Origin of the sequence: Microbacterium saperdae, assembly GCF_006716345.1 — a bacterium.
GTDB lineage: Bacteria > Actinomycetota > Actinomycetes > Actinomycetales > Microbacteriaceae > Microbacterium > Microbacterium saperdae.
In genome coordinates, this window is the sequence record NZ_VFOX01000001.1 from 1,126,226 (window position 1) to 1,183,605 (window position 57,380).

Here is a 57,380-nt window from a genome sequence, read left to right on the forward strand (position 1 = left end):
GTCCAGTACCGCGCCGCCTTCTTCGGCGCGAAGGTTCCGTTGCCTGCTTCGTGTCCGTCGCCGGGATGAGTCATCGTCAGGACGCTCCTACTGCGGCAGCGGTGTCCGTGACACCCGGTTGATGCCCAACACCGTGGCGGACGTACGGCGAGTGAACAACACTCCGGGGATGTCTCGGTCGATGAGGAGAACCATCGTGGCCCCGACTCGGCACGTCGCGACTGTGACCAGCGCGGCGGATTCGGGATCGAGCACCGCACGGACCCCTGCGCCCACCTCTACCGTGCGGGTGACCTGACGCTTGTTCATGTCGAGGCGATAGGCGACACCGTCCTCCGTGGTCACGACGAAGACACCGTCCATCTCGTCGAGCACCCGGTCCTGCGGCTCGTCGTCGATCTGCACGATGGCGCCTCCCTTCAGGTGCCAGCAACCCTACGAAGCCGTCGACGGCGACTCCGCCGACTCAGCGACACTGCCGCGTGCACTCGGCGTGGTCTGACAGCAGGGGCACACCGCGCATAGGTGCATTGGGCGAGCCGTCTCGCCCATGAAAGGACCCTGTGCGCGCGTCGACCCCCGCAGAACTCCACGCCGAAGCTGAACGACTACGACGGGCGGACGGGCCCGTCGATCCCGCGGGCGACCGGTTCGCCGCGGTCGTGACCTTGGTTCTCGACGACCAGGTCGCACCTCAGCGCCGCGCCGTGAACTGGATCAGCTCACTCCATGCCTACGAAGATCACTGGCGAGACCTTGGCCGCGCGCCCCGCGAGAACACTCGCGCCAGGGCGACCCTCACGGATGAGGAACGCCACCTCGGCGAGTGGGCTCGGTACCAGCGTCGCTTCGAAGGCGGCCTGAACGCGTATCAGCGTGCTCGGCTCGACGTCTCACCCGCCTTCGAGTGGGATCCCCTGGATCGCGTGTGGAACGAAAGGTTCGAAGCATGCGAACGATTCGTCACTGCACACCGCACGCTCCCTCGCCTACACGCGGCAGATCGAACGGAGTTCCTGCTGGCACGCTGGCTCGGCCGCCAACTGCTGAGATTACGAAGCGGTCGGCTGGAGAAGGTTCGCACTCATCAGCTGCACCGACTCCTCCGAGAAGCGCGACGAGATTAGCTAGGTCGCACCGTGTGGTCACTCGCCGCTGGAGGACTCCTCAGGAACTCCATGACCACGCGTCGTGCCTCGCCTCCAGAAGAATCTCGTCAAGCCCACCGGCGAGCATCTTCTCAATAGCGGTGGGTTCGCCGTCAGGGTAGGGCGTGTTCAACCACTGCGCCCAGGTCCAGCGACTCTGGGTCCCGGTCTGCAGAACGCGAAGGACATCGGTCAGCCCGTCGACCACCCTCCCTTCGTGCAACTGGAACGCGGGAAAGAAATGGACATCGTCGTCAGTGAGCAGCATGAGGAGTCGAAGCGTGCGCCCGGCTTCCACCACCTCGGCTTCCGTCCATTCGAGGGCGCGGGCCATGCTCGCCACGGTGTAGCAGGGGCCGATGATCCGAGCCCAGGGGTTCGGTTCATCTTCGGTCACTGCTCATCCTCGGGGTTTCGAGTGTGGCGCTGGCGGACGTCCTTGATGATCTCCTCGAGGCTGCGGAGTCCGTCGATGTAGTCCTGGGCATCACGAAGCGCTTGAGCGGAGGGCCTCAATCCGTCCAAGACTCCCGAGTGCAGGGACTCGGCTACGCTGTTCATCCGCTGCTCCCGCGCTTTACGAGAACCGTCGTCGTCGGCAAGTCCGCGGAGGATGGCCAGGCTCGGCGTCGCCATCCTGAGGTTCGTCATGTCGAGGATCCCGAGGTTCCACTCGTGACCTTCGCGCCCGAGACTCGCCACGCGACGACCATCTGAAGTCTGTCCGCCCGCCCCGACATGCAGGTGCCCATGAGCGAGGAGTTCGGGATGCACAGCATCCCAGACCTCGCTGACCCGCGCGCGCGACGCCGCGGACGCCTCCAACGCCGCCTTCGGGAACCGATGCGGGTTCGTGCGGAGGATCTCACCGACAGGGCGGACAGGGGTGTTGGCGGGTGACTCGTGGGTGAGCATCAGGTCGGCGGGGCCGCCGGCGATGGCCTCGGCGACACTCTGGTCACTGATTGCCTCTTGGGGCCACCAGGTCAGCCCTTCGATCCTCGACTCGTGGTCGACAGACGCGGCGCCACCCAGTGACAGCACGGAGCGCCCACCGATGGTGAGGCGCGCAGGCCGCGGGAGCAGCCACACGAGCTTGGAGACCCGCACGGCTTCGCCGGGGTACTTGTTCATGAGTGGGGTGATCTCACCCCACGGCTCATGATTCCCTCCGGTCACGTAGATGCCTGTGATGCCCGTCTCAGTGAGCGCCTCGTCGACCTCTTCCGGGGGCATCCACCAGTCGCCGAGCTGCAAGATGGTCGTCACGTCCGGCGCGAGGTGCGGGAGTGCCCTCGCCAGCATCCGGATCCAACCGACGTTGCCGTGAACGTCCCCCAACACTGCGACTCGCTGGTCTGGCAACGTGATTTCGGCTGCGTGTTCCAGCGCTCATCATTGATGACCCCCATCGGCATCGTTCGGCGCCGTACTGGTTATGGCGCATCCTCGTGGCTAGCGTCACACGCGAACGCTCTGGGACTGATGCTTGGCGCGAGACTTGTCGACGAGTCGGCGAATCGGTAATCGCACGCGCAAGAAATTCGGACAACACGACGGTATTCGAGGTCGTGCATGCGGCCCTCCGACCGCTGCGCCTCGGCGCCCGAGCGAAGCGACCCGACGGTCGCGGTCTGACGATATCTTCGGGTAATGGGAACCCCTGGCCCGGCAGCGAAGCGTCACCACTACGTCCCCCAGTTTCACCTGCGTGGCTTCGCCGACGGCGAGACCATCACGACTGTCGAGCTACCCGGCGACCGCTCCTACAACCAGCCGGTTCGCAAGGCGGCCGCTGAGAACCACCTTTACTCGCTCCCTGGTCACCCCGACGGTGCGGATGTGTTCGAGAAGGCGCTCTCTCAGCTCGAAGGTGAAGTCGCGGGCATCTTCGCAGACATCGCCTCGGGCACGTGGCCGCTCGATGAGGAGTCACGCGGCAGCCTCGCTTACTACGTCGCTCTCCAGATGGCCCGTGGCCCGGAACAGCGGCGGAACTCGGAGAATCTCGCGAGGCAGGCCACCCGCATGGAAATCGGGTACGGGGGGCGCGCCGGAGTGAAGGGGTGGGCCAAGAAGAACCTCGGTCTCGAAGTGGACGATGCGACGGCCGCGAGGCTGTGGGATGAGGCGATGCGTCCCGAAGGCCCGCCCATCAAGATTTCAACAGCCGCGCACATCGAGCAGGCGCTCGAAATCGCCGAGTCGCTGCTCACATACATGAGTGGTCGCCCCTGGTCTCTGGTCCGCTTCGACAAGCGGTCGCTCATCCTCTCGGATGTACCTGTTGGACTGGTCCGTCGGCCGGACGAGGAGGACTCGTGGATGGGCGTCGGTGTCATGACAGCATGGGGAATAACGTTCCCGCTGACGCGCAAACTCGGGCTTCTCATGAACGACCCCGACCTCGTTATCGACAAAGGCATTCCGGTGGAGAAGGTGAGGGCCGGCGCATTCGACTTCGTGCAGATTGGCACAACCGCGATGGAGCGCATTTTCAACGAGCACACGGCCTCCAGCGCCAGTCTGAGGCTGTTTCACCACCCGGAGGATGCGCGCTTCGTGCCGAGCGGGCTGCCGGACCCCTCGCCGGTCACAATGTCGCTCCAGGGCACACCGAAGGAGTACTCGGGCGAGCCGTACATCCTGCCCCACATCCCGAAGGCGAATCGGTCCGTGCCCGACCAGGATGAGTGACGTGGCGCCGACTTACAGTGCGCGGGAGATGTAAGTCTGCGCCACAACTGAAGTCTGCACCCGTGATTCAGGTCTGCGATGGGTGAAACACGAAATTCGGCATGCCGCCCTTCAGGAACCAGGGCGGCGGTGCAATGCTTCACGTTCTTCGACGTTAGGCGCAGAACTTCTTCGCCGACTGGGAAGCAGGAGCCAACAGCATCGCGTCCCTATGCGAAGCGGGACGAAATCCGCACGACAAGAAACTCACGAACCTCATCGGCGAACTCGGATGGACCTCAATCAGGGTGACGCCATGCTTGCTGCACAGGTCGCGCTTGCGCTGGTCTCATTCCCGCTGTCACTCGAACGCTTCCGAGCCATCAAATCTCTCTCAGGCTCGGAATGCTGTAGCCCCTGGTGTTCGATGGCCACTTCGCTTTGAGGGAAGTAGATGTCGAGGGATTGCGGTCGCAGCACAACGCGGACGAGCTTGGTGTGCGAGTGTTCATCCGGTAAGGCGGCGCACTTCGTTGAGTCCCGCCACCTCTGACACCCATCCCTCGCCGACAGTGTTGAGTCCCTCGGGCCTGGCGTAGTGAGTTCTCTGCCTGTGATGAGCGGGGTGGCTGTTTCTAGGGGGGAATATCTAGAAATGAAGTCGAAAAAACGTGCCACTCCCATCGGAGCACGACAGCGATTCGGCAGTCCCGAGCGCAGGTGTCCTCCTCACACTTTGACGTCAGCCGCGTGCGGTATCGATTCCGCGGCGCCGAGTCGGGTCACAGACAGCGACGCCGCGACGGTGGCGACTTCGACTGCGAGCCGGAGAGGCGTGTCGATAGCGAGAGCAGCGACTAGATAACCCACGAAGGTGTCGCCCGCCGCAGTGGTGTCTACGGGTTCCACTTGTGGCGCAGGCACCGAGTAGAGGATCTTCCCATGTTCTGCGACCAGCGCGCCGCGGGGTCCGAGCGTGACGATGGTGAGTGGGCCGCGTGCGCTGAGCACGCGGGCAGCTGCATCGGCGTCGCTCTCGCCGGAAAGCATGAGTGCTTCACCCTCGTTGGGAACGAGGATGTCGCTGAGGTCGATGAGCTCATCGATGTCCCCACGGACGGGGGCCGGGGTGAGGACGGTGGTTATACCTCTGGTCCGTGCGAAGGACATCGCCTTCTGCAGGAGAGCCTTGGGGCGCTCGAGTTGCACGACGAGATGCGACGTGGAGTCGATGATCGCCCGGTCATCATCCGACAGGACTGCCGAGTCGTTCGCGCCCGGAATGATGACGATGGTGTTCTCACCGTCCGCCGTGAGGCTGATCTGAGCAACCCCCGTGGACTCCGCCACGCGCCGCACGAACGTGGTGTCGATGCCTTCGAATGTCAGCCATGCGTGTAGCTGAGTCCCGAAGTCGTCGGAGCCGATCGCGGAGATCATCCGCACATCGGCCCCTGCCCGGCTGGCGGCAACCGCCTGGTTCAGTCCCTTTCCTCCGGGCCCGATGGCGAAGCGAGAACCGACGATGGTTTCGCCCGGTTCTGGGCGCCGGGGCTGGTGGAAAACAAGATCCATGTTTGCGCTACCGAGGACGGAGATTGCTCCCACAGGTGGTTCTCTCTGTCTCCGATGGGCGCCGAAGATGCGCTCATTGTCGTTGGTTCCCGTGCGTGTCACGGAAGCGAAGCGCGGTACCGGTAGCTGAACCTGCCGTTGGGAGCGGTGTCGCCGGAGGCCAACAGATCGAGCATGTCGCCCGGCACCGTCGGGTTGTCGATCCACTTGAATCGCAGATCGACGCTGGTGGCGGCGGCGAGGCCGAGAGCGGCGCGCGGAACAGCGAGCTCGAGCTGGTTGCCTGAGATGGCGATGTCGACGGGCGTCACCGCGCTCCATGACCACCCGCCCAGCGAGGCCTCGAGGACGCTACGTCCATCCGTCGCGAAAGTGCGGTTGACGATGAACTGGAAGCCTTCCCATTCCGGGGCGGTCGAGCCGTCGATGCCGATGGCCAGAAGCATCCAGTTCGGGTCCGTCCGCGGAGTGAGCGTCTGCGCCGTCTCAACGTAGAACGAGATCGTCGTTGCATCTCTCGCGACCTTCGACAGGAGGATCTCGTTGCGTCCGGTCGTGTTCGTGTAGGTACCAGCGGACCCCCATCCGGGTTCTGAGCGGTGAGCTGTCTCGCCGCTGTGGTCTCGAAAGGTGGGCCCCACTGCCGCCCAATCGCTGAATGACCCGTCGATGGCTATGGAGGTCGGTGTCGTAGCGGCTTCCAGGTCGCGAACGCCTTTGAAGCGGCGGATGTTCGACACCAGCTGATAGTAATAGTCGTCCCCGTGGCCGCCCTTCATCGGCTCGATGTCACGGGAATGTTCCTGGTCGAACTGGTCGACGAAGATGACGTCGCCTTCTGCGACAAGCCAGTCGTCGAGCCTCATCGCCACCCACTCGTTCCACCCTGTCACGAAGACGAACTCGGGGTCGCTGTCGTGGACGCGATCCCACTGCTCCTGGAAGTTGAGTCCGTGTCGGACGAGAGAGCCGCTGCTGGGGAGGGTCTCCGCATGGAACGAGCGGCCCTGGGCGGTGGGCTCGCTCATCGCCGCGAGACGACCATTCAATGCGTTCTGGGCGACGCTCACGCTCATCTGCTCGACTGCGCCGCTACCGTCGAGGTACTCGTGTTGCGGGTGGTCTTCCAGCCAGCTCCATTGGTTCGGCCCCGTCTGGCCGGCGAAGAAGGAGATCTGGTGGTCTCGGAAGGTGAAGAAGTCGAGAACGTCCGCGGTGGAGACGGCTCCTTCTTCGAGATACAGCTCCCGGTCCCCGGCCACGGTGGTGCCGTTGCGGTATGCCTGACCGCCGGGGACGGTGCTAGTGGGCTCGGTCCACCAGCCGACTGTCCCCACGGGTGCGGACTGCTCGAGGTAGTAGGTGCCAGCCGCGAGCGGGGTCGTCGGTGCCACCGTACAGATGCTGTTGTCGGCGATGGACGTGAACGTGCGTGTGGCGAGAACGGCACCGCCGGGCCCGCCGGCGCGGAGCGTGAGGGTGCATCCGGAGGTGCTCGATCCCCATGTCGGTACGCGCGCGCCGACGACTCGGCCGTTTCCTGCCACGGTGAATGTCTGTCCGTTGGTTGCGCCGACAGGAAGGGGCGCGGGGTCGGATCCCAGCAGCGTTCTCAGATCGGGACCAAGGAGTGCGGGGTTGCTCAGGACGAGCGGCTTGCCCTTCCACGTGAACCAGAGGTCGGAGTGGACGCCCGGCGCGTAGATGTCCTGGTAGAGCTTCTTCACCAGCGGTTTGGCAGGGTCCCATGGGCACATGAAGGCGATATCCGGCGTGCGTTCGCCCTCCGCGCGGATCGCGGCGTACACGTCGAAAAGGGCCGTGTAGTTCTCGGGATAGTCGAACCCGTTCGTGGCGTCGAAGATCACCACGTCCACTCCCGCGTCGACGAGCTGACGGGCGTGACGGCGGATCACCCACTCGTCGGAAGACAGGTAGTAGCCGTACGCGGGCTCAGACCAGTGGTGATAGTCATTCATCGGTCCCCACGCGGGATGGGTTTTGTCGTCCCGAGCCTCGGGATGTGCCGCGAGGATCTGCTCGATGTTCCACGGGCCACTGGTGGTATGTTCACCGAGCCACAGGAAGTAGAACATGCCAACGAAGCGGTCCTCACGCGGGGGCCCTACCTCGCTGAAATCGGGGAGTACACGCCCGAGGCCGTCCCGGGCGGCCCAGGAGTCACTGCGCGTGTCCCATGTCACCACGCTCGTGGGGGACACGTCTGCCGTGGGGGTCAGAGGGCTCGCGACCGGCCATGCGGATGCATGGGCGTCCGTAGATGAAAAGGCAGACAGTCCGACAGTGGCGGCCGTAGCCGCACTCAGCGTCAGGAAGCCGCGGCGGGTGAAGAAGAAGCGGGGTTCAGGGTGACTCATGACATCCTCGTCCTTGTCGTATGAAAGCTTTCAATGCCGACGACAATAGTGCAGAATCGAGGTGTCGCACAACCGCGCAACGACCCGAGGAGCAGAACATGCGAGTGCTGGATACGGATATTGGCACCGACGTGGATGATCTGATTGCTCTCGTCACCGGCTGGGGGAGTGGGATGTCGTTCGATGCCATCACCACGGTGTACGGGGACACGTCACTTCGCGCGGCAATCGTCCGTGACGCCTACTCCCGTGCGGGAAGATTCCCGCCGCGCATTGTTGCGGGAGAGGGGCGCGCGCTGTCGGGTCGGCCCGTTTTCTGGGCTGGGCATGAGGGTGTGGCGCTTATCGATGACCCCGAGCACCGCGTGCCGGCCGATCCCGCTGACGCAGCGCGGCTCCTGGCTGGCGCCGACGAGATCCTTGCCATCGGCCCTCTGACGAACGTCGCTGCCGCGCTGCGCAACTTCACTGGCTCTTCACCAGCCGCTCGGAGGATCGTCGTGATGGGCGGCGACTTCTCTGGGGCAGCAGAGCACAACGTGATCTGCGACGTGGCTGCCGCGGACGACGTGTTTCGGTCCGGCGCGCCCATCGACGTCGTCGGCACCGACCAAACCGAGCGTGTGCGGCTGGACCGCAGTGTGCTCGACCGTCTTCCCTCGACTCAGGTAGGCGAGCTGTTGCGCGGCGAGATCGGCAGGTTCCGACGGTTCATGGAGGCTGAGAGTAATGCCCCGCATGACGCGCTCGCTGTCTTGCTGCTCGAGCGCCCAGACCGGTTCGAGATGGAGCGGGGAATCGTGCACGTCGAGGCAGCGGCGAACCGCGCCGGGCACGTGCACTTCGAGCGGAATGCGAACGGACCGCACCGCATCGTGGTGGATGTCGACGTTGACGCTCTGCGCGAAGACATCGTGTCCCGGATGCTGCTCGGGGCTGCTGTCGGCTAGGTGCTCGAGCGCACGATGAGCTCGGGCGGCAGCAGAAGCCGCGTGTGGGTGTGGCCGGAGAAATCGGCCGCCTCGGAGAGGATCATGCTCACCGCGGCATCGGCGAGCGCATCGAGAGGCTGGCGCACCGTGGTCAGAGGCAATGCGGCCGATGCACCGTACTCGATGTCGTCGTAGCCGATAACCGCGATGTCGTCGGGCACGGAGATGCCCGGGGTGGCAAGGAGCGCTTGCATGACGCCGAGCGCGAGAAGGTCGTTCGCGGCGAAGATCGCGTCAGGACGCAGCTCTGGAGGGAGTGTTGCGATTTTCATCCCAGCCTCCCGGCCGTCGGCCATCCGCTGATCCGCCGTTTCCATGTGCGTGAAACGCACTCCCTCGACCGCTCGCACCGCGTCTTGCGCGCCTGCCCACCTGTCGTGAACCTGGCTGAGCGGACCACCTATGAAGACGATGTCTCGCCGGCCTCGGTCGATGAGGTGGGTGACGGCGATTCGACCGCCGAGGCGGCCATCCATCGCGACGGAGCAGCAGTCCCAGTCCGCAGATGCGTCATCGAACAGCACGAGGGGCATGCGACGGTTCCGTGTGACGCCCATGCGCGTGGTGAACCCGTTGAGAGGGGTGACGAGCATCCCTTTCACGCGCTGCCCCTCGAACAAGTCGATGTAGCGGTCCTCGCGGTCGGGATGTTGGTCGCTCGTTCCCAGCACGATGGTGTGACCTCGGCGTTCGGCGGCTTCGACGCAGGCGCTGGCGAGTCCCCCGAAGAACGGGTTGGCTACGTTGAGGACCACCATGGCGATGGACGTGCTCTCACCGAGTTTGACCTGGCGCGCCAGGTTGTTGCGAACGAAGCCGAGTCGTTCCATTGTCGCCTGAACCTTCGCCAATGTGGCTGGCGCGACGTAGTCGGGACGGTTCAGAACGTTCGAGACGGTCCCGACGGACACATTGGCGGCTTCTGCGACCTGCCGAATGCCGACGTTAGCCACGGGGTGTCTCCTCGGGAACAAGATGGATGCTGTGGTCGAGGATAGGCGATCTTCGGCTCAGGGACTGGCCGGGCAACACTACCAAGATCGTGTTCGCCCACTGATTCCGACGCGCCCAACATGAATCGGCGCGTGTTGGGGTCCGGGCATTCCGGCTGCCGGAAAGAACGCGACGTCAATGTGTTCGATGCGTTCATCATCAGGCCAACCGTCAAGATCGCAGGTGACTCTGTTCGCCCCCGCCGGCCAGAGCGATGCCTCGCCGTGACGATGGCTGCCCCGCTCTCCGACGACGGTGATGGCCGCTCGGTGAGCGCGTGAGTATGTGGCGCTGCACAGATCGAGCCACGCGAACACGAACGCTGCTCTCCATGGGAGGTCCGGCAGCACCCGCGTGGAGAGGGCGCGAGAGGCACCTTCGTCCGCGCCGGGCAAGACAGCCCAGATGGTTGATTGCTGCGCGTGCGGCACCGGCATGCACCGCAATGACTCGGTGCGGATGACGGCCGGAGTGCCGTCGCCGTCGACCATCGAGTCCACCGGCACAAAGAGAGCACCATCCTCATCGGCGGCGGTGGAGGCCTCTGGATAGCCAAGCCACTGATGCTTCAGTGCGTCGTCAGCAGCCGTCGGCGGCAGGCTACGGGACGACTCTCCGCGAAGTGTGCGTTGATGCGTGCCTTCGCTCAGCGCTTCGGCGTCCCCATTCGGGTGTTCGAGTTCACATTCGACGCCGGGCGGCACGACCAGGCACAGCTCGACTGCATCACTGCGGCGGTGCAGGTCGATCCGAACGTTGCCGCCCGGGAGTGCGCGTGTGGCACTGACGCGTCGCGCCGCGTGGGGGAGGGAGGGGCGGATTCGTAGCCGCCGCGCCTCCGGAGCCTGGGGCTGCATCCCCACGACCCACCGCCAGACCCAGGCGGCGAAGACACCGCCGAGGCCGATGTGGTCGAGTGAACCGGTGCCGGTGTTCTTCGGGTCGACCCACCAGCATTCCCAGAATGTCCCGTGGGAGGCCTTGAGCATCGCCCCGACGCCGGGCTCATCGGGCTGCTGCAGGATGCGGTAGACGAGATCTTGTCGGCGTCCGTTGCCGAGAGCGTCGATGAGCCAGCGAGTCGCGGCGTAGCCTGTGGACACTCGGAAGCCTCGAGTGATGATGTCGCTCTCGATGCGGCGAAGCGCCTCTTCGTGCTCGTCAGCATTCAGCACCTGGGCTGCGACGGCGGCGGCAAACGAGCCCTGAGTGGACGGACCCACCTGCAGGCCCCGGTCGTCGCGTCGAACGAATGCATCGCGGAACGACGCGCGAAGCGATCCGGCAAGGTCGTCGAGCTTCTGCGCGAGTGCATGGTCTCCGACCTCGTTCTCGAGCGCCGCTACCGCCTCTGCCTGTTCGATGACGCTGGCTGTATGAAGGATCTCCGGCGGCGTCTGCTCCAGGCCGAGCCAGTCGTGTCCGTAACTGACAGGAGCGCCTGTGACGAGGCCGCGTTCGTTGCGAAGACCTGCAAGGTAGTCCACCCATCGTCGGAGAGAGGGAAGCGCATCGCGTGCGACATCGCGGCGTCCGCTCCACAGGAGATGCCCTGATGCCATTCGCACGAGCGCACTGCCCCAGACCGGATCCGTGTCGAATCTTTCTGTTCTCACATCTGGTGCCACCGCCGGAATGCTGCCATCAGGACGCTGACTGTCCCGAATGTCGGTGATCCACTTCGCGGCGAATGTGTCGAGGTCGTAGGCAGCGAACGTGAAGTCTGCGACCGCAGCAGCGTCTCCGGTCCAGCCTGCTTGCTCTCTCGTTGGGCAGTCTTCGGGAATGCCATGCAGCGTGTTCTTTGCGGTGCGGTCGGCGACTTCCATCAGTCTGCGAATCACGTTGTCATCGGTGGAGATGCGGCCCGCCGTCGGCAGGTCGCTGTGGATCACGACAGCTTCGACAGTGACCTCGTCGTGCGCATCGAGCCCGGTGATGTCGACGTAGCGGAAACCGTGGATCGCGAAAAGGGGCTCCAGCGTCACCACGGCACTGCCGTCGAGGATGTACTCCACGATCTGCCGTCCTCGGCCCGCGTCGGCAGGAAGGGATAGATTCGTCGTGTCCGCACGGCCATCGCGGAGATGCTCGGAATGTACGACTCGTAAACGCTGTCCGTCCCGAGCTTCTGCTCGGCGAACAGTGATCCGTGCGCGTCCAGCGACGTTTTCGAACGCGTCGAAGACATGCGCGTCGTCGGTGCGATGCACCAGACGCGCCGTCGTTCGGCGGACTTCACGAACCGTTGGTGCGAGATCCGGAGTAACGGTTCCTGGGAGCATGGTCGCTTCGTCGTCGACAGTGATGACTGTTCCGACGGCGCCGGCGTTGCGAAGGTTTAGACCTTCCAGGAAGAACGGCTCGTCGACGAAGACCGGCGACGCGGTCGGGGCCGTCTCTGCGCTCGTTGCGCCGAGACGAATCGGTATGGGTCCGTTGCCGTCCGCGACGATCTCTGCGCGGACTCGGGGGAAAAGCCCTGTGTGCGCCCAGTCGCCTTCACCGAGGCGCAGGACGAGATGGTTCAGACCTTCGGCGACCATGTCGTCGAGGTCGTAAGTCCGGTACCACGCCCGGGTCGGCGCAGCTCGAGCGGGTTCCAACGCCCCCGGATTGACCGGTCGCCCGTTGAGTAGCACCGATACAAGTCCTTGGGCGGCGAAGTGCAGGCGAACGTTCGTCGTCCCAGAGTCGGCAGTGAAGCTCAGGGAGAGTGCCGTTGCAGGTCCATCGGAACGCACCCACGCCGCCTGCCAATCCTCGGCAACGAGCGGTCCGCACTCAAACTCTTGCACCTCGCTCCATCCCGCCGAGGCCTGTACGGCCCATCGATATCGGCGGAAAGGCTGCAACGCCCTGCTTACCTGGATCGACGAGTGCGCCGTCACGGTACGTTCCAATACCTCCGAGGAAACACTCCTGGGATCGTGCTCTGCATCGGTAACGACGACGGTGACGCGGCCGAGAGCAGGGGACCAGGACAGGGTCGGGTGCGCTGATCCGGCGAGAAGCGGCCGACGCGCGCCGGCCTGGTGCGCGGCTTCGGGGGCTCCACCATCGACGCGCTGCATGACGTTCATTCTCGTTGCCCCATTGCTGTTCAACATAGTGTTCGACACTCTCATCTTGACCTCACCGGCATTGCGACTCCATAATATGAAAGCTTTCAATTACTTCGACGGCAACTCAGCCGCGTGTCAGAGAGGACACCGATGCACCGGACCCTTCGCCGCCCGACCACCCTCGTCGCTGGCGGCCTCATCATCGCCCTGACCGTCCCGCTCGCATCCTGTGCAGGCGGCGACGGCAACTCGTCCGGCCAGGCCGGCGAGGTGGACGGCAGCACCATCACAGTGGGTGTGATCTCGCAGCTCGAATCTCAGTTCCAGCTGTATGCGAATGCATACATGGAGGAGTACCCCGACCGGAAGGTCGAGATCCGCAGCATCAGCGACGACTTCGAGAAGTACTCGCAGCTGCTCGCCACCTCACGGCTCGGGGACAGCCTCCCGGACGTGTTCTTCAACGTCGACTTCCTCGCCGACACGCTCGCCGACAACAACGTGACTCTGGACCTCGCGCCGGGGCTCGCAGAGAACAAGGCCGGCCTCGACCTGGAAGAGTTCCTGCCGCAGTTTGTTGGACAGTACCGGCCTATCAGCGATCCGGATGCAGTCACCGGTCTGCCGGTCAGCGCGGACTCGACCGCCCTTGTCTACAACAAGACGCTCTTCGACCAGGTCGGTGTCACCGAGTACCCGCAGGACGATTGGACGTGGGAGGACTACTACCGCGTCTCCGCACAGATCCAGGAGAAGTCGGGCGGTGACATCTACGGAACGGTCGCTCCACTGATGGACGGCGCTTCGCTCGTCACCTTCGGGCCGGTCATCACCGCCGCCGGTGGAACCATCTACGATCCCGAGACGAACACCAGCGACATCTCCTCCCCGGATGCCCTGGCCGCATGGGAGTCGATGATCAACTTCTACGGCACCGCGTCGGGGGCCTACACGACCAGCGCCGACGACCCGTCCCTGAAGTTTGAGTCTGGCAAGGTGGCGATGAACATCACCTCACGCGCCTCGATCTCCGGGATGCGCGAGACGATGGCCGACTACGAGTGGGACGTTGCTCGCATGCCAACCGTCGACGGTACCCACGTCTCCGGTGGTGGCTCCTACGGCCTGTCCATCGGCCAGACCAGCTCGAACCAGGACGCAGCATGGGAGTTCCTCGGCTGGTTCTATGACCCCGAGGGCGGCCTCGCTGTCGCGCAGACCCCTGAGGGCGGTGGCATCATCCCACCGACGGCGACCGGTCTCTCGGAAGGAACGTGGCAGGACGCGGAAACGCCCGCCAACCTGAAGGTGTACGCCGTCGCCGCCGAGGACGCAGTGCTCCTGCCTCAGCTGCCCGGCACTGCCGGCTCCGTACTCACCGACGCAGTTCGAACGGCCGTGCAGGAAGTCATCTTGAACGGTAAGTCCGTCGAGGACGCGTTCACAACAGCGCAACAGACGGTCGACGAAGCTCTCGCGGCCGCCAAGCCCTGAGCTCACCGTGAGTACGTGGTGGGGCGGGTATCCCCGCCCCACCACTGGAAAGGACACCATGAGTCTCGACACTCAAACTCGACGGTCAGCGCAGAACCGCGACGACCGTCCCATCCCGTCGAACACTGAGCGAACGTCAAAGGCTAAAAGCCTTCGGCGCACGCGCGTCATCGACGGAGCCACCGCGACAGTCTTCCTCGCGCCGGGCCTGATAGCGTTCCTCATCTTCGTGGTGCTTCCGGCGCTCGTGGGCTTGGGTCTCTCGTTCTTCGACTGGGACCTGTTCTCCACTCCTGAGTTCGTGGGCGTGGACAATTTCGTGCGGCTCATCGGGGATGCCGCGATGTGGAAGTCGCTCGGAGTGACAGCGCTGTTCGTCATCATGGGAGTCCTCCCCACGACCGTCCTCGGCTTCTGTCTTGCGGTCGTCGCCAACTCCGGGATTCGTGGGGCCTCAGCGTTCCGTATCCTCTACTTCTTGCCGCTGGTGGCCTCGAGCGCCGTCGCCTCGGCCATCTGGATCAATATCTACCAGCCGCGCGCGGGGCTACTGAACTCCATCATCGGTCTGTTCGGCGTTCAAGGACCGGCGTGGCTTACAGACCCGGCCACAGCTCGACCCGCCCTCGTCCTCATGATGATCTGGAGCGCGCTTCCCGTCGTCATCATTCTCTACATCGCTTCGTTACAGCGGATTCCGGACGACTTGTACTCGGCGGCTGCGCTCGACGGAGCGAACAAGTGGCGTCAGCTGTGGAGTATCACCTGGCCCAGCGTCGCGGGTACGACCGGACTGGTGCTCGTGCTGCAGCTCATCGGCTTCCTTGGTGGGGCGCTCGAGACCGCCCTCATCATGACCGGGGGAGGACCGCTCGGTGAGACCACATCTCTCGCGCTCTATGCCTACAACGTCGGCTTCGAGCGCCGCGAGGTCGGCTACGCGAGTGCGGTGTCGCTGTTCCAACTGGCGATCCTCGCTGTCGGCTTCGTTATCTACCAAATTGTGATGCATGGACGGAAGGCTCGCGCATGATTATGTCCCCGACGTACCGCGTCCTCCGTCTCTCGCTGACGATTGTCTGCGGCCTCATCATGGCGCTGCCGATCTTCTACATGGTCTCGCGGTCTTTCATGACTGCCCAGGAAGTGCAGGCGTTCCCCGCGACCCTGTTCCCGGCTGAGCTCCAGTGGTCCAACTACGCGAAGGCGTTGGAGTTCATCACCCCTCAGGTGCTCTGGAACTCGGTCTTCTTCAGCCTTGGCGTGCTGGTTCTGCAGCTGGTCCTGTGTCTGCCTGCGGCGTTCGCTCTCGCGAAGATCCCGTTCCGGTGGACGGGACTGGTCCTCGCGGTCCTTGTGGTCCCCATGTTTGTGCCGGGCAACTTCACTCTCATCCCGACGTTCGTCATCACTTATCAGCTCGGTTGGTTGAACTCGTGGGCTGGTCTCATCGTCCCGGTGGCGGCACAGATCGCGTTCGGTGTGCTGCTGTTCCGGCAGTTCTTCGCCGGTCTTCCCAACGGACTCACGGAAGCGGCGCGACTGGATGGCGCTGGGTGGTTCCGGGTGTTCTGGTCAGTGATGCTTCCGCTCGCGAAACCGGCACTTGCGACTTACTGTTCCATCACGTTCCTCGGAGCCTGGAACCAGTACATCTGGCCCTTGGTCACTGCGACCGATCCCGGGATGACGGTCATCAACGTGGCGCTGGCACCTCTGGCCGCCGGACAGTACTCCACGGCGTCACCAGCTGTGGGGCTGGCGGGCGCGGCGATTGCAATGTTGCCAGTGCTACTCGTCTTCCTGGCCCTGCAGAAGTGGTACGTCAAGGGTGTCGCAGGCTCTGGCCTCGAATGACATTCCCGAAGACTCCGGCCAGCACGACACCCGAGCGAGCATTGCGGCGCGCCCCGCAGGAAACGAATGGTGGAAGAAGTGGAACGGGTTGAGGTGCGAGTCGATAACGAAACGGCTCAGTGTGAGCTCCGCGTCGGACATGGCATGCCGCACGTTCCGGTGGCGTCCGCGCGGCCGCCCATCACCTGGCGGCTGAACGGCATTCCCTTCGGCGAGATGGAGACGGCGGAGCTCCGCTGTGTTCCGGTGCATCCTGCCGTCGGACGTTCCGAGCGGGCAGTCGAGTTGGTTCTGCACAACGACAACGACCATGTTGACGTGCAATGGCCTTTCGCGCCCCTGGGGGATGGAGAGTCGGTTGCCGTCTCCGTCCGGGTGCAGGTCTCCGGAACATGGACTGAGTGGTCTGAGCAGGTTCCCGTTCACGCGGGCATCCTCAGTGCGGAGGGGTGGACGGGGCGGTGGATCACCCCTGTGAGCATTGGGGGGCTGGACGAGCCAGCTCCGGTCTTCGAGACCGACCTCATCCTTCCTGCCACGAGGCGCGCATTGCTTACGGTGACCGCCCAGGGCATTCTCGTCGCGCACATCAACGGCCTTCGTGTTGGAGACGAGCATCTCGCGCCGGGATGGACCGCGTATCAGCACCGGTATGCGTCCCGAACCCATGACGTGACCGAACTCCTCCGAGAAGGTGACAACGTGGTCGAGATCCTGGTGGGAAATGGGTGGCATCGGGGCCAGCTGGTGTGGCCCGATAACCTGGCGGTGTACGGCCCGGATCTGGCCGTGAGCGTGCAGCTCGACGTGCTCGACGACGACGGCCGCTGGAGCCGGCATACGAGCAACGATTCCTGGAAGTGCAGGAACTCGCCGGTGCTGTCCGACGACCTCTATGACGGTCAGACAACGGACCATCGCGTGCCCCTGCTCCGAAGCCACGGTGCAGTCGCCGCATTCAGCCCTGTCCGGGAGGTGGAAACGGCGTCCGTGGTGGAGCCCTCGGAGAACCCGCCCGTCCGGCAGGTCGACCTTCTCCTACCCCGAGCGGAGTTCACCTCGCCGGGAGGCGCCCGCATCCTCGACTTCGGCGAGAACATCGTCGGGTGGGTGCGTATCGACGACCGTGGCGGACACCCGAACGCGGAGATCCGACTCCGCCATGCCGAAGTGCTCGAAGACGGTGAATTGGGCACAAGGCCTCTCCGAAGCGCGCAAGCAACGGATGTGCACATCCGCGCCGAACACGGCGGACAGCTTGAGCCCGTCCTGACATTCCATGGTTTCCGCTACGTCGAAGTCGACGGCGCGGACGACCTGGACCTTCACCGGTTCACGGCAGTCGTCATCGCCAGCGACATCCGACGCACGGGTTCCTGGCGTACGTCTGATGAGCGTCTCAACCGTCTCCACGACAACGTGGTGCGCAGCATGCGCGGGAACTTCGTCGCGCTTCCCACCGACTGCCCTCAGCGCGATGAACGTCTGGGATGGACTGGGGACGCGCAGATCTTCAGCCCCACAGCGACCTTCCTCGCGGACACTCGGACGTTTTACTCATCGTGGTTGCGTGACCTCGCTCTCGAACAGGGATCGGACGGCGGCGTCCCATCCATCGTCCCCGACGTGTTGTACCAGCCGGAGTCGGCAAGCGCTGCCGGGTGGGGCGATGCCGCTGTGGTGCTTCCCTGGGTGCTATGGGAGGCGCACGGGGACCGCACAGCTCTCCGTCAGCAGTATCCCTCGATGCAGGCGTGGGTCGAGCACGTCCGCAGGCTCGCCGGTGGGGGCGTATGGGAGGGGGGATTCCAATACGGCGACTGGCTCGATCCCACGGCCCCACCCGAGGACGCCGCGGCGGTCAAGGCTGACCCTGGGGTGGTGGCCACGGCGCATTACGCGCGCTCCGCGCGCCTGCTGTCCCAGGCGGCCGCGGTGCTTGGCAAGGGTGGGGACGCACTGATCTACGCCTCGCTCGCAGACCAGATCATTCTCGCGTTTCGTGAGCGCTATGTCGCGTCGGACGGCGTGATCTTCAGCGACTGCCCAACCGTGTACGCACTGTCCATCGCCTTTGACCTGCTCGACGCGACCCAGCGCGCTCAGGCCGGGGACCGACTGGCCGTCCTCGTTCAGGAGGCCGCGCATGTCATCGAGACAGGTTTTCTCGGCACCCCCGTGCTCTTGGACGCGCTCACCGACACCGGCCACCTGGAAGACGCTTATCAACTCCTCATGCAGGACGAGCGTCCATCGTGGCTGTATGCCGTGCGCATGGGTGCGACGACGATCTGGGAGCGGTGGGACTCGATGCTCCCGGACGGCAGCATCAACCCGGGGTCGATGACATCGTTCAATCACTACGCCTATGGTGCGGTGGCCGACTGGATGCATCGTGTCATCGGAGGCCTCAGCGCGCTTGAACCCGGATACCGTCGTGTGCGCATCGCGCCACGGCCTGGGGGAGGACTCACGTCGGCGAGCACTCAGCTCGAGACCGCGTTCGGACGCGTCGCCGCGGACTGGAAGCTCGAAGGGGACAACCAGATAGTCGTCGACCTTGAGGTGCCATTCGGGTGCGAAGCAGAGGTATCGCTTCCCGACGAGTCGCTGACCGTCGTGTCGCATGGGCGGCACCGATTCACGTCGTCAGTACGGCGAGCAAAGCACACCCTGTCTGCGGGCCGTATGGCGCGCTGATTCTTGTCGGCGCTGGCGCCCCTTCGATGTACTGGCGAAGCGACGACGCTACTCCGCTGTCATCAGTTCGTTTCCCGTGCCCGACGCCCCGGCTCGCAGATCACAGGAAAGACCCGGAGACGCCGCAGGAAAGCGATGAAGGGACTGCACTCACCAGCCGCGCCACGGCGGGTTGTGCCAACAGCCCACTGAAGAGCCCAGGTGAGAGCATGTTTCTCGCCTGGGCTTCATCGTTTCCGCGGTCCTCTTCAGCGGGGTTTGTGGAAGCATCCCACCGTGGCTGCCGATGTCCATCGAGATGCTTCAACTGCGGACGTCGCGACGAGCCGGGACCTGGCCGTGACCTGGAACCTGATTTCGCGTGGATCCGCACCGTTTTCATCGCCCGGGAGCCGCTGCCCGACGCGTCTTGATAGGAGCCTCGCGGGTGGGGCTTTCTTGCCCGTCGAGGAACGCGTTCGCGCGGGCCGCGGCATCGGCGAGGTGCCTGGTGTCGGGGTGCAGGTAGCCGCGGGTGGTCTCGATGGACTTGTGGCCGAGAATGCCCTGGAGGACGTGTAGCGGGATGCCGGCGTCGGCGAGCCAGGTTGCTCCGGTGTGCCGGAGGCCGTGCCGGGTGAGGCTCGTCAGTTCAAGATCGGTGACGAGCTGATCCCATTTCGTCGCGTCCCTGACGGAGGCGGTAGTGAGCACGCCACCGCGGGGTCCGGTCAGTAGCCGTTCGTCAGGCTCACGGTCTGCGGTGAGGCGCTCAAGCACGGGGGTGAGCGCTTGCAGGATGGGGACGTGCCGGATGTCTCGTCCCTTGGTTTGCTTGGTGACGAGCCCGCCTGCGCCTGGGTAGGTTTGGCGGCGGATCGTGACGATCCGTTGATCCCAGTCGATGTCGCCGACTTGGAGGCCGGAGATCTCGGAGCCGCGGGCGGCGAGGAGGGCGCAGAGCATTACGAAGTCGGAATAGCTCTGATGCACCTCCCCACACCGATCCGCGAGGGTCGTGAGGGCCGCGAGATCCTTGAGCGCGTGGACGCGCGGTGATTGGTCGTACTCGTTCAGGTTGAGGGCTGATTTCCCGAGGGAGCGTCGGGACCGGTTGCGGGCGGGGTTGCTGGGTAGGAGGTCGTCGCGGACGGCTTCGTCGAGGACGCGGACGAGGGGTGCGATGGTGTTCTTGATGGTTGACGCGGAGTGCTGGGTTTCCCACTGGTCGATGGTGCGATCGATCATCCCGGCCGTGATCTGTGACAGTGGCAGGTGCCCGAGGGCGGGGAGGACGCGGAGGCGGAGTCCGAGCTTGTAGCCGTCGACGGTGGACGTCGGGTCAAGGCCCCGCTGCCACCGGTCGCCGATCATCTCGACGTAGTCGGAGAAGAGGATGCGTTTGTCGATCCCGAGTTCGGCGGAGGCCTGCAGGTATTGAAAGAACTCTTCGGCGGCGTTCTCGTCGGGGACGACGAGCGCGCGGGTGACCCGTTTGCGGGTGTGGGGGTCGATCCAGCGGGCGCGAGCACGGATCCCCGAGGCACGGCGTTCAAGGTCGGTGGTGACCTTCACCCCGATCGGCGGCACCGGCAGAGGTGCGGTCGGTTCAGGCGTGCTCATCGGTGCCGAGCGAGGCGAGCCAGTGCTCGACCTGTTCGATGCGGTACCTGGTCACGCCACCGATCCGGATGAACGGGGGACCTTTCTTCTCGGCCCGCCACCTCGACAGCGTCGACTCCGAGACCCGCAGAAACGCGGCAACCTCGTGACTGTTTCGTAGCGGTGAGACGAGCACATCGACTGGCTGTTCGGTCATGGCTGCTCGCTCCACTCGATGTTCACGATCTCCCGGATCGTCGCGTCCTGCTCCGCAGTCCTCGCCTTGACTTGCTCTTCGACGAACGCGAGGAAGTCCTTCGTCCGCGCCGCGACGGGGCGTTCTGTGGCGTCGGGCTCGGTCCAGTCCTCGGCTTCGCCGCCGGGCCAGGCCGTGATGCGGGTGGGGCGGTCGCGGTCGAGGCGGGTGCCGGAGATCGTGACCCAGTCCCGCAGCCGCTCACGGGCGAGGCTGAAGTCGTGGTGCCAGGCGAGGGCTTGGTTGCCCTTCGCTTGGAGGTCGAAGCAGAACAGCCAGTGCTGGCGCAGGGCGGAGAGTTCCCAGAGGAGTTCGGGGTGCCGGTGCCACATCGGCGGGATCACCTGCGCGGGCAGGCCGTATGTGTGACGGAGCCAGTCCACCCACCCGTTGAGCTCGAGGAGCTCGGCCTCGAGGTCTGCGGGTGGGAGGGTTCGCCAGTTGATCGGCCGCGCCACCGCGGTGAGCGACTTCGCCAGGTCCGCCTGGAAGGTCTGCTTCGCGAACGCTCTCGCTTTGTCTGCGATGTCGGCGGGGAGCCCGGACAGGTCGATCCCGTCGAAGTCAGGCCCCTGCACGGTCGGATCCGAGCCTGACGGATCGGTGTCGGGCAGGTCGGGTGGGGTGGGGTTGTCGGTGGTCATCAGAAAGCTCCCGGAACGAGACGAGGCGAAGAAGGAGAGCCGCGGAGGACGCGGCGAAGGCAGGATGCGGGTGCGGCGACCAGGTGGAGGTGGTGGTGGGGTTGGTCGCCGCACCCGCGGCTTATCGGGCGACCGCGTCGCGCTGCACGGACGCAGCGCTGGTCGCCGCCGGTGGCTCCGGGTCGAGCTGCGCCTCGCGGTCGGCGAGAGCCTGCTGCACCTGTTCCCGCACCGGAGCCTCCTGTTGCGGGGCTTCTCGTTCTGGCGGGGTGCGGTCGACGGTGTAGCGGGTGAGGTTGTTGTCGTGTCCGATCCGGGATGCGACGAACTGCTCTCGTTCGGTGCCGTCGCCTCCGGTGTAGGCGCGGGCTTCGCCTTCGGCGATGAAGTTGTCTCCCTTGCGGAACTGCTCATGCGCGAGCTCCGCGGAGCGCCGGAACATCACCAGGTCGGTGAACTCCGGATCGAGTTGGGTGAATGTGCCGTCCTGTTCGAACCGGGCCTGAGGCTGCCCGACACGCATGTAGACGCGGGCGTCACCGTTGCTCGTGAACGTCAGCTCCGGGTCCGTGGTGACGAACCCGGAGAGGGACTGCTTGGTGCGGATGGTCATCAGCGGGTACTCCTATCGGTCTCACACCCGCAACTGCGGGGGCTACCGGACAGGTACGACTACCACCCTGCGACTATCGGGTACCGCTCTGGAGCAACTGCTCGATCTCGCTTCGGCCCGCCCGGAGCTGCTTCGCGTCCGTGCGGGATGGCCAGGGGCGCAGGTTCGTGATGATGGGGCGGGCGGTGCGGAGCATCACCACTCCCGTCCCGAACGGGAGGGTGCGGAGCACGTCCGGGGGCAGGATCGGGACGCGGCGGATCGACCGCTGCGACGAGTGTGACCCGTACGCGTCGGTCGTGATGCTGTCGGTGGTTTCGTCGCGGTCGCCGATGAGGGTGGAGAGGTCTTGCAGGTCGCGGCTGTTGGAGGCTCCGCCGAGGATGATCTTGACGATGGAGGCGTCCCAGATCGCGTTCGCCTGGTTCTCACCCCACTTCTCCCGCGCCTGGGCAAGGGACTGCAGCACTGGGAGTGGGGTGATGCCGGTGCCGCCGCCTTCCGCCATCAACGTCGGCAGGCTGGGCAAGGGTGCGAGGTTCCCGATCTCATCCAACGCGAGCAGCAGAGGCGGATCCATACGCGCACCGGGTGAGCGTGCGGCGATCTTCCGGGCGGTTTCGACGAGGTCTTCGATGAACGCCGCGACCAGCGCCGACGACGCCCCAGCCCCCGCACCGGTGGCCAGGAGGTAGAGGGTCCCGTTGCCGAGGAGAAACGCCTCCGGATCGAACTCCTCACCCGGCCCCGGCGAGACAGCGTCCAGGACGCGAGGGTCCGCGAGGGCGGAGAACGCGAGGGACACACCCTGCCAGATCGAATCCCTCGTCCGCGGGTCTGCCTGCACCATCGCATCCAACGAATCTGCCCATCCCTCCGCAGCTCCCGGATGAGAGGACAGCACCCGTACGGCGTCGGCGGCGAGGGTCGGGTTCAGCGCCCACTGGTACAGGGTTTTCGCGTCCCTCCCGTCGAGGGCGGCGGCATGAAGGAGGGCTTGGATCGCGGCGGTGGTCTTCCCTTCCCAGAACCCGGCGTCTTGGACGCCGCCGAACCCTGTGGCCGTGGCGAGGCCTTTCGCGCGGATCATCGCCGTCAACGGATCCTGACAGCCCCGCACCGGCGACCACCGCATCCCCGCAGGGAGCCCTGGGGCGAGCTGCTGGGGGTCGAACACGGCTACCTTCCCCTTCTCCTCCCGTGCCTTCAGCGTGGCGGTGAGGTTGTCCGGACGGGTGCTGGTGGTGATGACGGCTCCGGGGGCGTCGAGGATCGCGTTGATCACCACGTGCAACCCCTTCCCCGAGCGGGGCGGGCCGATGAGGAAAATGCTGTCTTCGACAGTCGCCCAGACCTGCCCGCCCTTTCCCGTGCCGAGGAGATACCCCACTTCCTCGGGGTGAGGCTTCTCGGTGAGCGAGGGCCGCAACGTCGCGGCCTTCTTGACCAGTGCTTTCGATGAGGCGACGCGGGCGACCTCGGCGGCGGTGGCAGTGCCCGCGAGCCGGTGCGGGTCCGTCTTCGACCGGGAACGGTGCACCGCTCGCACCACGAAGAATGCGGCGGTACCGAGCACGCCGAGGAACAGGGTGACGACGGCCCAGTAGGCGAACGGATTCAGGCCTTCCGCGCCGAGCGCCGCACCCGGGTCTGCTGGGGTGGCGAGGACGGCGAGGCCGGTCGTGAAACCGCCGGACGGTTCAGGAAGCCCAGTGAGGAACGCGGCGACGGAGCCCGCGACACGGAGGATCCCGGTGAATGCGGCGGCGGTGACGAGGGCTCCGAGGGTGAGGTTGATGAAGAGGTCGTTGGCGGGTTTCGCCTGCACAGGACCAGACACGAGGAACGCACCTTTCCGACCCCGCAGAAAGAAGGCGGCGGGGTCAGGACAACAGGTACGACGACGAGTGGATGAGTCGGGCGGTCAGTCGATGCGCTGCACCGAGGTGGTTCCGGAGATCCGCCCCAGCAAGATCACCTCACCGGTGATGCTGGGCTGCTCGGCACGGTCGATCAGGGCGCGTGCTGTCCCGGTTGGGCCAGCGGACGTATGACACAGGACCAGGGCGAGGGCGACGTCTTCGCCGGGCACGAACCCGTCCGCGGTGAACTCCAGAAGGTTCGGCACCGTCACCGGTGCGGGTGCGTCGTCTTCTGGTGGAGCGAACGGCGACCGCGGCTCAGGCGTGGGTGGGGTGAGGATGTCTGCGTGGACGCTGCCGTCCAGTTCTCGCACCTCCACCCGAGTCGGTGATCCGAGCCGAGCGACGAGCTCGGTCACCGTCCCCGTGATCTCGTCAGGGTGGATCGGGGTGGCGGCGAGACGGTCACCGTTCACCGTCACGATCAAGGTGTCGGCGTTCACGGCTTCGAGGAGGATCTGCGGCAACACCGCAGGCACCACCACCCCCGGTTTCGGGGTCACGGAGGGTTGCTGGGTGCGGGTGTGGGGGTGGCGTCGAAGGGTCATGTCAGGAAGGTGCGACCCGCCCCCGAACGCCCCATCGGGTGATCGGTGATGGGGTCGGTGGTGAGGGCTTCTTCCCGGGCGATGAGCTCGCCCAGCGCGTCCGCCCACCCACCGGTGATCTGCAGCAGCGTCTCATAGTCGGCCGAGGCAACTTCACCCTCGGCGAGCGTCACCCACGGCCAGCTCCCATCCGGCTGCTGCAGTCGAGCCTCGGAGGCCCATGTCCAGGACACCGGGACGCGGTTCTCGTCGGACCAGTCGACCCCGGGCGGGAACTGTTCCTCGATCGCGAACCGCGGTGAGGAGCCGTGCAAGGGGTACAGCACGAAATGCCCGGCCCCGAACGTCACCGGGTCGTCGTACAGCAGGATCAACCGGTCCTGGGATTGCTGCTCGATCCGCTGCAACCCGTCATCGAGCGCCATCATGTTCCGCACCAGCGCCTCCTCCGACAACCCGTCCGAACCGCGTGAGGCCTGGTGCTCCGGGGCAGGTCCGTCTACGCTCAAGACAGGCCTCCAGAGCGCTCAGGATCCGCGAACTCGCGGGGATTCTGGGTCATCCGCTGGGTCGTGTCGAAGGCCCGCAGCTCATCAGGGTGCAACTGATGTTGAACGACGTATGAGGATTCTTTGATCCGCCACAGCCCCTGCCCGGTCCCGAGGGATGGGAGGAGTTTCTGTTCGGTGCCGGTGAGTCCGAGGGTCTTGCCGGTGGTGCCGATCTGGTCGGATTCTTGCCGGTAGATGATCCGCGATTCCGCGTTCGCGAGGAGGCTGTTGGCGAGGGAGCGCATGGCGGATCCGTGGTCGCCGACGTTGTCGAGGTCGGTGAGCTTGTGGAAGATCAGTAGGTTCGCGATCCCGTAATGACGGGCGAGTCGCCAGTGCGCGTCCATCCGCTTCAACAACGCCGGGTGGGACATCAGTCGCCACGCCTCGTCGTAGACGACCCACCGTTGCCCGCCGTTCGGGTCCAGCAGCGCGGACTCCATCCACGCCGACGAGCACGTCATCAGCACCGAGATCAACGTGGAGTTTTCGACGACACGGGACAGGTCGAGAGTGATCATCGGCAACGTCGGATCAAACGTCACCGTGGAAGGGCCGTCGAAGAGGCCTTGGAGGTCGCCGGAGACGAGGCGACGCAGCGCGTGGCCGACCATCCGCCCGTCCTCGGCAAGGCGGTCGTCATCTGTGGGGTCGGGGGTGAGGATGCGGTCGACGACCATCGGCAGGATCGGCACATCGTTACTGGCGACCACGGCTTGGAGGGCGATATCGATGACCGTGTGCTCCAACGGCGACAACGACCGCTCAAGGACGGTCTCCGCTAACGCGCCGATCAGATCCCGGCGACGAGACGCGACTGTGGACGCCCACTCCGCGTCAGAGAGCCCGCCGGGCCGGTAGCCCTCATCGAGCGGGTTGAGACGGTTCCGGAGGCCATGGCCGAGGACGATCGCCTTCCCACCGACTGCCTCAGCGACAGCCGTGTGCTCGCCCTTCGGGTCACCGGGGACGTACACGCGGCGACCGAACGGGATGCTGCGGGTGTAGAGCGCCTTGGCGAGGGAGGATTTCCCACTGCCGACGATGCCGGCGAGGACGAGGTTGGGCGCCGTGATGATGCCCCGCTGGTACAGCACCCACGGGTCGTACACGAAGGATCCGCCGGAGTACATGTCCTGCCCCACGAACACACCCTGAGACCCGAGACCGCCTTCGGCGAGGAACGGGTACGCGCCCTGCAACGCCGCCGAGGTGTCCTGATGCGCAGGCACCCGAAACCCCCGATACGCCCTGAGCGCCGCCGCCCCCGGCTCGCCGCCTTTAGGGAGATAGTTCGTCGACCTCGCCTCGGCACGTTCCGCGGCGACCTTCGCCTTCACCGCTTGCCGCTGCTCGGCCTGCTCCCGAGCGATGACCTGCCGGGCGGCACGTTCCCGGGTCTTACGGTTCTTCCGGCCGCTGCCGTCCTCGACAAGGACGGTGGAGTAGAGCTTCTTCGGGCTGGTGTGTTGTCCCATGAGCGGTGGCCTTCCGATGGAGTGTGCAGTGACACCGGTCAGGTACGCCTCACGTCTCAGATGCCTCGGCAGAGCGGCAGTGCTGCCGTGACGAACGCCTGCGCCTGCTGCCCGACCAACCTGCGCGTTTCGCACGACGCCTGGATCGCTGCTTGTTCGATCGCGGAGACTGCGGCTTCCAGTTCATCGGTGGTGGGTGCGGAGATGGCGAGGAGGCCGGTGTAGCGGAGGACGCCGTGGCCGCTGGTGAGGTCGGCTTCCTGTTGGAGCACGTCGTGGTATTCGGCGGACTGTCGGGCGTCTTCGATCTGCCCGACCTTCTGCCGCTGCGCCGCATCACTGATGTATTCGGTCTTCTTCTTCCGGATATCGCGGGCTGCCTGGTCGGAGCGGATCGGGTCACACAGCAGTGTGAACGCTCGCCGGATACCGCTGGAGAGGAGTACGGGTGCGAGGAAGCCTGGGTAGACGAGGGAGCGCGGCCACTCCGAGATCCACAGCACCGCGTGATGCGCGGAGTCGGAGCGCAGTTGGTCCCAGGTCTCTTCGACCGCGACGGGGCCAGCTGTCGCGAGGTCTTGTCCGATCTCCCCGGACCGTTCCAGGGCGGCGGCAATAGCGGGGTCATACGCGCTGCGGAGCATGACAGCGAGCTGCCCGGGCGTGTACCAGTCGGTGGGTTTCAGGTCTGCGGTGCGCAGCGCGGTGGTGAGGGTCTCCATCTCCTGCCTGAGGACGACGGCGGCGCCTTTGAGGCTGCCGCCCGCGGTGCGGATCGCCCGAGAGGCGGCCCGCATGTCCAGGCTCAGGGAGATGGTGGAGATGTGGCGTTCTCCGGCTGGGCCTGCTCGGTCGATGAGCTCCCGGTAGGTTCTTGCGACCCAGGAATCGTCGTCATTGCCCTGCTCGGCCCACCACTGCGCTAACCCCGACCCGGAGTCAGGGACGGTGCGCTCCAGCACTTGCAGGCGGGCGATCCTGGTGGACCGGCACGCGGTGGACAGCACCCGGCCCCAGGCGTGCACGCGTCGTTCCTGCTCACCGGGGTCGAGAAGGATGAACGAGGGATGGGTCACTTCCACCAGCGCGGTCAGCGTCTGCCCGTGCGGGTCGTGGACCATGACCGCATCGGTCTCGGGGTCCTCGTATTGGCGTAGCGGTGCCGCATCCCCAGGGAGCGCGAGCGTCCCCGCCGGACGAGGCTTCACGATGCGCTTCCGGTATCGGGTCTGGCGGAGGGTCTGCCGGAGGACCCAGTGGAGGGTGATCGGCACCCATTCGACGAGCTTCCTGCCCCCGACCGGCACCCAGGCGAGTGCGGCGGCGGTGCCCCAGATCGGTGACGTGTACAACGCGGCGGGACCACCGGTGGAAAGGGAGGCGATGAACACGGCGACCGCGATGGAGAGGGCGATGACTTGTGGGAGGGAGAGGCCGAGGATGATGCCGCGTTTGGTGAGGCGGGAGAACTTCACCGCTGACAGTTCGAACTCGGTGCGGGTGGACGCGGTGCTGGCCATAAGGTGCTCCTGACGCGGTGGGTGTTCGGGGTCGCCGGTCAGGTACGGACACCAATAGTGGGCGGTGGCCCGTGAACCACCCGCTCGGGTCAGGTCGCTGGCTGACCGTCCGGGTGCGTTGTTCACGGGCCACCGCCCAGATGACCTCCTCTCAGATGCCGGTCCTCTTACCTCAGGTCTTCGGTGCGGGCTTCGGCGGCGGAGCCTGCCCACCGCCGTCGTTCGCGGGCGGCGTCTGTGGCTTCGGCGCAGGCGCGTTCGCGGCCGGTGTGGTGGGCTGTGCGGGCGGTACGGACTGGTCCGGGGGTGGTGGCGCGGCTTGCCCCTCGCTGGCGGCTCCGGCGTGGTTGTCGGCGGTGCGGCCGATCGCGCCGCCGATCTTCGGGCCGGCCTCTGCCGCGCCCTTGGCGACTTTCGCCCCGGCGACTGCGGCGATTCCGACTGGGCCAGCCGCCGCTCCCGCCCCGGTACCGCCTGCTGCGGCAGTACCGCCGCTACCGGCAGTCGCACCGCTGGAACCTGCTGCCGCTCCACTCGAGGCTGCGGCCGTGCCGCCACCCGCACCCGGATTTGCTCCGGCTGTACTGCCGCCTCCGGCAGCGGGCTGCGGCGAACCACTCGGTGGCGGCGGATTCCCACCACCACCACCGTTTTTGCCGTCGCCGCCCCCACCGTCGAGGACCTTCTGCGGGCCGCTACCGTCGGGCTTGCCAGGGAGGGGCATGGGCCGGTTCATGGCCTGCTTCGACTCCTGCTCCGCACTCATGACGTGGTACATGTCGAAGCCGACGAAGGAGATGAATTTGTAGACCATGTAGGGGGCGAACGCGGCGATGAACATCAACACGATCCCCGCGATCGGATCCGCAATGGAACTGAGGTCCATATCGATCGGCGCGTTGACCTGATTGATCGCCACTAGGAACACCACGACGATCACGAGTTTCGAGAAGATCAGCGCGAGCACAAAGCTTGCCCACTTCCCGAACCACCCCTTCGTCGCATCCCAACTCGCCCCGGATAGAGCGATGGGTGCCATCACGACCGCGACCAGAATCAGAGCCTTACGGATCAGGAGGCTGAACCAGACGATCGCTGCCGCGCAGATGGCCAGGAAGCTGAGGAAGATGGTGATGATCGCCCCGGCACCGGGGGCGGTGAGGTTGATCGCGGTGAGACCTGCGACGAGGACCCCGATCTTCCCACCCATCTCTTCGAGGGTCGTCCCGGTGGCCTGGACGATCCCGATCGAGAGCTGGTCGACGACCTCCAGCAGCGTTGCCGTCAACGTGATGACCAGGAACGACCCGAGCACCGACTTCGCTAAACCCAGGGCGGCGCGGGACAGGGCGGTCGGGTCGCGTCTGATGAGCCCGGTGATGAGTTGCAGGCAGAAGAAGATCAGCATCAGGAAGATCGCGATGCCGAAGATCACGTTGTACACACCGACATACCCGGCCCCGGTGATGTCGACCAGGGTGGTGGAGTCGAACAAGGCCCAGACGCCTTGGAAGATCCAGGACGCAGCTGCTCCGATTGCTTGGGCGAGCCAGTCGAATGGTGCAGCGACGAGGGTGGCTGCGCCTTCGCCGACGGCGTCGCAGACGTTGCTGATGATGGGGACGTCACAGATACCAGCCACAACACCCCTCCCTTCGAATCGAAGTTCCAGGTGGTTAGGAGACGGTCTGGCCGACGTTCCAGAAGAAGTTGATCAGCGTCACCGACGCTCCGGTGATGATCGCCGCGCCGCAGGAGATCAGCACCCCGACCTTCCCCCGTGACGCCAGATGCGGGTTGGACGAGTTCGACCCGAAGCCCCAGACCACGGCACTGACGATCAGGGCGAGGACGGACAGGATCAGCCCGATCGTCATCACCGCACCCACCACGGTCCGCAGCGCAGCGATACCGGGCAGGCCGGAATCGTTCGGGGAGATGTCGATGTTCGCGGGCAGCACCGCAGCGGTGAGGGTGGTGAGAGTGTCGAGGACGGCAAGCATGGTGGGGCTCCTTCACAACCGATCGCCCCGTACCCGGTCGTGCGGGGTCACTGGGACAGGTGCGATGCCGGAACGTGCGACCCGGCTCAGAGGGTGTCGCCGAGGCTCAACAAGAAGTTCATCCAGGTGACCCCGGCGCCTGCGAGGACGGCGGCTCCGAGCGCGACGAACACCCCGACTTTTCCTTTCGCAGCGGTCTGCGGGTTCCCCGCTGACGAGGACACGGCCCAGACGATCCCGGAGACGACGAGCATGAGGATCGAGACGATCAGCACGATCGTCAGCAGCGCGCCGACGATCTCGATGAGGGTCGAGCGGCCTCCGACACCACTCAGGTCGGGGTAGACGTTCTCGGCCGATAGCAGCGTCAGGGTGGTGGCGGGCATGGGTTCTCCTCAAAACGGTGGGCGGGCACCGGTCAGGTGCGCCACCCACCCCGCCAGGCCTCCCTCAGCTCGGGTCAGGTGGTGCAGCCCGGGCCGCCGCCGACCGGCGCGTCGATGCCTTCCACGCCGTGTTCTGCGAGCCAGGGTTCGGCGTCGACGGCGGGGGCGTTCGCGCCGCCGGGATGGACCTGGAAATGCAGGTGCGGGCCGGTCGAGTGGCCGGAGGATCCGACGTCGCCGATGTGTTGGCCCGCGGTGACCCGGTCACCAGTGGTGACGTGGATGCCGTGTGCCCACATGTGGATGTATTTCGTCGCGACCTTCTCGCCGCCGATGGTGTGTTCGAGGGTGATCTGTCCCGAATACCCATCGACCATCCCGGCGTAGGTGACCAGGCCGTCGGCGAGGGCAAAGATCGGTGTGCCGTCGGGGGCTGCCCAATCGGTCCCGGCGTGCAGACGCGCTTCCCCGGTGATAGGGTCGATCCGCGGCCCGAACGACGACGTGTGCACATAACTGCCCGTCGGTAGTGGGAACACCAGCCGGCTCGTCTCGGGAATGTTCGTGTCCCCGGGCACACCGCTGCCGTTCCCGCCGCTGTTGTTGCGGGTGAGGGTGTCGAGGATCGTACGGGCGACGGGCTCGTAGTTCTGATACCGATCCGGGTACGCGGACACTTCGACGGCCTGCGCGGCTTCGCCCTTGCCCATCTGCTGCCACCCCGGGATGTCGAGCAGACCTCGCGGTGAGGGGTAGTTGGGGCCGTCGGGGCCACCGTAGAACGCCCGCGCCTGATAGGTCGTGTCCATGAGCTCAGCGACCGTGCCCCACCCGGACTGCGGACGCATCTGAAACAGACCCAAGCTGTCGTGATCGGAGCCGTTGCCATCGTTGGGGTAGCCGCCGGACTCGGGGTAGGTGCCGGTGTTCGCGAGCTGCCGCAGCGTCGACTCCGTCAGCGCCGCCATCAACGCGATCAGAATCCCATCCCGCCCCACCCCAGGAGTATTCGCTCCGACGGTGATGATCGTTCCGGCGTGGGTGAGCTGCTGCTTGTTGAGGGTGAAGGTGTATCCGTCTTTCATGGTGACCTCGAGCGAGTCGGGGATCGGGCCAAGGACGACACCGCTGGCGATGCAGTTCCCCTGGTTGAGGAGGGCCGGGTTCACGAGCACGCCGATGCTGAGCAGCCCGAGCATTGGGGTGAGCAGCATGAACGTGGCTGCGGCGGCAAGGAGCTTATTCATCCCGTGCCCGCCTTATCGAAGGGGGTTGTCGAGTTCGGACAGGCGCAGCAGATGGCACCGGTCGAACACCGGCTGACAGGACACAAACACCGTGAACGCCACCGCATGCGAGCTTTCGACGGGGTCGTCGTACCAGACACCGTCCCGGTGCCTCGTGCCCTCGACCGTGTACGCCACCGTCCCCTCGGTGATCTGCCCACCGGAGGCGGCGACGGCTTCCTCCCACTGGTCCGGGACGTACACCCGATCGATCTCAATGTGCTGGCGGGTGCGGTACTCGGCGAGATCCCGCCACGTCGACGCCGACGGGAAATACCCGTCCAGGTCCGCGATCAGCCCCGGCATCTCTGACCCGGACGGGTCGGCGTCCTCGAACAACACGCCCCGGTGATCCGAAGGGGTCAGGAGGGTGAAGGTGTCCCAGTCGAACAGCGCCTCCGCGACCGCACGGACGTAGGCCTCGGGGTTGTTCGTGCGCGGCAGAGCTGGCAGCGCCGCGTCTTCCGGCTGTCCGTTCGGGTCGGTGGGGTCAACCGGTGCCGTGGACGCGGGCGCGCGGTCCCGGGGAGCGTCGCTGTCTCGGGGTCCGGTGATGAGGCCGTAGATGCCGATTCCGGCGAGCACCGTGACAACGAGACCGGTAGCGGTGAGGGTGATGATCAGACGGCGGCGACGACGCTGACCATCGGGGTTGAGAGAGGGCATGGATGAGGCCTTCCAACGAGAAACGGGCGGGGCACTCGATAGGTGCGCCGCCCGCCCGTCCTCCTCGTCAGCGGGTGAGGCCCGTGCTCTGGTTGGTGTGTCCGCTTGCTGGGAGTTCGGGGTCGAGAGCCGCTTCCCGTTCCGCGAGGACTTCAGCGAGCCCCGCAGATCGTGTCGGTGCGGAGTCTGGTTGCCAGGCGATCCGCCCGTTCTCGCTGTGGGCTTTCATCACGAGCTGAACCACCTGCTCCGTGGAGGCCGCGGCGATCATCAACCAGCCACCAGCCTTGACCGTGTGATCGTGCCCCGCAACCCGGTCACCGTCGTCGGTAGCGGCGAACGAGGCGCGCCGGTCGTGCCAGGCCGCGAGCTGCTGCAGCCCCTGCTTGATCCGCGACAACGTCAGATGCAACGACCCGAGAACCTCATACGTGTCCTCTGGGGACTCGATCTGCCGGGTCGCATACGCCAACCCCCGTGCGGCCTCCGCCAACTCATCCGCATCCCGAGAAGGGTCCTCAAACGTCGGCATCGGTGGTGTCTTCCCGTGCGGTGCGTGCCTGGTCGAGGAATGTTGCGGCTTCAGTGATGTAGGTCTGGACGAGTTCCCACTGCTCGGCGTCGGCGTATCTTCCGAAGTCTTCGGGGTTGTAGCGGTCCCACCAGCCGTGCTCCCGGCGCAGCAGATCGACGAGCTTGCGGATCTGGTGTTTCTCCCGCAGCAGCGGGTCCACGTCTTTCCACCCGATCAGGGCCGGGTCGGTCGCGGCCTTCTGGATTTCGGTGACGCGAGCCAACGCGAGCCCGGATTCCTTCAAAGCTTCGGCCGGTGAATCGATGTCATGAAGGGTTCGCAGTTCTGTGGCGGCAGCGGTGCGTGCCTGCTCCGGAGTGTCGGGGTGTTCGGCAAACCGGGTGAGGCGGGAGAGGTTCTGTCTCGTCTTGACTGCTTGGAAGCGGCCGTTGACCTTCCGGTCCTCGTTGATCTCCAGCAACGCTTCGGCGGCGTGCTGGCGCACATAGGGGTCTTCGCTGTCGTCCGCGGCGATGTGTTTGAGCTGGTTGATCTGCTCCAGCATCGTCCGCGAATCCCTCCCCGTCACCGCGCGTGCCGCCTGCACCCGCGCCTTCCTATCGTTGAGATTGGCGAGGTCGAGCGGTGGTGCCGAATCGGCACCACCGCTCCTGTCCTGCTTCTTCCCGCCGTCGCCGAACAACGATCCCGCCTTCACCCGTGCCGCGTCCTCCGCGTAGAGGGCTTTCAGTTCTTCGTAGAGTTCTGCTTGTTCCAAGGGTTTCAACGCTTTCTGGAGGGTCTGCTCGTCACGGACCGCGAGAACGTAGGAGAGCTTGTCGGACACGCCCGGGACGACCCAGATCGGCGTCACCCGCATCCCGAGACGCTGCATCGCCGCGACCCGGCGGTTCCCGGTGATGATCACGTACCCCTCGGTCACCGCGGGCGGGTTCAACACCCCAGTGCGACGGATCGACTCACACAGCTCATCCAGATCCTCATCCGGGTCACGCCGAAACTGCGACCCGCTCTTCAACTGATCCAGCGCATGCTCCAACACCAAATGCCCCCGACTCACGACACACGTCCGTTGTCTTCTTGCCGGTCAGGTATGGAGGCCATCCGGCGGGAGGTGTTCACGAGGGTCTCGTCGCGGAGGAGGTCGGCGACGTCGTCACCGAGCAGGACCCGGGCGAACAGCCCGTAGTCCCCGGCCTTGCGCCTGCCGGTCTTCGTGCCGACGACCAGGCGGACGAGGCTTGCCCATTCGTCGGGGGTGTAGCCGAGGCGGATCGCGATATGCAGCTCACGAGAAACGATCTCCAGCGCCGAAGTGCCCGAGGAGAGGCCGGTGATGCGGTGGGCGATGTAGTCCACGGCCTGCTCAACGGGACGTGCGGGCCAGTCGGTGAGGACCAGGAATACGCACGTTGCGCGGATCACCCGATCCACCGACCGATCCTCCCCGCCGTGACCGTCGGTGTGGAGGGAGTGGGCGTGGGGGTGGACGTCGTAGAAGAACTCCTCGTAATGCCCGGCCCGCATCGGCTCCTCCGCCGGCCTCTTCGACGGACGCCGCGCCTTGTCCTGCGACGTCATGTTCCGGTCCGCGTGGACTTCGGCGGCGATGCCGAGCGCAACCGCACGCGTGACTACCGCCCAGGGATCATCCGCCCGCAGCGTGGTCGGTTGCCGCATCGCGAGGAATGCCTCGTAGGCGGCATCAGCGGGATCGCGCCGCCAGGCTTTCGCGATCGGCGCATACTTGCCGGTGGCGTAGACCATGAGCTCCGCGGCTATCGGGCTGGTGGCCCAGGCGTTGTGCTCGTTCAGCTCGGTGAGCAGCTCGCGCAGCCCCTCACTCGTGCGGAAATCCGGCAGCGGCAATTCCGCCGATGTGGGTGTGGATGTGTGGTGGTTCAAAGCGACTCCTGAAAGAGAGATGAGATCCGTCAACAGATAGGTGCGACACCCATCCCGGCGAACCCCGAAGAAGGGGTCGCTGATCACCGCCATCGCAGGCACGGGGGCCGTGCTTGGGCATGGGGAGCCCAGCAGACTGGCCGCGTTCGTGCGGGTCTGTGTGGTGCCGCCGGGTGCGACTGTGAGCAGCCGGGCGGCGAGAACGCTGGTTAGGTGGTGTGGGTGTCGTGCGGCACTCGGGTGGTGCCGGGACAGGCAGCGGTCACCGGCTCACCCCCGTCCTCCCGACCCCACGCCCCAGGGCGCTCGTCGGACTGCTCACATCTGGATCCAGAGACTCCTGCCTGCGGGCCAGTCGCTCCTGCAACTGGGCACGGCCTTCACGCACCCCGTCGAGGACTGCGTCCCGCAGGCGCGTGTTCAGTTCGGCACCGCGGTCCAGGACGACACCTCCGGCGCGGGCGGCGAGATCCGTGGGCCGCACCCATTGCACGCCCGGACGCTTCAAGGCCGGATCCGTGTTGTCGCGGGTGAGGGTGGGGTCGCCGTGAGTGGCGAACTCCGACACCCGCGCCCCCTCAGCCACCTCACCCGACGACGGCGTCGCTGGCGTATCGGTCCGCGCGTCCGCCTCATGGTCGTGATCCGCGAGGCGCTGTGGGTCGACGTGCTGGGGGGCGGGGGTGGTGGGGTCAGTCATGGGGGTCTCCGTCCTGTTGACGGTCAGGTGCGTTCACCCATCGGCCAACAGTGGTCGGGTGCACGCCGAGCTGCGCGGCGATCTGCCGCTTCGACACCCCCTCCGCATCAAGCGCAATCGCCCGAACCCGGGCATCTTCCTTGCGCCCGCTTCCTCCGCGGGCCGCCACCGGACGCCCCGCGGTGATCGTCTCTGGCCGCGCCGCGACCGTCGCTTCCGGCGGCTCGAGTCCCGCGTCCTGTTCGGACTGGGGTGGGGTGTCGACCGCCGTGGCTGTGCTCGCCTGGTCGCTCGTCAACGGCTGAATGCTTGGCTCGCGAACGGTTGGGGTGGGTGTGGTGTTGCGGGTGAGTTCGACGGTGAGATGCGTCATCGCCAGCAGCACCAGTGGTGGCACCGACGCGACCAGAGCGGCGATGAGGGCGGGGACGCGGGTGTCGGCGGCCACGACCGCGTGGGTGATGTTCGCCGCCACCGACACTCCGGCACCCGCGCCCAACAGCAGCCACGCGAACCGCCTCGCGGTGCGGGCAGAATCCCGCAGCGCGACGACGCTGATCGTGGCTTCCAAGATCACACCGTCCACGATCAACGGCCACATCCACGCCTGCCCCTCCGGAATCCCGGAAAGGACCGCGAGATCACGGAGCGTCGTGAACGACAACCAGAACGCACCCAACGCGAGCAGGATCGTTCCGGTGACCGCGAGCACGACCACGAACCGCGACACCCCACCGGATGATGGGCCGTCGGCTGCTTGTTTGCCCGGGCTCAGGTCTGGATCGCGCGGGGCGCGAGCCGTCACTGCCGGGCGGGTCATGGCTACCTCCCGAGCCCCGACAACGAGCGCACGCCCTGCGCGACGACGGGGTCATCCGGTACATCGGCGGCCCTCGTGGTGCGGTGGGCGGAGCGCATCGTCGCGGTGATCTCCCGCGGCTCCAGCCCGGCAGCGGTCGCAGCAGGTTCGAGCACCCCGAAGGTGTCGGGTTCGGACAGGCCGGCCTCAGCAAGCCGGCTCGCGCCCAGAAAAGTCCCGCGTTCCGATTCCCCTCCGGCAACGCGGCGACCCAGGCTGCAAGCTGCTCCACCGGCCGCTCCCGCAGCGCCGCCGAACCGGCCGGGCGGAGTATCCGCTCAGGCTGGGGTGTCAGAAGTTCGCGGATCGCATCCGCATCGGGAGGCCGCGGGTTGCGACCTCGGGCAATGGTCTCGTAGCGGCGGTCCCCACGAGTGGTGGTGATGGTGGAGGGCGGGGCGATGATGAAGCCGCCGGTGCCGCGGAAGTCCACATGCGCCCGGCCCCCAGACCACGACCCCCGCGCCACATCTGGATCTGCCGGGTAGTACAAATGCAGGCCACCCGATGGGGAGCGCACGGCCTGCCCCCACCCTCTGATCAGCCCCTCCTGCTGCAGGGTGCGGAGGACCGGGTATCCGGTGCCGGTGGCGTGCACATCCACATCCAGCACCTCGACCATGACCCCGGTGGGGATCCCGATATTCGCTTCTGGATACCTTCCCCACCAGGCGTCGATCTGCGTGGGGTCGGTGGTGGCGTCGTGGAACCCATGCGCGGTGAGCGGGCGCTTCTGACCGGGTGCGCAGGGGAACACGGGGATGCCCGCGGCGGCGTAGACGGCGGCAGCCTTCCCAAGCTCCTTGGGGAGGCTGGTGGGCATCGGCCAGGCAGTGGGGTCGGTGATGGTCATGTGCACCTCCTTCAGGACACGGCACGGGCCGGGGCTCGTGCGCGGTATCCACAGGGAAGGTGCGTCAACAAACCGTGCTGGCCGCAGATTCTCCGCTCTGAGCATCCCTTCTGAACCTCAACCCCTACCCGAGGTCGCGTGGTTGCCGCGAGCATTTTTGGGCGGGATGCGCCGTTTCGTCAAGAACATGCGCCAAATCGTCAAACACACCCACCCTCAGCACCGCCATTCCGAGACGCCCCTCTGCTACAGGCTGCGGCCAAAACCCCGACCCGGGGAAGGTGGCTCGGGGTCGTCCGGGTCCGTGTCCAGGTGCTGTTCTCGCTCGGCGAGCAGCTCGCTCAGCAGCGCTCCGCGCTCCAGGCTCGTCAGCGCCTGCTCAGGAGGGTGAATGTCCGAGGGTGTGGCAGCCGTCCGCCCGGTACCGAGGACCGCAGCGTTGATCCGGTCGAGGATTGTCGCGGGGTCGTACTGTTCGGTGTCCTGTTCGAGGATGCGGGCGATCTCGTTGACCACCGCACTGTCGTGCTCGGCCGGTGGGAACGCCGCTGACGCCGTCACCCCATCCCCGACCGGGACCTGGCCGACGATGAGCCGGAACTGGCCTTCTCCGTCGTACCCGGTCGCGTCATACACGCCCGGCGGCATCCACTCGTGTGCGTCTGACGCCTGCCCCGCATACAACTCAGCCCCAGCCGGGTCGTCAGGGTCAACCACGCGAATGTCGGGATCGGCAGCGAACAGCATCGCTGACAGTTCCTCCCTCTGCGCCCGGTCCAGCAAGGGTGTGCCTTCCCCGGCTTTCTCCCGTTCCACGAGTACACGGAGGGTTTGCAGGGCGATCAGATCCGAAGGCACCCACTCACGGTGAAACCGCTCCGGAAGGAACATCGTCCGCGGCCCACCCTTGGCCACGAGCCCCTGCAGGGCGTGTTCGCGGCGCAGCGCGGTCGCGGTGAACTCGGACCGCCACTGGGCGTGGTCGGATCGGAACCTCATGTCCTCGTACTCGCCCTCGAACGACGGGGCGACCGTGACGAGATAATCCTCCTTCACCGGCTCCACCGGCAACCGCTCCCGCTCCAACAGATCCACCAGACCGTCACGGACCCGCTCAGCCCGCTCCAACCGATCCAAAGTCTCCGGGAGACGCGAGGCCTGCACCGCGAGGGAGAGACACTCGTCCCGCCACCGCTCATGCGCGTCCTCAAAGCTCTCCGGATCGGGCGTGCCGTCCGGGAGGCGGAAGTCACCGGTGCCCGGTTCGGGTGGGAACATCTCCGCCACGATCTCCGGAATCCCCGACTCCTCGAACGCCTCCCACCCGGGTGACGGCACCGCTACCGGCGGGGTGGGAGCGGCGTCAGCTGCGGGTGTCCAGGAGCGGATGTGCGGGACGTCGTCGCCGAAGTCTTCACCGAATACCCGGTCGCCGTCTGTGCGGAGCTGGTCGGGAGGACCGGCAAGCTCCTCGATCAGCACCTCATCGACCATGTGCTGCGCCTCGGCTTGGGTGCGGGCGAGGACATCGAAAGCGACCACCACCCGATGCGGGCGCGGCGGCTCAGACGAATACCCCAAAGGCGGGATCGTGATGTCGGACATGATGAAAGACTCCATTCACACTCGGATAGACAGGACACGCCACTGCACCCGATCGCTCAGGTGTCACAGGTGGTTCTGTTCCAGAGGTACGCACAGAACCGCGTCAAGGGCGAGGCATCCCGGCAATGACGCGTCGAAACATCAGAAACACGCGCCGAAACGTCAAACTCCGCCACCGGGTCAGCGTGCGAGGTGACGCCCTGACGATTGGCCAGCGACGGAGCTCGGCGTCGAGTCAGGGGTGAGAGCATCCTCGCGTTCCTGCAGCGCATGCTGCAGATAGCGGTTGATGACGGTGTGGTTCGTTCCGTCCGCACCGCCCGTCAGAGGTACGTGGTGGAACGAGTACGCCGGGTACGGCGTCGCCTCCCGCAGCGCCTCCAACCACGCATCCACGTCCTCGGGCAGTACCCAATCCTGCGGCGGCGGATTCGACTGTAGGAACTCCGTCGCCCCGGCATATGCCTCAGAGTCTTCGAGCATCTCGTGGATCGTGACCGCCACCGCCCGCGCCAACGCGACCGGGTTCCGGTCGGCGATCACGGTCGGCTCGACCTCCGGGTCATCGGTCCAGACGATGATGCCGAGAGACAGGGCACTCGGCGGGCTTATCTTGCGCCGAGGATCCGCAGCGTTCGTGGGCGTCGATGCTGATGCTTCGCCCGGGTTGATGCTCATGGTGGTGGTTCCTTCCCTCGCAGGTTCGCGCGCACGATGGCGTGGTCGGCGTACCTGTGAGGTAGGACACAGTTGGCGGCCACTGGCATCGAGCAGTCGTCTATGGTCGAGAGATTTGCCGATACTGCTGCGGGGACAGACCGTGTACCTGACGGAAGGCGCGTGAGGCGTGGCTGGGGTCGGTCCATCCGACGCGACGTGCGATGGTTTCGACAGTGTCGCTGCTTGAGCGTAGAAGATCGGCCATGCGTCGTGAACGTTCGTTGCGAAGGAACGCTGCTGGGCTTGTGCCGACGTGGCGGGCGAAGAGTCGGGCGAGTTGCGATCGAGAGATCGCGGCCTCGTCGGCGAGAACATCCATGGTCCACGCGCGGCCAAGATCGTTCAAGAGCAACGCGATTGCGTGGCGCACCGAGGGGTGTTCGGGCGAGTGCTCGGGGACGGGTCGCGTGAGGATATCGAGCAGGTCCACTGCCAGACTCAAGCGGCGAAGTGTCGGCAAATGGTGCCGTTCACCGTCGATCAACCGTTGCAGGGAAGCATTCACATGCGGGAACACTGTGGAAGGCACATCGAGCACGGTCGGGTCCGACCGGTGACTATCTGAAAGCACAAGAGGAGCAGGAGCGCTGGACTGAGAGGTCCAGCGCTCCTGCTCCTCAAGGAATGCCGTGTCGAAGTATGCGGTGGTGGTGATGACTAGACCGGCGGGTTCTCCCGCATACCAGCGGCCTGGAGGGAGCAGCACGACCTGCCCTGCAGCAAGATCGACTTCACCGGTCTCGTGCCTGAGCGTCGTGGTGCCCGAGTTCACGATCATCACCTTGGTCGCGTCGACAGCAACCCGACCCGTCGAGGCGGAGTGGAGCACGCGCTTTACCGTCAGTGGAAAGGGAATAACACGCGCGCCCAGAGCCTGCGCTCGTGCTTCCGGGGATGCAGGCATCGCATCAACGCACCGAGTTCTGACCTTCGATGAGTCGAGCGAAGCGGAGGATGTAGTCCCGGAGGAACTGCACGGTCGATTCCTGCGAGATGTTCCCATCCTCACCGAAAAGGGTGGGTGATTGGGAAAGGAAGACCTCGGGCTGTCCGGGGGTGGGCATGTCGAAGTAGGAGAGTGCGAGCCGGAGGTTCTTCTGCGAGCTGTACCCGCCCATGCGGCCAACGGAGTGGCTGATGATCCCTGCGGGCAGGTTCTTCCAGGCGACATCGCTGTTGGGTTTGGAGCCGATGTCGATGGCGTTTTTCAGGCAGGCGGGGATGGTGCGGTTGTTCTCTGGTGTGACGAACAACACGCCGTCGGAGGCTTTGATGATCTCGCGGAACTGGGTGTATTCCGGCGGGGTGGGTTTGTCAGTGACTTCGGGATCGTCGTAGTCGAAGTCGTAGAGAGGAAGGTCGCGGATCTCAACGATGCGTGCGTCGTAGTCTTCGGGAAAGTATCCGATGGCATTGTGGGCGATCTTGCGTGCGTAGGAGCCGCGGCGCAGACTGCCGACAAGGACGGAGACGTTCTTACTCAAGGGGTGATTCTCTTTCTCTGGGGTGGATGTGTGGGAGTGACGGCCGGTTAGAAGTCCCAGTCGTCGTCGCTGGTGTCGACGGCTTTGCCGATGATGTAGGAGGACCCGGATCCGGAGAAGAAGTCGTGGTTCTCGTCCGCTCCGGGTGCGAGGGCGGCGAGGATTTCGGGGTTGACTTCGGCCTCTTCTGGGGTGAAGCGGGCGGGGTAGCCGAGGTTCATGAGGGCTTTGTTCGCGTTGTAGCGGACGAAGACGGCGACGTCGTCCATGAGGCCGAGCGGTTCGTAGAGCTCACCGGAGTAGGCCAGTTCGAGCTCGTAGAGCTCGTCGAGGAGCGCATAGGTGAACTCGCGCATGTGTTCCTGCTCGGCGAGGGTGTGGGTTTCGAGGCCGCGCTGGTACTTGTAGCCGGAGTAGTAACCGTGCACGGCCTTGTCGCGCAGGATGAGCCGGATCATGTCCGCGGTGTTCGTGAGGGTCGCGTGGACGGAGAAGTGCAGCGGCAGGTAGAAGCCCGCATACAGCAGCAGGGACGAGAGCAGCGTGGAGGAGACCTTCCGCTTGAGCGGGTCATCCCCGTAGTAGTGCGCGAGCACCTTCTTGCAGCGCTCTTGGAGGAGGTCGTTGGCGACGGCCCACCGGTAGGCGTCGTCGATCTCGGGTGTCGAGGTGAGGGTGGAGAACACGCTGGAGTAGGAGCGGGCGTGTACGGACTGCATGAACGCGATGTTGGTGTAGACGGCCTCTTCGTGCTCGGTGCGGGCGTCCTGGATCTGGCAGATCTCTCCGACGGTGGCTTGTACGGTGTCGAGCATGGTGAGCCCGGTGAACACGCGCATGGTCAGCGTGCGCTCTTCCTGGGTGAGTTTCTGCCAGGCGGGGAGGTCGTTGGAGAGGGGCACCTTCTCGGGGAGCCAGAAGTTCGCGGTGAGGCGGTTCCATACCTCGAGGTCTTTGTCGTCTCCGACGCGGTTCCAGTTGATGGGACGCAGTCGGGCTGCTGGGTCGTGCCGATAGCCCGGTGGGGTGACGGAGATCTCGGTGATCGGGCGCGTGGTGTCGGTGAGGGTCATGGGTGTTCCTTCGGGAAGATCGGATGATGTGCTCAGAGGGCGCAGGAGACGCAGCCTTCGATCTCGGTGCCTTCGAGTGCGGGCTGGCGGAGGCGGATGTAATAGAGGGTCTTGATCCCGGCACGCCAGGCGTGGATCTGTGCCTTGTTGATGTCGCGGGTGGTCGCGGTGTCGCGGAAGAACAGCGTCAGCGAGAGACCCTGGTCGACGTGGCGGGTGGCGGCGGCGTAGGTGTCGATGATCTTCTCGTAGCCGATCTCGTACGCGTCCTCGAAGAACTCGAGGTTGTCGTCGGTCATGTGCGGTGCCGGGTAATAGACGCGGCCGAGCTTGCCTTCTTTGCGGATCTCGATCTTCGCCGCGATCGGGTGGATCGACGCGGTCGCGTTGTTCACGTACGAGATCGATCCGGTGGGCGGGATGGCCTGCAGGTAGGCGTTGTAGATGCCGTGCTGCCGCACCGATTCCCGCAGCTGCGCCCAGTCGTCGCGGGTAGGGATCGCGACGCCTGCCTCTGCGAAGAGGGTGCGGACACGTTCGGTGGTGGGCTGCCAGTCGCGCTCGGTGTACTTGTCGAAGTAGGTGCCGTCGGCGTAGGCGGAGGTCTCGAACCCGGCGAAGGCCGTGCCGCGTTCGATGGCGATCCGGTTGGAGGCGCGCAGGGCATGGTAGGTGACGGTGAGGAAGTAGATGTCGGTGAAGTCGATGCCTTCCTCACTGCCGTAGCGGATGCGCTGTGAGGCGAGGAACCCGTGGAGGTTCATCTGCCCGAGCCCGATCGCGTGCGAGGCGTCGTTCCCGGCCGCGATCGAGGGGACCGCGTCGATGTCGGTCTGGTCGGACACGCTCGTGAGTGCCCGCACCGCGGTTTCGATGGTCGCGCCGAAGTTGGGTGAGGCGAAGGCGTGGGCGATGTTGAGGGAGCCGAGGTTGCAGGAGATGTCCCGGCCGACTTGCTCGTATCCGATCGCGGCGTCGTAGCGGGAGGGGGTGTTTACTTGGAGGATTTCGCTGCAGAGGTTGGACATGTTGATCCATCCCTGTAGCGGGTTCGCGCGGTTGACGGTGTCCTCGAACAGCACGTAGGGGTATCCGGATTCGAACTGCAGCTCGGCGAGGGTCTTGAAGAACTCCCGTGCGCTGATCGTGGTCTTCCGCACCCGCGGGTTCGCGACCAGCTCGTCGTAGTGGTCGTTCACCGACAGATCCGACAGCGGCTTCCCGTACTCGCGCTCGACGTCGTAAGGGCTGAACAGGTGCATGTCCCGGTTCTCCTTCGCGAGCTGGAAGGTGACGTCCGGGATCACGACGCCGAGCGAGAGCGTCTTGATGCGGATCTTCTCGTCCGCGTTCTCCCGCTTCGTATCCAAGAACCGCAGAATATCCGGGTGGTGCGCGTGCAGATACACCGCTCCCGCTCCTTGCCGGGCACCGAGCTGGTTGGCGTAGCTGAAGCTGTCTTCGAGGATCTTCATCACCGGGACGACGCCGGAGGCCTGGTTCTCGATCTGCTTGATCGGTGCTCCGGTTTCGCGCAGGTTCGTCAGCAACAACGCCACCCCGCCCCCGCGCTTGGAGAGCTGCAGGGCGGAGTTCACGCTGCGTCCGATGGATTCGAGGTTGTCCTCCAGGCGGAGCAGGAAGCAGGAGACGAGCTCGCCGCGCTGCGCTTTGCCCGCGTTCAGGAACGTCGGTGTCGCAGGCTGGAACCGGCCGGAGAGCATCTCGTCCACAAGCCGGGTCGCGAGGGCTTCGTCGCCCTGTCCGAGGAAGAGCGCGGTGGCGACGACGCGTTCCTCGAAGCCTTCCAGGTAGGTGGTGCCGTCGAACGTTTTCAGGGCGTAGGAGGTGAAGAACTTGAACGCGCCGAGGAAGGTCTGAAAGCGGTGCCCGGCCCCGCGAGCCCGCTCATGCAGGCCGGTGAGGAACTCCGGGACGTACGCGTCGAGGAACGCTTGCTCGTAGTAGTCGTTCGCGACCAGCCAGTCCAGGCGCGCGGCCACGCTCGGGAAGGTTCTCGTGTTCGGGAGGACGTGCTGGCGCAGGTACTCGTCGGCGGCTTCCTTGTCCTTGTGGAACTGGATCGACCCGCCCGGGGCGAACAGGTTCAGTTGCGCGTTGAGGGCGTGGTAGTCCTTCCGCGCACCGATCCCGGCGCGTGCGGGAGCCTCTGGGGAGATGATGGTCATGCGGTCTTCCTCTCAATGGATGTCAGATTGTCGGAGGCCTGCTCCCAGAAGCGGGTCAGGCCGTTGTTCACCTGTTCGATGTCGCGCTGCGTGCCGAGCAGCTCGAAGCGGTACAGCTCCGGAACCTGGCATTTGGCAGAGACGACAGGGCCGGCGAGGCAGTAGTGCTCGCCGAAGTTCGTGTTCCCCGCCGTGATCACCCCCCGGATCAGTGCCCGGTTCGCGGGGTCGTTGAGGAACGAGATCACCTGCTTCGGCACCGCTCCGGCACGTTCCCCGCCGCCGTACGTGGGGACAACGAGCACAAAGGGCTGCGCGACCCGGATCAGCCCCTCCACTCGTGGCCGCAGCGGGATACGGACTGCGGTCCGGTCGAGCCGGTCGACGAAGCGGCGGGTGTTCTCCGACACGCTCGAGAAGAACACGAGATCAGGCGACTCGGCGGCGGCGAGCTCGCGCACTGAGAGCGCGGCGCGCCGGGGCTCGTGGGGGGCTGGCATGGCGTTCCTCCTCGCTCTCTGGCTGTGACGCGCCACGCCACGAACCACTACATGTTGTGCCTCACCGATGTTTGGAGCGGCGTATCTAGTAATAACATCGATGTAGTTTACTTGTCTACGCCACGCCCATGTTTGGAACTACGGCATGCCGAACACTATGCTGTGTGGCATGGGACGAACGCACGTGGACGAGCGCAATGAGGGTGCGTGGCTGGAGGCCATCACCTTGTTTCAATCCGTGCGAGACGCCGACCACGACGCTGCGGCTCGCCTGTTGCGAACGTCTTCCGACCCCGAAGCGGTGATGCTGAACCTCCTGCGCATGCTCGGCGTGTACCTGCGCGGAGAAGCACCCGACAAGCTCGACCACTTCATCGCCGCATCCCATCGCGCTGGCCCGCCCCCAAATCCTCGCCCTCCGCTTCCACCGCCCACGTGAACTTCCACCCGCACCCCGTCACCCGCTCAGCTAAGGAACCATCCATGCCACGAAACTCCCGCTTCTTCTCCCGCCGTGCCCTGCCGCTGCTAGCAGCGTCCGCGCTCGCGCTCTCACTGGCCGCATGCGCAACATCCGGCGAGAACGATGCAGGAGCAGACGATGAGCGTCCCGTGGTGCTGACGACGTTCACCGTCCTCGCGGACATCGCCGAGAACGTCGCCGGCGACAACCTGAGGGTGGAGTCGATCACGAAGGTCGGGGCGGAAATCCACGGCTACGAGCCCACCCCGGGAGATATTCGCAGAGCGTCGGAGGCCGATCTGATCCTCGACAACGGAATGAACCTGGAGGCGTGGTTCGGACAGTTCGTCGACGGGCTGGATGTGCCTCACGTCGTCGTCAGCGAGGGGGTCGAGACGATCGACATCACCGAGGACGCCTACGCGGGCATGCCGAACCCGCACGCGTGGATGAGCCCGCTGAACGTGCAGATCTACGTCGACAACATGGTCGACGCGTTCAGCGACCTCGACCCCGACAACGCGAGCGCGTACGAGGCCAACGGTGAGGCGTACAAGGCCGAGTTGCAGACGGTGCAGGACGAGCTGGTCGACGAGCTGTCGGTTCTCCCGGACAACCAGCGTGCGCTGGTCACCTGCGAGGGCGCGTTCTCCTACCTCGCACGGGACGCCGGGCTCACCGAGAAGTACATCTGGGCGGTCAACGCCGAGCAGCAGGCCACCCCCCAGCAGATCACCTCCGCGATCGAGTTCGTGCGCGACAACGACGTGCCAGCGGTGTTCTGCGAGTCCACCGTGTCTGCCGCCCCGATGCAGCAGGTCGTCGAAGCCACCGACGCGATCTTCGGCGGCACCCTCTACGTCGACTCCCTCTCCGAAGCGGACGGCCCGGTCTCGACCTACCTCGAGCTGATCCGCCACGACGCGACCACCATCATCGACGCACTGACGGCACGCAACTGATGAAGACAGCGATCTCGGTGCACGACGTCACCGTTCACTACGGCGAGGTCCTGGCCCTGGACCACGCCACCCTCGACATCCAGGCCGGCCGGGTATGCGGACTCGTGGGCATGAACGGATCCGGAAAGTCCACCCTGTTCAAGACCATCATGGGTCTGCTGCGCCCTGACTCCGGCACCGTCCTCGTCAACGGCCAGAACCCGACCAAGGCACGCAAGTCCGGGATCGTCGGCTACGTGCCACAGAGCGAGGACGTCGACTGGGCATTCCCGGTGACCGTACGCGATGTCATCATGACCGGCCGCTACGGGCACATGGGATTCACCCGCCACGCGAAAAGATCCGATCACGAAGCCGTCGACCACGCCCTGGAACGAGTGGAGCTCACCGAGTACGCGAACCGGCAGATCGGACAGCTCTCCGGCGGCCAAAAGAAACGCGCCTTCGTCGCCCGGGGCATCGCCCAAGGGGCGACGATCCTGCTGTTGGATGAGCCGTTCGCCGGGGTCGACAAACGCTCCGAGGCCACGATCACCCGGCTGCTGCGCGAGCTTGCCGACGACGGGGCCACCATCCTCGTCTCCACCCACGACCTCCACGCCCTGCCAGGCCTCGCTGACGAGGCCGTGCTCCTCATGCGCCGCGTGCTCATGCACGGCGACCCGAACGAGGTACTCCAGCCCGACAACCTCGCCCTGGCCTTCGGCCTCGACGTCCTGAACCGAGGCGACAACTGATGAACCTGATCGACTTCTTCCTCGAACCCCTCAGCTACGACTTCATGGTCCGCGCCCTCGCGACCACCCTGATCGCCTCGATCGTGTGCGCGGTGCTCTCCTGCTGGCTCGTCCTGATCGGCTGGTCACTCATGGGCGACGCCGTCTCCCACGCCGTCCTCCCCGGCGTCGTCCTCGCCTACATCGTCGGCGCACCCTTCGCCCTCGGAGCGGTGATCTTCGGATTCCTCGCCGTCGCCCTCATCGGCGCAGTCCGAGACACCAGCCGGGTCAAAGAGGACGCCGCGATCGGCATCGTGTTCACCACCCTGTTCGCTCTGGGGCTCGTGCTGATCTCCGTCACCCCGTCGCAGACCGACCTGAACCACATCATCTTCGGCAACCTGCTCGGCGTCTCCTGGGCCGACCTCACCCAGGTCATCATCCTCGGCGCGATCACCTTCACGATCCTCGTCACCAAACGCCGCGACTTCACCCTCTACGCCTTCGACCCCACCCACGCCCACGCCATCGGCCTCAACCCGAAGATCCTCGGCGCAGCGCTCCTCGGCCTCCTCGCCCTCACCGCCGTCGTCGCCCTCCAAGCCGTCGGCGTCATCCTGGTCGTGGCGATGCTCATCATCCCGGGAGCAACCGCATACCTGCTCACCGACCGCTTCGGACGCATGCTCGTCATCGCCCCCGCGATCTCCGCAGCCTGCGCCGTCATCGGCCTGTACTTGAGCTACTACCTCGACACCGCCTCCGGCGGCATGGTCGTCCTCGCCCAGGGAGCCGTGTTCGCGCTCGTCTACCTCTTCAGCCCCCGGCACGGTCTCATCGGAACGCGGGTCATGAGCACACGTCGCAGACGCGCACTCGCTTCCGCTCAGTAGGGGCATCCCGCATGCACGGCAAGAGCGACCGGTCAGGGACCAGAGCACGCTATCTCCGTGCCATCTGGTCCCTGACTGAGAGCAGTGACGCTCCGGTTACGGTGACGGGCATTGCCCGAGCGCTGCGGTTCGTGCCGGGGAGCGTGTCCGAACAGGTGAAGCGACTCGTCGATGACGGCCTCATCGACCACGAACGGTACAAGTGCATCTCTCTCACCCCTTCGGGACGCCTCGAAGCGATGCGGGCACTGCGGGCGAACCGGATACTTCGATGCTTCCTCAACGACGTCCTCGACCTGCCCTGGAGCGAACTCGCCACCAATGCCGAAGCATTGGAAGCCAGCAGCTCACCGCGCTTCCTCCAACGAATCGAAGCTTCCCTCGAACAGCCCACCCACGACCCCTACGGGCAACCCATCCCCACCCCAGACGGTCACATCGAATCCCGCCGAGATGCCCGTCTGCGGGAACTCGCACGCCCGCGATGGGCTCCCGTGAGGATCACGCGCGTCGCCGACGCGCCACTCGAAACACTGGTCTTCCTCGACGAGCGACACCTTCGCCCCGGCACATGGTTACGCATCCAGGCCTGCACAGCGGAAGTCGACATCATCGAGGTCCGCACGGCGGAATGGCATGGCACGCTGCTCCCTGCCGGAGCAGCCGTGCTCCATGCATCACTCCACGACGAAGCTGCGGGGTGACAGTATCAACTGGCCACGACAGACACATAGAGTGCATCTGTCGCCGAACGCCCCAGTGCTACCGAGGTGTCCGATCCCGTAACTCGCGCGTCCAGTGCGTCCGAGAACGGGGCACCTTCGCCGATCTCCAGCGTTGATCCGATTACGAAACCATGCTCTTCGAAGAACTGCAGGAGCGCCGGGTCCGAGTCCGAAATGCGCTCGACCACCACTCGGTGCCCCGCCCCGACTTCGGTCAGCTGCGTCGCGTCCGGGATATGCACAGTCCCGTCAGCGGATGGGATCGGGTCACCATGAGGGTCGCGGGTGGGGAACTCCAAAAACTCGTCGATCCGGTCGATCATGAAATCTGACACCGCATGCTCAAGGTGCTCAGCCTCGTCATGCACCTGATCCCACGAGTACCCCAAGACACTGACGAGGAACGACTCAATCAGCCGGTGCCGACGTACCATCGCCAGCGCGTACGAGCGCCCCGTCTCCGTCAACTCCACCGAACCATAAGGCGCATGCTCGACAAGACCCTGCGTAGAGAGCTTACGGACAGCATCCGAGACCGAAGAGAGCTTCAACCCTGTTCGCTCCGCGATGAGCGTCGGCGTCACCGGCACCGACGACCACTCCGTCAGACCCCACACGGCCTTCAAATAGTTCTGGGTGCTCGCGGACAACTCAGAGACGGACATGAACTCAGCATAACGCCGAACATGCAACTACGGCATGGCTATGTTCAAAAGTACGGCGTCGAGGCGGCGCGTACATCGACAGACGTTCCCCGGCCACAGGAGCTACCGGTCCAGCCTCGACTGGACCAGTGGAACGTATGACGCATCCTTCTCGAAGCACAGCACTCGATAGCCATCGCTGACCGCTGCTTCCACCGTCGTCCCCGATCCAGCGAATGGCTCCAGCACCACTCCGTGCGGCGGTGTCACCAGCGTGACGAGCCAGCGCATCAACGCCAGCGGTTTCACGGTTGTGTGCGATACCCCGAACGCGCGGGGTCGTTCCAGTGTGGGGGGTTTGTGGTCGAAGCGGAAGATCGGGAACTTCCGCGACAGTGACCCGCCCTGCCACGTCCCCGTCAACAAATCCAGCGCATCCGCCTGACCAGCGTCGAAGGCGACGTTCATCGGCCACCGGTCATCAGCGAACCTCGCCCCGTCAATGTTGATCCCACCAACACCATGCTCTAGAACGTTGCGGACGACGTTTCCTTCAGGTGGTTTGCGGGCGATGATGATCGGCTCGAACGCTGGCCGCAGCGCTGTGCCCCACCCCTCCCACCGCGCCGCGTCCTCGGTCACCGGAGTGCCCTTCGACAGAACAGTCCGGGTCGCGCCGAGCACCCCATCACGATCGGCGGTCTGCACGATCCGATCGGTGCGTTGCACGCCGTGGTGCTTGTCGATCGCGTGCGAGAGGTCCATCGACTTGGGCATCCCGGTGGTGTGCAGCCATGCAATCTGGTCCCGGATCTCGAACCCTGCATTCTCGATCCCACGCACCATCCGGTGCCAGGTGCGTGCACCACCGAACGCTGCAACATACGCCCCTGGCTTCAACGCGCGCAATGCTCCCGCAGCCCACGCCGTGCACCAGGTTTCGAACACCTCCGGCGCACTCATCCCGCTCGTGTCGATGTGGATCAGCGACTCGCGAAACCCGGAAGCGTCATCCCAGGCCTGGCCGTTGAAGCTCAACCCGTACGGCGGATCGGTGACCAGGGCGTCGATGCTTGCTGCGGGCAGGAGTGGGAGGAGCTCGACCGCGTCCCCGAGGTAGAGCGTCGCCCGGTCATCGACGAACACCGGTTCCGGAAGTTCGGTCAGGCGCGCGGCGGGCGGCGGGGTGGGGTCGGGCATGGCGGTGGCTCCCTGCTGTTCGGGCCTGTCCGCGCTCGTGTGCGACGAACAGGACTACCCAGCAGGTATGGGCCACACCGACAGGCCCGAGCCGACACAGCCCCAGCGTCGACGCCACGTCAGAGTCAGTCCCGGCGGGCCAAATCTGAGCTCCACGAGGGGCCCGCGACTCGCCGATTCCCCGTGCCAGATTTCTCCCACACACGATCGGCAATCAACGAAGGACGATGACGAATCGCATCAGATGCGATCCCGTCACAGTTGTTGGCTGCGGCGGCTTGGCCCGTTTTCCCTTGGAATCTCAACGATCTGACAAGGCGGGATCCTTGCCGTCCTGACCAGTCAACGCGCGCCACTTCGAGTCTCTCGCTCGTGACCTGGGCTTTCTCTTGCCTATCGCAATCGATGCGATATTATCGCATCAGATGCGATCCCATGAAGGGGGCGATGTGGCTGGTGACGAGGGTGCGCTGGCGGGTTCTGCCCGGCTGGTTCTGCTGGACGGAGTCGCGCTGCTTCGCCCGGACGAGCAGGTGTTCGAGGCGATGCTCGAGGGGTGGCGGAACCAGGGCCTTGCCCGGAACCTTGCGCGCTCGACGGTCCAAGCGCGGGAGCGGCAGGTCCGTGCGTTCCAGGCGCGCGCGGGCGTGTTCCCCTGGGAGTGGGCGGCGGTGCACGCGGATGAGTGGTTCGCGGATCTGCGTGCGGTGCACCATTGCACGCGCTCGACGGTGCGCGGCTACCAGGTCGCGGTGCGCGGGTTCTGCGCGTTCGCGATCGATCCGGCCTATGGCTGGGCTGAGGAGTGCATGCGCTGGTTCGGGTCGCACCCGGTGCAGATCATCACGGACGTCAACTCGGCGCAGCACGTCGCGGATGTCGAGTCGGAGCCTGCGAAGCGACCGTTCACCCGACGCGAGTTGCAGGACCTGTTCGATTACGCCGACGAGCAGGTCGAGTTGAAGCGCTCCCAGGGCAAGAAGGGGTGGATGGCGGCGTTCCGGGACGCGACGATCTTCAAGACCGCTTACGCGTTCGGCACGCGCCGCACCGAGACGCAGATGCTTGATGTGTCTGACTTTGGCCGCAACCCGGAGGCGCCGGAGTTCGGCGGGTTCGGGGCGGTGCACGTCCGCCACGGGAAAGCGAAGCGCGCTTCGCCGCCGAAGCGACGCACGGTGCTGACCGTTTGGCCGTGGGCGGTCGATGTCCTCGAGCAGTGGTTCACCGAGGTCCGCCCACCGTTCGGCACCGACGAGAACCCGGCGGCCTGGCCCTCGGAGCGGGCGCCACGGGTGAGCGCAGCGCTACTGGATCACCGGATGGCCGACTACCGGGGAGGGATCGGCCTGGACCCGGTGCTGGACTTCCACTCGCTGCGCCGCTCCTACGTCACGCATCTGATCGAGGACGGCTGGGATCCGAGGTTTGTGCAGGATCAAGTGGGGCACGAACATGCCTCGACCACGTCGATCTACACCGGGGTCTCCTCAGACTTCCGCACCCGCACGCTGCGACGCGCACTGGACCAGATCATCGCCGACGCGGTCGGCCCGCAACAGGAGGAAGCACGATGACCAGACAACGACGGAAGGTGTCCTACGAGTGGCGGCTGCGAGAGGTGATGGCTGCCCACAAGCTCTACGCCACCACCGAGCTCGTCCCGCTGCTCGCCGAGCGCGGCATCGTGCTCTCAGCCTCACAGGTCCACCGGCTCGTGACCACGACCCCCGAGCGACTGTCGCTTCCTGTGCTCGCCGCGCTCTGCGATATCTTCGATGTCACCCCGGCAGAGCTGATCCCCACTGACGCGACGGGTGTCGGCGTCCGCAAGATCGCCGCTGGCGACCGGCCCGCGAAGCCGACCGGCATCGGCGACCTGCGCCCCGTCCGCGCCCGGATCGTCCGCCCCGGCGAGTGACCGCAACCGCCGCGGACAACGCCGCGGGTGAAGCCTCCCGTTGCGCCCGCTGCGATCGCCTCGTCCGGGACCGGTACGAGCGGGTTGAAGGGGCTGGCGAGGTCGTCCTGGTCTGGATTCGCCGATGGCCGGACGGGTTGATCTGCTCCGGTTGCTTCGCGACCGCGATGGAGACCTACGGGATCTGCGACGGCTGCGGCACCGACCGTCTCCTGCCCGGCGTCGGCCCCGCTGGGCAGCGTTGGTGCACCGACTGCGCGGGTGGGTTGGGCGACTTCACCTGCACTCGTTGCGGCCGAGAAGGGTGGCGCGAGCACGCCGGCATCTGCGGCTGGTGCGTGTTGCAGGACCGCGTCGACGAGATCCTGGACGACGGCACTGGCAGGGTCCGGATCGAGCTGATGCCTCTGGCGGCGCTGATCATCAGCATGAAGCGTCCCCGGTCTGGCATCCTCTGGCTCAGCCGCCCCGAGCCGCGAAGCGTGCTGCGCGCGATCGCCCGCGACGAGGTCCCGCTCACGCACGAGGGCATCCACAGCCTCCCGCATCGCCGGTCCACCGTCTATATCCGTGATCTCATGGTCACCGCCGGTATCCTCCCGCCGATCGATAAGTCCCTCTTCTACTTCGAGCAATGGTCGCGCAGCTGGCTCGACGAGCTTCCTGACCCTGAGCAGCGCAAGATGTTCCGGCTGTTCATCACCTGGCACTACCTACGCGTCTTCCGAGAACGCATCGACGCGCGCGGCGAGCTCGGCTACGCCGCCCCGCAGATCGCTCGGCATCAACTCCGCACCGCCGCTACGTTCGTCGCTGGCCTCGCCGAGCAAGGGCGGACCCTGGCGGAGGCCACCCAAGCAGATCTCGACCGCCTCTTCGCCGAGGGCACTCCGCGACTGCGCGACACCGTCCACCCATTCCTACGCTGGACGATGAATACTCGGCGCATGCCGAAGCTCGAACTACCGCCTCCCGTCAAACGGCCTGTTGCGCTCATGACTCAACAGCGTCGCATCGAGCTCATCCGTAAGGTTCATGACGGCGACGGCATGGAACTCACCGACCGAGTACTCGCCCTGTTCGTCCTGCTCTACGCCCAGCCCCTCACACGCATCCAGCAGCTCACCATCGACGACATCGGCATCGACGACGAGGGGAACCTCCTGGTCCGGCTCGGCGATCCACCGATACCGGTCCCCGCACCGTTCGCCGACATCATCCGCAAACACGTCGCCGCCCGACGGAACCAGACCACCGCGACCAACAAGACGAGTCCCTGGCTGTTCCCCGGACGCGCGTCCGGGTGGCCGCTGCACACCACGTCGATCAGAGACAGGCTCCACAACCTCGGCATCCCGAACCTCAGCAATCGAAGCCGCGCGATCCGCGAGCTACTCCGCCAAGCCCCGGCGATCATCGTCGCAGGGATGCTCGGCTACAGCCCAACCGGCAGCGAGCGGATCGCCACCGAATACGGCGTCACTTGGCAGCAATACGCCGCGATAGACCGAGACCCACGCCGCCCGCCACACCTCATCGACTGACACAGCAGGATCATTCGAAATCTGCAATAATCTGCGTATGAATGCAGATAATAAATGTTCGCTCGGGCGGGAGAGCGCCTACGTCGAACTCGCGGTCGAGGTGTTCTCTATGCTCGCCGACGCGACCCGGGTGCGGATCATTCTCGCTCTGCGGGATCAGGAGCTGCCGGTGAATAGCCTCGCGGAGCTCGTGGACAAGTCGCCGGCGGCGGTGTCGCAGCATCTCGCAAAGCTGCGGCTGGCGCGGATCGTGCTGACCCGGCAGGAGGGCACGAAGGTGTTCTACCGGTTGGCGAACGAGCACGCCCGGCAGTTGGTCGCGGACGCGATCTTCCAGGCCGAGCACTCTCTCAGCAACGACCCCGCCCACCACCGCGGCATGCATCCCGCTCCGGAGGAGACGCGCTGATGCTGCGGGTGCTGCGCAACGGCACCTATGCGAAGCTGTTCTCCGCCCAGGTGCTCGCCCTGCTGGGCACGGGCCTGCTTACCGTCGCGCTGGGGCTGCTCGCGTTCGACATCGCCGGCGACGCCGCAGGATCGGTGCTCGGCACGGCGTTGACGATCAAGATGGTCGCCTACGTCGGCGTCGCGCCGCTGATCGCTGCGGTCGTCGACCGGCTCCCCAAGAAGGCCGTCCTGGTCGCCGCGGACCTGGTGCGGCTGGTGATCGCACTGTCGCTCCCGTTCGTGACCGAGGCGTGGCAGATCTATCTGCTGGTGTTCGTGCTGCAGTCCGCGTCGGCGACCTTCACCCCGGCGTTCCAGGCTCTGATCCCCACTGTCCTGCCCGAGCCGTCCGATTACACCCGTGCCCTGTCCTTGTCGCGGCTGGCCTACGACCTCGAGTCACTGTTGAGCCCCACCATCGCCGCCGCCCTGCTCACGGTGGTCAGCTACAACAACCTCTTCGTCGGCACCGCGGTCGGCTTCGTCCTCTCCGCCACCCTTGTGCTCGCCTCACGCCTGCCCCGACGCGTCCATGAGCCCAGCACGACCACGTTCTGGCAACGGCTTTTGCTCGGGGTGAGAGTGTTTGCGCGCACCGACACCCTCCGGTTCCTCCTGTTGACGAACATCGTGGTCGCCGCGGGCACCGCGATCGTGCTGGTCAACTCGGTCGTCTACGCCAAAGGCCTGTTCGGCCTCGACGACACCGCCCTCGCGATCACCCTCGCCTGCTATGGCATCGGATCACTGATCGTCGCGCTCAACGTTCCCTGGATCGTCGACCGGATCGGAGTGGTCCGCACCATGATGGCCGGCGCTGCGGTAATCACGATCGGCCTGATCACCGCGGCGATCGTGACCGCAGTCGACACCGAGTCCGGCACCGGGTGGGGATGGCTGCTGGCGACCTGGGTGCTGCTGGGAATGGGCACCTCCCTGGTGAACACCCCGTCGTCGCGCCTCCTCGCCGACGCCTCAACCCCGTCAAACCGGAACCTCGTCTACACCGCACAGTTCGCGCTCTCCCACGCCTGCTTCCTCATCACCTACCCAATCGCCGGATGGATCGGCGCCGCCAGCCTCACCCTCGCCGCGCTCGTCCTCACCGTCGTCGCGACGTTCGCAGCCGGCGCAGCCATCACCTTCGCTGCCTCCCGACGGCTCAGCACAAGCAGCGACGCTCCCGCGCCCGCTCTCATCCGCGAATAGCGCCCCCAAGCACCAGGGCAGAGCACGAGACCATGCCGCGCGCGACCGCTGCGACCGCTGCGTCGGCGCTTCTCACGATCGAGAACACATCACTCGAGTTCACGTCAGGGCGCCAGTTAAAGGCCCCCTTTAGACGGAAAAGCGACAGCCCGCACTATCGCTGACGCACCCGCCGGTACAACGTCGGTGTCCTCGGACCTCGCGCTGAGAGCTCCTTGTCCCCGGGGCCGGCTCATCCCCGGAAAGCAGCGAGTCAGGGCGAGCCCAGACCATCGTCGCGATCAGACGTGGATGCTGCCGCCGACACGGGCGTGGCAGGCATGCGGCGGAAGCGCGGGTGGGCGAGGACAAAGACCGCGACGACGGCCATGGTCGCGGTGCCGACGATGATCGGCAGCGGCGCCCACAACCCGTACAGCGCGGTGCTGGCGGTCGGGGCGATGACGAGGGTCACCCGCTGCACGGCACGATGACGGCCTGGGCGAGGACCATACCGACTCCGGCGGCCAGGAGCGCGCCGCCGGTGACGAGTCCGGCGGCGGTCGCGTCGAGGCCGAGGCGGTCTTGGACGATGAATCCGGTGATGACCTGGATGAAGCCGAGTGCGGTGAACATCCCGAACCCGGCGAGCAGGAACGGCCAGACGCGTGAGTCGAACGGGCTGACTCTGGTGGGGGTCTCGATGAGCTCGTGACGCGGCTCCCGGCGCAGCCGGAACAGGATCAATGCGAGGCCCGCGAGTAGCAGCACCGGCACGGCGATCAGCGGGGTGAGGATGCCGAGGGCCGAAAATGCTCCGCCGATGACGGACCCGCCGATCATGGCGATGCCCTGCACCGCGCCGACGCCGGCCATGCCCTTCACCCGGGTCTTCTCGTCCGGGGTGACGTCGGCGATGTATGCCTGCGCGGTGGGTGGCACGGCGGCGATCGCGGTGCCGAAGCCGATGCCGCACAGCAGGAACAGGGTCACGCCGGTGATCGCGCCGTTCATGCCGAGCCAGGCCAGCAGCGCGAACAGGATCATCGCGATCGTGGCGAGCATGAACGCGGCCACGAGGACGGGCTTGCGGCCCAGGGCTTGGGGGCGGCGCCCCCAGAACTGGCTGGTGAGCACGACCATGACCGCCGCCGTCCTGATCGTGACACCGATCTGCCATTCGGCGAGGCCGACCTCGCGTGACAGCGGCGCGAAGATCGGGTTGAAGGTCATCTGCACGAGGTAGGTGAGCAGCACCGCGGCGAGGTTAGTCAATGGTGAGCCGCAGATCGGTGGGCGTTTAGTTCATATCTTCACTGGAGTATGAGCTGACGCTGCGACCCGGGGCAGCATTGTTCCGCGATGTGTGGGAGTTGTGGACGAATACACCACTGTGCCGTGCACACCGAGGGCCTCGTCTTCAGGGTTCGCAGTCAAACACCGCCAAGTTTCCGCCCTGTGGGGCTGCTCATTGCGTCGCTGAGGAACGCCCGTCGGGTGCAGTCAGATCGAAAGGCAGACGTTCAGTGGTGTCTCTCAGTTTTTCTCCGCCGTCGAGGATGAGTGAGAGTTTGCGGTTGAGCCACTGGCGTGGGGGCGTGACTACGGCGTCACGCATCGCAGCTCGTGCTCGTTGGAGCGCCGCAGCCTCGTCATCGTGAGGCTCCCATGAGGACGCCATCTCGGCGCGCGACACTCCTGGGGCCGGGGTGTGGCCGTCGAGCCTTTCCAGCCCGAGCCGGTGATCGATGACGGTGTCGATGACGGTGTCGATGACGAGCATGGCGTCGGGCATTGCGAAACTCTCCCGTTCGAGGTGTGCGGCGAGGGCGAGGAGGATGTCCATGGTGCGTTCGGGCATGAGTCCGGAAGAGAGTGCGGTGACGACGCCGGGATGTTCGGCGAGGGCCTCCCAC

At 65.7% G+C, this 57,380-nt stretch carries 56 protein-coding genes and 1 pseudogene (2 of these 57 running past the window's edge); 16 read left to right on the forward strand and 41 right to left on the reverse strand.

What is annotated here, in order from left to right:
• The 4 genes from FB560_RS05360 to FB560_RS05375 form a co-directional block, all read right to left on the reverse strand.
• Positions 1–74: the 5' portion of a phage integrase family protein gene (locus tag FB560_RS05360; protein WP_141871409.1), read on the reverse strand. Its footprint begins 847 nt before the window's first position; only the first 74 of its 921 coding nucleotides appear in the window; it begins with the start codon at positions 72–74; its stop codon lies off the left edge, out of view.
• Between the two features lie 13 nt (positions 75–87).
• Positions 88–405, reverse strand: a complete 318-nt coding sequence (locus tag FB560_RS05365; RefSeq protein WP_141871410.1) for a hypothetical protein — start codon at positions 403–405, stop codon at positions 88–90.
• Between the two features lie 762 nt (positions 406–1,167).
• Positions 1,168–1,545, reverse strand: a complete 378-nt coding sequence (locus FB560_RS05370) for a hypothetical protein (protein WP_141871411.1) — start codon at positions 1,543–1,545, stop codon at positions 1,168–1,170.
• On the reverse strand, positions 1,542–2,492 hold the full coding sequence (locus tag FB560_RS05375) for an antitoxin VbhA family protein (protein ID WP_267901899.1): 951 nt from the start codon (positions 2,490–2,492) through the stop codon (positions 1,542–1,544). The genes FB560_RS05370 and FB560_RS05375 overlap by 4 nt, the downstream gene beginning before the upstream one ends.
• Positions 2,493–2,801: 309 nt before the next feature.
• Here FB560_RS05375 and FB560_RS05380 point away from each other — a divergent pair, with 309 nt between their 5' ends.
• Complete coding sequence (locus FB560_RS05380) at positions 2,802–3,845, forward strand: DUF4238 domain-containing protein (protein WP_141871413.1); 1,044 nt, start codon at positions 2,802–2,804, stop codon at positions 3,843–3,845.
• A gap of 708 nt (positions 3,846–4,553) precedes the next feature.
• Here the strand turns inward: FB560_RS05380 and FB560_RS05385 are convergent.
• Both FB560_RS05385 and FB560_RS05390 read right to left on the reverse strand, forming a co-directional pair.
• Positions 4,554–5,501: a ribokinase gene (locus tag FB560_RS05385; protein ID WP_170198052.1), complete on the reverse strand. Its 948-nt coding sequence runs from the start codon at positions 5,499–5,501 to the stop codon at positions 4,554–4,556.
• Positions 5,498–7,378: a hypothetical protein gene (locus FB560_RS05390; RefSeq protein ID WP_170198053.1), complete on the reverse strand. Its 1,881-nt coding sequence runs from the start codon at positions 7,376–7,378 to the stop codon at positions 5,498–5,500. Before FB560_RS05390 ends, FB560_RS05385 begins: the two co-directional genes overlap by 4 nt.
• Positions 7,379–7,875: 497 nt before the next feature.
• Here FB560_RS05390 and FB560_RS05395 point away from each other — a divergent pair, with 497 nt between their 5' ends.
• Positions 7,876–8,727: a nucleoside hydrolase gene (locus tag FB560_RS05395; RefSeq protein ID WP_170198054.1), complete on the forward strand. Its 852-nt coding sequence runs from the start codon at positions 7,876–7,878 to the stop codon at positions 8,725–8,727.
• On the opposite strand, the gene FB560_RS05400 is transcribed toward FB560_RS05395, so the two are convergent.
• Positions 8,724–9,722: a LacI family DNA-binding transcriptional regulator gene (locus FB560_RS05400; RefSeq protein ID WP_141871417.1), complete on the reverse strand. Its 999-nt coding sequence runs from the start codon at positions 9,720–9,722 to the stop codon at positions 8,724–8,726. The two genes, FB560_RS05395 and FB560_RS05400, sit on opposite strands and share 4 nt — an antisense overlap.
• Positions 9,723–9,800: 78 nt before the next feature.
• Positions 9,801–12,836, reverse strand: coding sequence for a family 78 glycoside hydrolase catalytic domain (locus FB560_RS05405; protein WP_170198055.1), 3,036 nt, complete (start codon positions 12,834–12,836; stop codon positions 9,801–9,803).
• Positions 12,837–12,977: 141 nt separating this feature from the next.
• On the opposite strand from FB560_RS05405, the gene FB560_RS05410 reads away from it, so the two are divergent.
• The 4 genes from FB560_RS05410 (at position 12,978) to FB560_RS05425 (ending at position 18,878) form a co-directional block, all read left to right on the forward strand.
• A complete protein-coding gene (locus FB560_RS05410) occupies positions 12,978–14,321 on the forward strand; it encodes an ABC transporter substrate-binding protein (protein WP_141871419.1) in 1,344 nt (447 codons plus the stop codon).
• A 58-nt stretch (positions 14,322–14,379) separates the two neighbouring features.
• Positions 14,380–15,354, forward strand: a complete 975-nt coding sequence (locus FB560_RS05415; protein ID WP_141871420.1) for a carbohydrate ABC transporter permease — start codon at positions 14,380–14,382, stop codon at positions 15,352–15,354.
• 59 nt (positions 15,355–15,413) lie between these two features.
• Complete coding sequence (locus tag FB560_RS05420) at positions 15,414–16,178, forward strand: carbohydrate ABC transporter permease (protein WP_170198056.1); 765 nt, start codon at positions 15,414–15,416, stop codon at positions 16,176–16,178.
• A gap of 66 nt (positions 16,179–16,244) precedes the next feature.
• Positions 16,245–18,878 (forward strand): alpha-L-rhamnosidase, encoded by a 2,634-nt coding sequence (locus tag FB560_RS05425; RefSeq protein ID WP_141871422.1) that lies wholly within the window; start codon positions 16,245–16,247, stop codon positions 18,876–18,878.
• A gap of 378 nt (positions 18,879–19,256) precedes the next feature.
• Here the strand turns inward: FB560_RS05425 and FB560_RS05430 are convergent, their stop codons facing one another.
• The 28 genes and pseudogenes from FB560_RS05430 to nrdI all read right to left on the reverse strand — a co-directional run bounded on the left by FB560_RS05430 (position 19,257) and on the right by nrdI (position 44,755).
• The gene (locus FB560_RS05430) at positions 19,257–20,480 is read right to left on the reverse strand and encodes a tyrosine-type recombinase/integrase (protein WP_141871423.1); all 1,224 of its coding nucleotides are present in this window, start codon (positions 20,478–20,480) and stop codon (positions 19,257–19,259) included.
• On the reverse strand, positions 20,467–20,676 hold the full coding sequence (locus FB560_RS05435) for a helix-turn-helix transcriptional regulator (RefSeq protein ID WP_141871424.1): 210 nt from the start codon (positions 20,674–20,676) through the stop codon (positions 20,467–20,469). Before FB560_RS05435 ends, FB560_RS05430 begins: the two co-directional genes overlap by 14 nt.
• Positions 20,673–21,359 (reverse strand): hypothetical protein, encoded by a 687-nt coding sequence (locus FB560_RS05440; RefSeq protein ID WP_141871425.1) that lies wholly within the window; start codon positions 21,357–21,359, stop codon positions 20,673–20,675. Before FB560_RS05440 ends, FB560_RS05435 begins: the two co-directional genes overlap by 4 nt.
• 121 nt (positions 21,360–21,480) lie before the next feature.
• Positions 21,481–21,972, reverse strand: coding sequence for a single-stranded DNA-binding protein (locus FB560_RS05445; RefSeq protein WP_141871426.1), 492 nt, complete (start codon positions 21,970–21,972; stop codon positions 21,481–21,483).
• 73 nt (positions 21,973–22,045) lie between these two features.
• Positions 22,046–23,812, reverse strand: coding sequence for a type IV secretory system conjugative DNA transfer family protein (locus tag FB560_RS05450; protein WP_188895303.1), 1,767 nt, complete (start codon positions 23,810–23,812; stop codon positions 22,046–22,048).
• 84 nt (positions 23,813–23,896) lie between these two features.
• Positions 23,897–24,397, reverse strand: a complete 501-nt coding sequence (locus FB560_RS05455; protein WP_141871427.1) for a hypothetical protein — start codon at positions 24,395–24,397, stop codon at positions 23,897–23,899.
• A 41-nt stretch (positions 24,398–24,438) separates the two neighbouring features.
• The gene (locus FB560_RS05460) at positions 24,439–24,879 is read right to left on the reverse strand and encodes a hypothetical protein (RefSeq protein ID WP_141871428.1); all 441 of its coding nucleotides are present in this window, start codon (positions 24,877–24,879) and stop codon (positions 24,439–24,441) included.
• Between the two features lie 68 nt (positions 24,880–24,947).
• Complete coding sequence (locus FB560_RS05465) at positions 24,948–26,471, reverse strand: ATP-binding protein (RefSeq protein WP_141871429.1); 1,524 nt, start codon at positions 26,469–26,471, stop codon at positions 24,948–24,950.
• Between the two features lie 56 nt (positions 26,472–26,527).
• Positions 26,528–27,991, reverse strand: a complete 1,464-nt coding sequence (locus FB560_RS05470; protein WP_141871430.1) for an SCO6880 family protein — start codon at positions 27,989–27,991, stop codon at positions 26,528–26,530.
• Positions 27,992–28,163: 172 nt separating this feature from the next.
• A complete protein-coding gene (locus FB560_RS05475) occupies positions 28,164–29,633 on the reverse strand; it encodes a conjugal transfer protein TrbL (protein ID WP_141871431.1) in 1,470 nt (489 codons plus the stop codon).
• Positions 29,634–29,667: 34 nt separating this feature from the next.
• Positions 29,668–29,994, reverse strand: coding sequence for a DUF6112 family protein (locus tag FB560_RS05480; protein WP_141871432.1), 327 nt, complete (start codon positions 29,992–29,994; stop codon positions 29,668–29,670).
• Between the two features lie 86 nt (positions 29,995–30,080).
• Positions 30,081–30,380 (reverse strand): DUF6112 family protein, encoded by a 300-nt coding sequence (locus tag FB560_RS05485; RefSeq protein ID WP_141871433.1) that lies wholly within the window; start codon positions 30,378–30,380, stop codon positions 30,081–30,083.
• Between the two features lie 74 nt (positions 30,381–30,454).
• A complete protein-coding gene (locus tag FB560_RS05490; protein WP_141871434.1) occupies positions 30,455–31,627 on the reverse strand; it encodes a M23 family metallopeptidase in 1,173 nt (390 codons plus the stop codon).
• Positions 31,628–31,639: 12 nt separating this feature from the next.
• Positions 31,640–32,332, reverse strand: a complete 693-nt coding sequence (locus FB560_RS05495; RefSeq protein WP_141871435.1) for a hypothetical protein — start codon at positions 32,330–32,332, stop codon at positions 31,640–31,642.
• A 67-nt stretch (positions 32,333–32,399) separates the two neighbouring features.
• Complete coding sequence (locus FB560_RS05500) at positions 32,400–32,864, reverse strand: hypothetical protein (protein WP_141871436.1); 465 nt, start codon at positions 32,862–32,864, stop codon at positions 32,400–32,402.
• Positions 32,851–33,906: a ParB/RepB/Spo0J family partition protein gene (locus tag FB560_RS05505; protein WP_170198057.1), complete on the reverse strand. Its 1,056-nt coding sequence runs from the start codon at positions 33,904–33,906 to the stop codon at positions 32,851–32,853. Before FB560_RS05505 ends, FB560_RS05500 begins: the two co-directional genes overlap by 14 nt.
• Positions 33,907–33,923: 17 nt before the next feature.
• Positions 33,924–34,874 carry a hypothetical protein gene (locus FB560_RS05510; protein WP_141871438.1) on the reverse strand — a complete coding sequence of 317 codons (951 nt, stop codon included), beginning with the start codon at positions 34,872–34,874 and terminating at the stop codon, positions 33,924–33,926.
• A gap of 160 nt (positions 34,875–35,034) precedes the next feature.
• A complete protein-coding gene (locus tag FB560_RS05515; RefSeq protein WP_141871439.1) occupies positions 35,035–35,472 on the reverse strand; it encodes a hypothetical protein in 438 nt (145 codons plus the stop codon).
• Positions 35,465–36,292, reverse strand: coding sequence for a DUF2637 domain-containing protein (locus FB560_RS05520; protein WP_229673404.1), 828 nt, complete (start codon positions 36,290–36,292; stop codon positions 35,465–35,467). Before FB560_RS05520 ends, FB560_RS05515 begins: the two co-directional genes overlap by 8 nt.
• 2 nt (positions 36,293–36,294) lie before the next feature.
• Positions 36,295–36,447 carry a hypothetical protein gene (locus FB560_RS20880; protein ID WP_229673402.1) on the reverse strand — a complete coding sequence of 51 codons (153 nt, stop codon included), beginning with the start codon at positions 36,445–36,447 and terminating at the stop codon, positions 36,295–36,297.
• Positions 36,448–36,671: 224 nt separating this feature from the next.
• A pseudogene (locus FB560_RS21150) lies at positions 36,672–37,289 on the reverse strand (bifunctional DNA primase/polymerase); the annotation flags it as partial.
• Between the two features lie 141 nt (positions 37,290–37,430).
• Entirely contained in the window at positions 37,431–38,789 is a 1,359-nt protein-coding gene (locus tag FB560_RS05530) for a hypothetical protein (protein ID WP_141871441.1), read from the reverse strand.
• A 180-nt stretch (positions 38,790–38,969) separates the two neighbouring features.
• Positions 38,970–39,467 carry a hypothetical protein gene (locus FB560_RS05535; RefSeq protein WP_141871442.1) on the reverse strand — a complete coding sequence of 166 codons (498 nt, stop codon included), beginning with the start codon at positions 39,465–39,467 and terminating at the stop codon, positions 38,970–38,972.
• Between the two features lie 100 nt (positions 39,468–39,567).
• A complete protein-coding gene (locus tag FB560_RS05540) occupies positions 39,568–40,338 on the reverse strand; it encodes a helix-turn-helix domain-containing protein (RefSeq protein WP_170198059.1) in 771 nt (256 codons plus the stop codon).
• A 79-nt stretch (positions 40,339–40,417) separates the two neighbouring features.
• On the reverse strand, positions 40,418–40,993 hold the full coding sequence (locus FB560_RS05545) for an NADPH-dependent FMN reductase (protein WP_141871444.1): 576 nt from the start codon (positions 40,991–40,993) through the stop codon (positions 40,418–40,420).
• 47 nt (positions 40,994–41,040) lie between these two features.
• On the reverse strand, positions 41,041–42,066 hold the full coding sequence (gene nrdF, locus FB560_RS05550) for a class 1b ribonucleoside-diphosphate reductase subunit beta (protein ID WP_141871445.1): 1,026 nt from the start codon (positions 42,064–42,066) through the stop codon (positions 41,041–41,043).
• A gap of 32 nt (positions 42,067–42,098) precedes the next feature.
• Complete coding sequence (nrdE, locus tag FB560_RS05555; RefSeq protein ID WP_141871446.1) at positions 42,099–44,255, reverse strand: class 1b ribonucleoside-diphosphate reductase subunit alpha; 2,157 nt, start codon at positions 44,253–44,255, stop codon at positions 42,099–42,101.
• Positions 44,252–44,755 (reverse strand): class Ib ribonucleoside-diphosphate reductase assembly flavoprotein NrdI, encoded by a 504-nt coding sequence (gene nrdI, locus FB560_RS05560; protein ID WP_141871447.1) that lies wholly within the window; start codon positions 44,753–44,755, stop codon positions 44,252–44,254. The genes nrdE and nrdI overlap by 4 nt, the downstream gene beginning before the upstream one ends.
• A gap of 169 nt (positions 44,756–44,924) precedes the next feature.
• Between nrdI and FB560_RS05565 the strand changes: the two genes are divergently transcribed.
• The 5 genes from FB560_RS05565 to FB560_RS05585 are packed head-to-tail and all read left to right on the forward strand — an operon-like array spanning position 44,925 to position 48,496.
• Positions 44,925–45,194: a hypothetical protein gene (locus FB560_RS05565; protein ID WP_141871448.1), complete on the forward strand. Its 270-nt coding sequence runs from the start codon at positions 44,925–44,927 to the stop codon at positions 45,192–45,194.
• A gap of 44 nt (positions 45,195–45,238) precedes the next feature.
• Entirely contained in the window at positions 45,239–46,180 is a 942-nt protein-coding gene (locus FB560_RS05570) for a metal ABC transporter substrate-binding protein (RefSeq protein ID WP_141871449.1), read from the forward strand.
• Complete coding sequence (locus FB560_RS05575; protein ID WP_141871450.1) at positions 46,180–46,917, forward strand: metal ABC transporter ATP-binding protein; 738 nt, start codon at positions 46,180–46,182, stop codon at positions 46,915–46,917. Before FB560_RS05570 ends, FB560_RS05575 begins: the two co-directional genes overlap by 1 nt.
• Positions 46,917–47,792, forward strand: coding sequence for a metal ABC transporter permease (locus FB560_RS05580; RefSeq protein ID WP_141871451.1), 876 nt, complete (start codon positions 46,917–46,919; stop codon positions 47,790–47,792). Before FB560_RS05575 ends, FB560_RS05580 begins: the two co-directional genes overlap by 1 nt.
• A gap of 11 nt (positions 47,793–47,803) precedes the next feature.
• A complete protein-coding gene (locus tag FB560_RS05585; protein ID WP_141871452.1) occupies positions 47,804–48,496 on the forward strand; it encodes a metal-dependent transcriptional regulator in 693 nt (230 codons plus the stop codon).
• A 5-nt stretch (positions 48,497–48,501) separates the two neighbouring features.
• Here FB560_RS05585 and FB560_RS05590 read toward each other — a convergent pair whose 3' ends face one another.
• Positions 48,502–49,182 carry a metal-dependent transcriptional regulator gene (locus tag FB560_RS05590; protein WP_141871453.1) on the reverse strand — a complete coding sequence of 227 codons (681 nt, stop codon included), beginning with the start codon at positions 49,180–49,182 and terminating at the stop codon, positions 48,502–48,504.
• 102 nt (positions 49,183–49,284) lie between these two features.
• Complete coding sequence (locus FB560_RS05595) at positions 49,285–50,361, reverse strand: DNA-methyltransferase (RefSeq protein ID WP_141871454.1); 1,077 nt, start codon at positions 50,359–50,361, stop codon at positions 49,285–49,287.
• A gap of 449 nt (positions 50,362–50,810) precedes the next feature.
• On the opposite strand from FB560_RS05595, the gene FB560_RS05600 reads away from it, so the two are divergent.
• The 5 genes from FB560_RS05600 to FB560_RS05620 are packed head-to-tail and all read left to right on the forward strand — an operon-like array spanning position 50,811 to position 55,485.
• Entirely contained in the window at positions 50,811–51,938 is a 1,128-nt protein-coding gene (locus tag FB560_RS05600) for a tyrosine-type recombinase/integrase (RefSeq protein WP_229673400.1), read from the forward strand.
• Positions 51,935–52,282, forward strand: coding sequence for a helix-turn-helix domain-containing protein (locus tag FB560_RS05605; RefSeq protein WP_141871456.1), 348 nt, complete (start codon positions 51,935–51,937; stop codon positions 52,280–52,282). Before FB560_RS05600 ends, FB560_RS05605 begins: the two co-directional genes overlap by 4 nt.
• Complete coding sequence (locus FB560_RS05610; RefSeq protein ID WP_141871457.1) at positions 52,279–53,826, forward strand: hypothetical protein; 1,548 nt, start codon at positions 52,279–52,281, stop codon at positions 53,824–53,826. The genes FB560_RS05605 and FB560_RS05610 overlap by 4 nt, the downstream gene beginning before the upstream one ends.
• 37 nt (positions 53,827–53,863) lie before the next feature.
• A complete protein-coding gene (locus FB560_RS05615; protein WP_141871458.1) occupies positions 53,864–54,235 on the forward strand; it encodes an ArsR/SmtB family transcription factor in 372 nt (123 codons plus the stop codon).
• On the forward strand, positions 54,235–55,485 hold the full coding sequence (locus FB560_RS05620) for an MFS transporter (RefSeq protein ID WP_141871459.1): 1,251 nt from the start codon (positions 54,235–54,237) through the stop codon (positions 55,483–55,485). Before FB560_RS05615 ends, FB560_RS05620 begins: the two co-directional genes overlap by 1 nt.
• A 253-nt stretch (positions 55,486–55,738) precedes the next feature.
• Here the strand turns inward: FB560_RS05620 and FB560_RS20780 are convergent, their stop codons facing one another.
• The 3 genes from FB560_RS20780 to FB560_RS05630 all read right to left on the reverse strand — a co-directional run.
• Positions 55,739–55,939, reverse strand: a complete 201-nt coding sequence (locus tag FB560_RS20780) for a hypothetical protein (RefSeq protein WP_211349946.1) — start codon at positions 55,937–55,939, stop codon at positions 55,739–55,741.
• Complete coding sequence (locus FB560_RS05625; protein ID WP_211349947.1) at positions 55,936–56,739, reverse strand: MFS transporter; 804 nt, start codon at positions 56,737–56,739, stop codon at positions 55,936–55,938. The genes FB560_RS20780 and FB560_RS05625 overlap by 4 nt, the downstream gene beginning before the upstream one ends.
• Before the next feature lie 193 nt (positions 56,740–56,932).
• On the reverse strand, positions 56,933–57,380 hold the 3' portion of the coding sequence (locus FB560_RS05630; protein WP_141871460.1) for a TetR/AcrR family transcriptional regulator. Its footprint extends 284 nt past the window's final position; the window shows 448 of its 732 coding nt (coding positions 285–732); the start codon falls outside the window, past its right edge; its stop codon occupies positions 56,933–56,935.

Coding starts and splice junctions, on each gene's coding strand:
- FB560_RS05380 (WP_141871413.1), top strand. CDS start 2,802: ATGGGAACCCCTGGCCCGGCAGCGAAGCGTCACCACTACGTCCCCCAG.
- FB560_RS05390 (WP_170198053.1), bottom strand. CDS start 7,378: ATGAATGACTATCACCACTGGTCTGAGCCCGCGTACGGCTACTACCTG.
- FB560_RS05395 (WP_170198054.1), top strand. CDS start 7,876: ATGCGAGTGCTGGATACGGATATTGGCACCGACGTGGATGATCTGATT.
- FB560_RS05405 (WP_170198055.1), bottom strand. CDS start 12,836: ATGCAGCGCGTCGATGGTGGAGCCCCCGAAGCCGCGCACCAGGCCGGC.
- FB560_RS05410 (WP_141871419.1), top strand. CDS start 12,978: ATGCACCGGACCCTTCGCCGCCCGACCACCCTCGTCGCTGGCGGCCTC.
- FB560_RS05415 (WP_141871420.1), top strand. CDS start 14,380: ATGAGTCTCGACACTCAAACTCGACGGTCAGCGCAGAACCGCGACGAC.
- FB560_RS05420 (WP_170198056.1), top strand. CDS start 15,414: ATGGCGCTGCCGATCTTCTACATGGTCTCGCGGTCTTTCATGACTGCC.
- FB560_RS05425 (WP_141871422.1), top strand. CDS start 16,245: ATGGTGGAAGAAGTGGAACGGGTTGAGGTGCGAGTCGATAACGAAACG.
- FB560_RS05430 (WP_141871423.1), bottom strand. CDS start 20,480: ATGAGCACGCCTGAACCGACCGCACCTCTGCCGGTGCCGCCGATCGGG.
- FB560_RS05435 (WP_141871424.1), bottom strand. CDS start 20,676: ATGACCGAACAGCCAGTCGATGTGCTCGTCTCACCGCTACGAAACAGT.
- FB560_RS05440 (WP_141871425.1), bottom strand. CDS start 21,359: ATGACCACCGACAACCCCACCCCACCCGACCTGCCCGACACCGATCCG.
- FB560_RS05445 (WP_141871426.1), bottom strand. CDS start 21,972: ATGACCATCCGCACCAAGCAGTCCCTCTCCGGGTTCGTCACCACGGAC.
- FB560_RS05465 (WP_141871429.1), bottom strand. CDS start 26,471: ATGGGACAACACACCAGCCCGAAGAAGCTCTACTCCACCGTCCTTGTC.
- FB560_RS05470 (WP_141871430.1), bottom strand. CDS start 27,991: ATGGCCAGCACCGCGTCCACCCGCACCGAGTTCGAACTGTCAGCGGTG.
- FB560_RS05480 (WP_141871432.1), bottom strand. CDS start 29,994: ATGCTTGCCGTCCTCGACACTCTCACCACCCTCACCGCTGCGGTGCTG.
- FB560_RS05485 (WP_141871433.1), bottom strand. CDS start 30,380: ATGCCCGCCACCACCCTGACGCTGCTATCGGCCGAGAACGTCTACCCC.
- FB560_RS05490 (WP_141871434.1), bottom strand. CDS start 31,627: ATGAATAAGCTCCTTGCCGCCGCAGCCACGTTCATGCTGCTCACCCCA.
- FB560_RS05495 (WP_141871435.1), bottom strand. CDS start 32,332: ATGCCCTCTCTCAACCCCGATGGTCAGCGTCGTCGCCGCCGTCTGATC.
- FB560_RS05500 (WP_141871436.1), bottom strand. CDS start 32,864: ATGCCGACGTTTGAGGACCCTTCTCGGGATGCGGATGAGTTGGCGGAG.
- FB560_RS05515 (WP_141871439.1), bottom strand. CDS start 35,472: ATGACTGACCCCACCACCCCCGCCCCCCAGCACGTCGACCCACAGCGC.
- FB560_RS05520 (WP_229673404.1), bottom strand. CDS start 36,292: ATGACCCGCCCGGCAGTGACGGCTCGCGCCCCGCGCGATCCAGACCTG.
- FB560_RS05530 (WP_141871441.1), bottom strand. CDS start 38,789: ATGTCCGACATCACGATCCCGCCTTTGGGGTATTCGTCTGAGCCGCCG.
- FB560_RS05535 (WP_141871442.1), bottom strand. CDS start 39,467: ATGAGCATCAACCCGGGCGAAGCATCAGCATCGACGCCCACGAACGCT.
- nrdF (WP_141871445.1), bottom strand. CDS start 42,066: ATGACCCTCACCGACACCACGCGCCCGATCACCGAGATCTCCGTCACC.
- nrdE (WP_141871446.1), bottom strand. CDS start 44,255: ATGACCATCATCTCCCCAGAGGCTCCCGCACGCGCCGGGATCGGTGCG.
- nrdI (WP_141871447.1), bottom strand. CDS start 44,755: ATGCCAGCCCCCCACGAGCCCCGGCGCGCCGCGCTCTCAGTGCGCGAG.
- FB560_RS05565 (WP_141871448.1), top strand. CDS start 44,925: ATGGGACGAACGCACGTGGACGAGCGCAATGAGGGTGCGTGGCTGGAG.
- FB560_RS05570 (WP_141871449.1), top strand. CDS start 45,239: ATGCCACGAAACTCCCGCTTCTTCTCCCGCCGTGCCCTGCCGCTGCTA.
- FB560_RS05575 (WP_141871450.1), top strand. CDS start 46,180: ATGAAGACAGCGATCTCGGTGCACGACGTCACCGTTCACTACGGCGAG.
- FB560_RS05580 (WP_141871451.1), top strand. CDS start 46,917: ATGAACCTGATCGACTTCTTCCTCGAACCCCTCAGCTACGACTTCATG.
- FB560_RS05585 (WP_141871452.1), top strand. CDS start 47,804: ATGCACGGCAAGAGCGACCGGTCAGGGACCAGAGCACGCTATCTCCGT.
- FB560_RS05590 (WP_141871453.1), bottom strand. CDS start 49,182: ATGTCCGTCTCTGAGTTGTCCGCGAGCACCCAGAACTATTTGAAGGCC.
- FB560_RS05595 (WP_141871454.1), bottom strand. CDS start 50,361: ATGCCCGACCCCACCCCGCCGCCCGCCGCGCGCCTGACCGAACTTCCG.
- FB560_RS05605 (WP_141871456.1), top strand. CDS start 51,935: ATGACCAGACAACGACGGAAGGTGTCCTACGAGTGGCGGCTGCGAGAG.
- FB560_RS05615 (WP_141871458.1), top strand. CDS start 53,864: ATGAATGCAGATAATAAATGTTCGCTCGGGCGGGAGAGCGCCTACGTC.
- FB560_RS05620 (WP_141871459.1), top strand. CDS start 54,235: ATGCTGCGGGTGCTGCGCAACGGCACCTATGCGAAGCTGTTCTCCGCC.